We start from the raw sequence: 54,385 nt of genomic DNA, 5'->3' as shown, positions 1-54,385 counted from the left end.
GTACCCCTGTTATAGCCATCTTCATCGGCCTAACTAGACGTAGAATTCGTGAATTTGCCACGATTAGCAATGGTCAGCAACGTATATAATAAATCTTTTTATTGGAATGAGTAAGTAGTAGGTAGAAGGTTGTTTACGCTTGTTCTTATTGTGGTTTGTATTTGTTTAAGTACTTTAGCTGCTGTCCGACTTAGACCGGCAGACAGTCTGGACTCAGAATTACGGACATCCCCGGGGGCGGGCGGTAGATATATCGACTCTTTGCGACCGTCACTGAAACATAGTTTATTAGATGGTCTCTATACGAGATCGTGACTACTGAACCCGTGAAGGCTGTTTTCAGTCATTAGCGGGTCATTCTAAAGTACACGTGAACTGAGTCTCTCAGTTTCCTTTTGAATCTGACTTCCTCTTTCCTCCGTGAATTGCGGACATCCCCGGGGGTGGGGGAGGTAATCCTCAAACGGCTTCATCATTCTCGATTAACCGACGTTGGCTCAAACATAGACTCCTACCGGGGAACCTACTACCCCCGGCCTAACGAGCCGTGTAGTGAGATCCAATAGTAACTAACGTACTTTCACAGCTAAATCCGTGGTCTCCTGTTCGAACCACTACACCTCCGAGGCCACGTGGAAACTACTCGCAACCAAGATTACTACAATACAGACTTGACAGCGTAGTTTGTCACTATATCCCGTGAAATTGCGGACATCCCCGGGGGTGGGTGAAGTAGTAGTGTTTTAGATTTTGAATTGGCGAGTGAGGCGGGTCCCCTGCGCCACCATGTGCGGGGCTCTTGACTGGGAACATACTACCTGTCCTGTTCTGAAGATCAGCGTCAAACCAGAAGCCTCTGATTGAGTTCGTGAGTGTCTCCTCTGCCTGGAAACGGAGAAGGCTCAATCACGCTCGCTCTTGGAGTCAACTGGGCCTTTGTACTGTGAGCGTATCTGGTCCCCCTCTCGCCACTGCCAGTAGTAGTAGCGATTGTCGTTGATCTCCTTGATCGTGATCGTCGCTTTGGCCGGGACGTCATCCGGAAGATCGTCTGGTCGCTCTTCAACCTCTTCTTGATCTGCCGACTCCTCGAGACGGGTCTCTCGTTCCTTGTGCTCGGCGAGTGCTTCAGCGTATGTCGCAACGTCTCGAAGCTGCTCCGGGTCCGACTCGTTGAACATGTTGACGATCTCCGTCGGGAGGTTCGCCGGTGGGGTCGGGGGTTCGTAGGCCATCGGCTACTCTCGTGTTAACCAACATGGTCTCCGAATCCATAGTTTTGTTGGTTAAGACGGTGGAGACGACTCTCGTGCCTGCTGACTGTAACACTAATTGAAACTCGAGGTTCTCGCCACGGTCGACCGCGGCGACACGATCTCCGAGCTCGCGACGAAGCTCAACCACAGCGAGAGCTACCTCTCTCTTGCCGTCGCCGACCTCGTTGAGAAAGGGCTCGTCTGCTCTGTTGAATCCGCAGAAGGCGACGAGATAGCGTCGCTCTGAAGACAGTAGCGAAGCGGAAGAGTCGAATGTGACTAAACTCCTCTTCCGCTTCGTTAAGCAAGCCGCGTCGCTGGCTCAAAAGCGCTGTGCCGCCAGTCCAACGGCGGTGAGCGATCCGACTGGCAATGGATTTCCCGGTTGGAAACATGTCACACTCCATTTTTTGCGGGTTCACATGGACGCGACGTACCGCGAGATCGTCGATTGGGCGAGTGAGATGGATCGCGTTCGTGGTCCATTACAACTCGCTCGAACGGCATTTCCCGTACCCTCAACGCTGTATCGGTCGTTTGAGAGGGTACCCATGTCTGTGTGGCGCGGCTTCTTTTGGGAATCTGCGACCATTTGCGATCCAGGCTCGCACGGAGCCATCGATGCCAGGTTCTTCGACCGCGAAACGGCATCGAGACACTACCAACACCGCTCGGATCGCCACATACGCACGCTCAAAACGACAGCGCTCGTCGATACAGATTCGTGTGCCATCCTCGATCTTCACTGCTCGGCACACTGGCCTCACGACACCCAGACTGGCCATCGAGTCGCCCTTCGTAACACCGAGAAGATCGAGAGTCTCGCTGGCGATAAAGGCTATGACGACCAATCTCTCCGGGACGCCCTCCGGTCAGAGGGCGTCCGTCCCTTGCTGCGCCACCGGCTGTTCGCTGCGTACGATCACGCGCACAACGCACGGTTGGACAGCGAGTTATACGGCCAGCGCTGGATGGCCGAGACCGCCTTTTCGGCCATCAAGCGTCGGTTCGGCCCCGCTGTCTACCCTCGCGCGTGGTACCGCGAGTTCTGCGAACTCGTGGTGACCGCCGCAGTCTACAACCTCGAACAGGCTCTCAAACAGTGATCCCCACGCCGTCATCGGATTCAACAAAGCTGTTCTTTACGTACGGAGCTTTCAACCTCGACCGCAGAGGTGGCACCGCAGCCAACTATGTGACAGCGCTGAGTTCCAAAGGTGGCGATAGAAATTGGATCGACGACCCTGCTGAGATCGAGTCGCGTCCGGTTCATCACGACTCCTAAGACCCACTCAATTGAGATGGGGGAAACTGTGCTACACATTCCAGAACTCTTCGCCGTTGACCTTGAACGACGAAACACTATTCAGGTCCTGGAGACGCTGAACAGCATCCTCTCGCTGCACTCCGTACACCTCCATCACTTCCGGAATAGCCACAGGCCCGTACTCCTCAACGAATCCCTGTAGTTCCTGAGCCTCCTGCTCCTCTATCCCCTGGAACGTGAACTGGGTCTTGAAGTCCGAGTACCGGACACGGCCATTCTTTGGAACCGGATTCCCGTGGATCTCCATAAACGTGAACGGAAGCTCACCCCGCTCTCCGATCTCCAGTTCCACATCATCCAGATCTTCCTCGAACCGCTTCCGGTCCAAGTCGATTTCTGACGCCAGGTCAATCAGGACGTCCTCTTCGTTGATATCGCGGCCAGCTGCAACACCACGACGCCACAACGCCCTAATATAATCCATTCCCCGGTACTGCTGGATAGCTGCCTCAAACGCCTTGTTGACCAATTCCGTAGACTCCGGCGGATCATCGTCCCAGAACGAGGGATCAACCGGCATACTACACTGCTGTCCGGCGTCGATCCACTTCTGCTTCTCCTGGTCCGGATCAACTTCACGGACTGGAGCCGGTTTGTAGAAGAGGTCGATCTCTTCCCCGAATCTCTCTTCGACACGTTTCATCACCGGTTGGACACCCCAAGACATCGCGCTCAGCGCATCGACTTCCTAGACTACGGTAACGGTCTCATCTTCTTCCTCGTCCTCGTCTTCATCTTCGTCGGCGTCCTCCTCTTCCGTGTCCTGCTCTGTCTCGGGGTCCTCGACGTCGTCTTCCCGTTCTATATCCGGTTCCTCGACGTCCGATTCTTCGGTCAGGAGATATTCGAAGGGCCCTCGCGGACAGACGTTCTCGATCGTTAGGACCGGAACGCTGTCAAGATTCTCGTTGCTCTCAAGTCGATATTGGGCGTTTCCGAGCGTCGCGACAAGCTGTTTTCGTCTTCGCTGTAGATCCGCGTTCTCGCTCGCGTAGGTTCGTGGTGGATGGAAAACGAACACTGACGGGTCACAGAGGAGTAACGACTCACACCGCCGTCATGAGGGCCTTGAGTCGAATCCCGATCTTGGAATCCGAGTTGTGTATCGAGAACCTTGTCAGCGCAGGCCTTCGCTCCCGACGAGCTACAGCCACTGAGCAAAGGGGTGCAGTGGACTGATTCGATATCGAGATCATGTTGCGATGCACGTTCTACCGCGGATTCGTTGTGTAGTTCTTCATTAAGAAACGATCCGAGTGGTCCATTTCCTCTCGGTGGATCTGGCGTGAAAAGCTCAATACTGAGATCCATGTCGGCGATCGTATTGAGGTACTCCTGACGAACGGGGTTCTCGCTGGATAGAACGCGACGCGGGACTGAGACACGGATTGGTCGCCCCATCAATGGAATATCGGGTTGTGGAACCGATAAGTAAATATTCCAAGAAAAATCGTCTCACTACCAATCATGTATTGTCGAGTTTACCCGGTGTCGACAATATCTGATATTCAGTAATAGATCTAGCTACCAAATACATACCCACAGTGTGGGCAAAAATTGACGTTATTATAGTCCTTCAATGATTCCTCACATTCGGGGCAAGACTGAGCATCGTCTTGATAAATATTTGTGTTAGAATCGGATCGTTCATTTGAGGATTGTTCAATTATTTCAATAGATTTAACTGCATATTTGCATCCATTAAAAATTAAATTATTTGATGTGGCTACCTCAGCCCGACAAACCTTTTTTCCGCCATTAGACTTCAATATAAAATTAATATAGAAGGTCCCCCCCATGCTCCTATTAGTATCTGAAACTTCAATGATCTCGTTATTTGGATATCCCTCATTTATAGCTTCTTTCGCTTCCTGTATTGCCCGTGTTAATTCTGCCATGTCAGAAAGGACTCTTTCCCAAGAGAAAAAAACTTGACCGGCTTCGGTTACTTTCGGTTGCTCTCATCTCCATTCTGGAGGCGTGTCTGGCGAGCGAGTTGATCCTGTGTGGCTGGCTATCTACACAACGCGTACGTTCGACTATCAAAAACCCGTTGAACGGCTTACAACGGTCACCGAGGTCAGTAGCTACCTACTCGCCACCGAAAATTCGCCTGACACTTTCTGCTACGACATACTCGAGGATATCGTGGCGCCGGTTTTTCTCGCCATACAGTTCCCTTGACTCGATAATGTATCGATACTAATCGATACTGCATACATCGCGAGGGAATGGCGTGCGCTCACGGTTGACGACAGAGCTTTTGAGTCCGTGCTGGAGCGTGCCGATGAACAGAACAGCTCTGCGACCACCTGTCAGAGGCCTTCCAGCAGTTCCTGCGGGACAATGTGAAACAGAGCAAGAATGATTCCGATCTCGACGTAGCACCCCCTCCAGAGGGGGGTCCGTGGCGTCCCGTATTCGCCACGCTCGCGCTCGTCGGTGGTTCGCAAATCTAAGCAATCCATCTCAATGACCCGACCTCAGATGGGCTTCCCGAAACGCAGCGCCCAGCAGACGGGATTCGGTGGGTGTTATGATACTGAAATACACACGATATTGCGGTCGTGCTCGAATTAGGTGACGCTGACCGTGAGTCGATTGCGGAAACAATCTCGGAGCTACCTATCGTTGACTAACCTTGGACTCTCCCTCAGAAATCTCCTTATTGGTGGTAACTGAACATAGGTAACCGTAGTGATCATAGGGAAGGTGTCTGTCCGACCCGCCTGCAACTTGATGAACTTCCAATCATCGCCACGCGACGTCGATTTGCTCCGCCCGGAGGGTTCCATCCTGGCTGATAGAAACGCTAGAGACCCCCGCGTCACCGGGATTATGTACTGCCCGCTGGTAGTCGGGATCGCTGTCAGTCCGCGTTGGTGGGTGTGTCCAAAGAGACAGGCGTCGACACCAGCCGCCGCCAGTGCGACCCGAAGCGCCACGGAGCCGAAATGGTAGTCTCTGTCGTGTGAGTGCTGTCCGCGGATGTCGAACGGTACATTGAACGGGGAGATGTGGCTTGCGACGACGGTCGGACCGTTGGCTCCCTCTACCAATTCGACGAGCGTTTTGAAGCGGGCATCCAGCCGAGCGAGCGAGGTCTCGAACGAGGGGTTCGTCGCCTCGGTGCCAAGTTTGTGTGCAAGGTTCACTCTAGAGAGGTCTCCGGTAAGGTATTGCCCTGCCGCACGGAGAAGAGTGCTTGCGACGACATCTGCCGTCTGTGCCTCGTCTTGGACCGGGATATCTGGGTAGTCAGGGGACAGCAGGGCTGGCGTGAAGTCGAACTGCTCACAGCCCCATCCGGCGATGGCGAGTGACCACTCTGCCCCGACGACCACGTTTCGAGTAACGCTGTGAAGTGGGTGGACGTTCGTGAGCCCCTCACTCAGCCGCTGTCGACGGGACCGTGATTCCTAGGTACTGCAAGTACTGGAACTCCCTGCTCATCGAGACGCTCAAGGAATGCCCGGCCCTGTTCTTCGTATGTTTCGCCAGCGGACACGGATTTGGCATGCTCGCGGTTCTCGTCGATCACTTTCCTATCGTTCCGTCATCAGCCTCGATCAGCGATATCTCCACCGGGCGGGTCTTCAACGGTACTGACGCGAGTTCGCTCCTGACGCGATTGAATCCACTCACTGACCCTACTACTTATCACTGGAGTTCGGCGATTGACGGCAAGCCAAGCTGGGCAATCCTTGACGACGAAACAGAGATTCTACACGTTCGGGCACATGATTGTCCGATGCCAGCGACCCCGCTCCACCCGACTTGCTACGACTGTATCACGAGTGAGTTCTCCGACGACAGTGAGTTCGTTTTCATGTGGAAGACAACCCGTGTAGAAGAACTCAGCCAGCGATCAGGTGGGTTGAACCCTCTACACGTCCAGACGGGGTCGACTACGCGGTCCAACCAGCTGGGACCATATTGGCGAGTTGTTTGACATGCTGTGGTCAGATGTATTCGGAACCGTTCAATACGAAATCGGAAGGAACTCGCGCCTGCTGTTACAGCACTGCGGTGCCTGTTCCAATCCGATGGACGCACGGCTCCAGCAATGTGCGAACTGTGTTACCAGTCGCGCGACGGACGGCTTCCCCGGCGCCGATTACATCATGTTCGTGAAGATGATCCGTCCAGAAGATGGGATGATACGCGAGAGCTCGTTCCCAGGGCTTCATGAGGCGCAACAGGGACGAGCGGTACCACCACGGTTCGGATCGGAAAGTGAGGAGTCTACCCGAAATAATCCTAATGATACCGGTGACACCAGGATCTACGAGACTTGACCGTGTTCGGGAGTGACTCTATCAACCTCTACAGCTATATGTACTCAACAACATAGTGATTGAAGAGGGCAGTACAACATTATTTTGGGTCATAAATTCTCGTATCCGAGTTGTCGTTGTTAGATACCTCCGTACCGCATTCTGGACAAAAATTTACATTATCATAGATTGTGAGGTCACTCCCACACGCCAAACAATCCTCCTTGCCATGGGTTTCTATGTTGTTCATGCTCACTTCTTTCCCTTCAAGTGCGTACAGTTTGTACTCGTCAGTTGTATAATTCACAGAACTTACAAAAATAACTCCATCAGCCACTACAGGTGATACAACACTACCATTCATTTTAAAACGCCAGTTACCGTTGCCAGTATCCGCATCTATAGAGTATAGGAATGACTCGGGATTAGAGAGATTATTAACTGGGTTTTTGAACATGCTGGTCCCGACATAGACTTCATCACTAGCTATCATAGGAGAGGTGTTCACCCTACCTTCCGTTTGAAAACGCCAATCGCAATTGCCTGTCTCGGCATCTAGTGCGTACATATAGTTATCGTCGCTTCCAAGGTAAACTGTACCGTCTACTACCGCTGGTGATGTAGACACATGACCTCCAGTCTGATATCGCCACTTGACCGAACCAGTAGTTGCGTCTAACGCGTATACGTGTTTGTCGTGGCTTCCAATATAAACCGTACCATCAATTACTGTTGGTGACGATGATTCAATATTTCCGTCAGTTTTGAAATCCCACTTCAGCGCACCAGTCTGAGCATCCAGCGCATACATATTATTATCATTGCTTCCAATATAGACAATGTCATTTACTACCGCAGGTGATGAGTTTAGGGGAGCGTCAGCGTTAAATTTCCATTGTTCGGTTCCCCTTGATGCGGATAGTGCATACACGTAACCGTCAGTGCCTCCAACGTAGACCGTACCATCTACTACCGCTGGTGACGACCGTACCCAACGATTCGTCTGGAATCGCCAATCACAATCGCCAGTCTCAGCATCCAGTGCGTACACGTAGTTGTTGTCGCTTCCAACGTAGACCGTACCATCTACTACCGCTGGGGACGAATGGTTACCTCCGTGTGGGGTATTCGTGCTGAAGCGCCAGCGTTCGGTACCACTGGTTTCAATAGCAACAATATCGCTCTCTGTTCCAACGTATACTGTCTCGCCCCAGATCGAGACATGATGTATGCCTCTTGGAAATGAGCGGTCCCATTGAGTTGTTACTTCGCCGCTTGGTCCACGTTGCGTTTCCAAAGAAAACCGATGGGTCGGATTAAACATACACACTTCGTCCATATTGATGGTAAGAATTTGTAGTCAGATGAAAGGAAGGCATTGATGAGATAGCTCTTATGGGGTGAAAACCTGCTACGTTCTTCTGTAGGAGATTGTTGATACAGTCGTTGCTAGCTGAGTGGGAACACTAATCGATCTTCTAAGCACCTCTACCGTGGACTCCCAATTTGGTTCACGCAGCGTAAATCGCAAGATCGCAGTCCATCAACAATGTGCTCCACAAGAGCGTTGTCGCGTTTTGCCCTACACCTAGGAGTGTACGCGGTCTGCGGATGACAAATGGAACCGTCACCTCGCAGGTCGACTACGATATCAAAAAGTACGAGTGACACAGTCCCGTCTGCTCATAGGGCAACGATTTTAAGGAGTAGAATCTGGTTGATAGCGCCACTCAGGCTCAGGATGCGAGGATGGTCTTCGGGAAGTACCGCCTTCTCTGTCATGATGATTGACGACACAATCAGCACGTACGTTGTCTCCGACTCGTTGAACAAGCATATGAAAGCAACTCCAGCGTTGTTCTTATATTTATACGCAAAGAATTGGTTATATGGCACCAAAATTGAAAAGAATACAAAAAATACAGGAAGGAAATTATATTTTAATTTCGCACAAAGGACTGCCTTATGAAGTACAGGACTACCAATCAACAAACGGAACGGCTGAAATCAAGGCTAAAGGTGTGTTCTCTAATGATGACGTTGTTGAATTACAGTTAGATCTAAACGATCAAATACGGGTTCCATCTGTCGAAGAACGAGAAGGACAAATTGTCAATATTGGTAATAACGAAGAAGTGATTATTATGGATATTGAAAACTATGACACCTTTGAGATTTCTACGCCAGTAGCTGAGGGCCTTTCTTCTGGTGATACAATTAATTACATCCAGTATGAAAATAGCGGAAGTTTCTACAGAAAAATTGTCAGACCGGACAGACCTGAGTCTAGTAAAAATATTCCTACAAAAAATATATCAAACAAGGAATCAGAATTCTCAACCAAAGTATACTCCTCTGATAATACTAATAGTGATGTCCCACAGTCAAATTCACCCAACTATTGCTCAGGTTGTGGGACAGAACTTATGAAACCAAATGAAATAAGATACTGTCCACACTGCGGATCAGAAATCGGTCCTAGCTGAAGATTGACATTAGCGGCTCTGTTGAAATCCTTAGAGAGTCACATGTTCATCCTGTGATTCCATGAAATGAAGGCCATCCTGAAGTCGCAGGTCCTCCGGCCTACCGAGAAGACGATCCATCTGGTACGTCGAGCGGTTTCTCGATACTCATCGAAATTCTCTAAACACCACTATACACTTCCTCAACACGTTGCTCTGCTGTGTCTCAAAGAGCGGAAGAACACGACCTATCTTGGCCTGCTTGAAGAACTGATCGAGATGCCTCGCATCCGTCGAAGCTTGGCTTACCCGAACTCCCTGCGCCTTCAAAACTCTGTAAGGGGCTGTGTTGAATCGCCATACGGCAGCGAGGTAGGCTACTAAATCAAAGGGGCTGAAGCGGGAGAGTTCTGTTGTTCACGACCCAAATCTACCGCTTCATCGGAGAAGTTGTGCCGGTTGCTCAAAGAGTTGCTGGCGATGGAGGCTAATCCGCCGCCACCGCCCGGGGCGGCGGATTCGCCGACTACGTACTCGTTTCCCTCCACTGTCTGCGGATTTACCTCGATACGTCGTACCGCATGACGATCGACCTGCTCAAAGAAATGCCACAAATAACAGGAGAGATCGGCCTCGATGCGGCCGGTCTCCCCGCGCCCTCCACGTTGTGTATGGCGTTCAATCGGATCAGTATGAGCGTCTGTTGAGTGCTACTGCGCCAGTCGGCGCAGCTACACAATCTTTCTGAACACGCCGCGATCGACGCCACATTCTACGATCGCTCACCAGCGAGCCGCCACTACTGCCAGCGCATCAGCTACCGCGTTCAGAATATTAAAGTCACGAAAATCGTCGATACGGCGTTACAAGCCGCCCTTGACGTTCACTGCTCGACGATCTGAGACGGAAATGACGCAGACTTTGCCGAGCAGATCCCCCCGAAATGCGGGCGATCTGCTGTCTCTCTCGGCAGATAAGGCTACGACAAGCAATCGCTTCGTGAATGATTACGCGATCTCGGGATCAGACCGCTGATCAAGTACCGCATCTTCACTCCGTACGACCATGCGCACAATGCCAGAATCGACAATAACAGCTACAATCAGCGTTCTGTGACTAAAACCGTGAACTCGGCTGTGAACCGCTCGCTCGGCTTCGCCGTGCGAGCGCGGTCGTGGTTCTGTGAGTTCCTGTCGTCTATATAGCAAACGGTTCGTCAAACAGTGAATCTCTCCGCCTTACAGCGATTCAACACAGCCGTTTAATCGGCAAGCATGTCTGGGCAGTATGCGAAATTGTCACACTAATCAGTTTTTCGATGAGTCCAGTCGGTGACTCTCGCTACGACAGTGCTACCGGAGTGGTGGTAAACTGAGGGCCATGAGACAGCGTATCTAGGAAGGAGATTCTCACCGCCTCAGAGAATTGTAGTTGGCAGACTCGATGTCCGCTAATTGCGGCTTAATTCAGATTCCTTCGTGTCGCTTTGTCCTTGTCACCTGGCTCTTGTTCTCGAATTGCCCAACCACCGTATCGGCTTGTTTGAGCTGCTCGATCTGCTGTTGGGATTGATTGATGATCGTTTGGCCATCTTGACTCGCGATCGTTTGGCCGTGGCCTGCGATGATCGTCGAGGCCTGATCTGCATCGCCAGTCGACGCGGCGTGTCTGGCTTGGGCGTCCGCAAAGCGGGCCCGGACAACGTCATTCTCCGCGTATTGCCCTGCATTAGGGACGTAATTCACATACAGGTCCATCTCCTGGAGGGTGTCGTTATTCTGCGTCACCTGAATATTCGCCACTGTCCGTTGCGTATTCAGCTCCCCACTTGGCGCTTCGAACCGGAACAACAGTTGCTGGGTTTGCTGATTTTGGAGGTTTGGTAAGCCGGCTGTGAGGCGTCCGCTAGTGCGATCCACATCGACTTCCTGTACCTGCGGTTGCCTCCGGTAGATCTCGCCGATTTCGATCCCTTGGGGTTCGATATGGACTTGTGGACTAGCAACGACAGTTTGGCTCCCTTTGTAGATGACGCGGTCGAAGAAGTCCATGATCTGGTTGGGACTGGTAATGTGGTCCCATTCCCCGTTGGACCCCTCGGCGATTGTACGGACGATGTCTTGGTTGTAATTCGTCCCCAGCCCTGCCGCGTACACCGAAATACCAGAATCTGACAGTTCTTGTGCGAGGCTACGGAGCTCAGATTCTGATGATTGGCCCCGATTGGGTTTGCCGTCCGTTAACAGCAGAATCGACTTTGCGACATCACGGCCACCTGGGAGCGATTGTAGTTCAGACCGACACCGCTCCAACCCATCTGAAATGTTGGTGTAGTCCCCGGTATCCAGATTGGAGATCGCGTTTCGAAGGTCCGACTTATTCATCCCACCCCACTTCGTTGCGGGGTACTCAACATCAGCAGAGGAATCGTACGTCACTAGGCTCACGTAGTCTTCATCGTTGAGTGAGCCGAGGACCTGCGAAGCGGCACTCCGAGCATTCTCGATCTTGTCTCCTTGCATCGAGCCACTAACGTCGATACAGAAGGCGATGTACTGCTGGGACTGACCCCGTTGGGTCCCGCCTTGAATGTCTAATTCACAGAACACTTGCCCACCGTCTGCGGGCAGGTTGGCACGGTTTAATTTTGCACTCAGCTGAGCAGACATACCCGAACTATTTGACAGGAGGGCAAAGTAGCTTTCCCCGCATCTCATCCAAATTCTTACTATATATTATATTTAATGTAGCGCACACAACGGAGTGACTGTATAGATTCAGCTAGGACCCCCGTGCGCTGGCGATCGATAACTCTCACTCAGGGTCTGGGAGTGGACGAGTCTCTGCGTCTTGAATCGGCACCGCATCCGACGCTGGCTCGCCGTAGGTCCGGTCTAGATCTGTTTTCCCGGCTTCTGCGATCGTTGGGCGCGATGGATCTCTGAACATGATCATCGAAATGTTATCTGCCCCACCTATGCGGTTTGCACGGCTGATGAGCCGCTCGATTGTAGCATCGAAGTCGTCCTTGTGTGAGAGGACGATCTCTTTAATCTCCTCATCAGTGATAACGGTTTCTTTGATTTGCGCTTTTACTGACTCTGGATCATTAGAACGAGAGAATTTCTCATAGAGTTCTCGGTTCTTTTCTTTGTGTGCGTCGACAAGGCCGTCACTTGTGAACAATACAATATCATCACCGAAGAGTGGCAATTGACGGAGTTCTGTGGTGAAGTTCATATTACCAACCAACTGGTTCACACTGTTCGAATCCGGGTGGACCCGTGACACAACTGGATCCAGTTCTCCGTCAACAACCCAGTCACTAACGGGTGAATGATCCCGGGAGATCTTCTCGATCGTCTCTTCACCAGTGTTGATAACATACGCCGGACTGTCACCGACCCACCCGAGATTGAGCATTCCACGGGCATACACTCCAGCGGTGACGGTTGTGGACGACCGTGCGCCGTCTACAGTGTTTTCCGTAATGAGCGTCCCCGCATTCTGAATCGCATCTTGGATTTCGCTCCCGATTTCTTGTTCGGTTGGTTGTGATCGAGTCACTGTATCAGGGACATCTAGGTCATCAAACGGACTTGTCTCGCCCCTCGATAGTCGGAACACCAGATCACTCAGTGAATCCGGAATCGACGTTGTAGCAATATACGAGGCGAGGTCACCGCCTTCATATCCGCCGGCACCATCGGCGACCACAAAGACGCCAGCACTTGCCCGACGGCGGTCTCGATGAACCTCATTGAACACAAGCGTTCCAACGCTGTCCTCGTTTAGTTTGTCGGACCGCTTTCGACCAATATCCACCTGTGCTGCGTAATCCATGGTTGTTTATTGACAGAGCACACTTTCAACCTTTTGTCGACCTGAGTGGAGCAAGGTTGTTGGATATCGGGATCTGTTGATACGTGTTCCTCAATAGCAGTTCAGAATGAAAGGATGGACGAATTTCTGCTTGCTGAGAAACCGAAACCGAAGCCTCAGCCGTTAATTCAGTTCCACCGTGGCGTCTGCAACGGTTCCTAAGTTCAGATTGTCGCCATCCGACAGCTGATACTGCTGCTGGGGGGCGAGTTTCTGGCCATTGAGTTGGGTTCCATTCGAACTATTCATGTCCGTTACATAATAGACGCCGTTTTGAACTGTAAATTGGAGGTGTTCCCGGCTCACGTGGCGAGCCTCTCGATCTGAGGCCCCATTGATCTTGAGCACTTCACGGATATTTTCACCGACGACTTCACCGGTGGGTGCCTCGAAGGACCCTCCACGGGTGAATCGGAGTACGACAGAGTCTTGAACAACCGTTGAGCCGCCGCCAGGCCCCTGCTGATTACCGGGACCTTGTTGATTACCGGCTGGCTGTTGGTTACCTGGGCCCTGTTGACCGCCGGGTTGCTGCTGGCCGCCAGGCTGCTGTTGATTGCTGCCCTGGCCTTGCCCACCGGGTTGTTGCTGGCCACCGGGTTGTTGCTGGCCACCGGGTTGTTGCTGGCCGCCAGGCTGCTGTTGATTGCCGCCTTGGCCTTGCCCACCGGGTTGTTGCTGGCCGCCAGGCTGCTGTTGATTGCTGCCCTGGCCTTGCCCACCGGGTTGTTGCTGGCCACCAGGCTGCTGTTGATTGCCGCCCTGACTCTGTCCACCAGGCTGCTGGCCTCCGGACTGCCCTCCTCCTTGTGACTGACCGATTCCAGCACCACACTCTGGGCAGAATTTGTCATCCGGCCCTGCATTGAATTCGTGTCCGCACACAGAACATTCAGTGCTCATTACTATCCAAGGTTTTGTCACATTGTGCATTAAATCTTGGTGCAAGTCACTCCTCGCCATCAGAGCGTGGTTCCTCCTATACGGAAGCGATTTGAATCGCTGATATCCTCTTGCTTAGAGAGAAACTACTGAGTGTGAAGCAAGATTCGGGTAGAGAGAGTCAATGTACTGATAGCAAGCCCTCTTGCTACAACAGTTCCAATTCGACCGCTCCGTCTGAATTGAGTGCGATTTCAATTGGTCCTGAACTGCAAATCTAACCCATAGTTTTCGGCCACGGGGGAGATGACGTCTCGATCATCAAGCGCACGGCGATCGGGATTCTGCGTACGTGAGGTCGAATCAAGCTGATACGGCGTCCCATTCTTATACAGAATGGTCCCGTTCTTACTCGTGTCCTTGAGGACCCACCGCCCTTGCTCATGCTCGAATTTCATGTGAATTCTGGAAATATAGGCATCGTTCCCCGGGTCATCGACTTCGATTGTCGCATACGGGCCAGCGGTATTCTTTCGGCCAAGCGTGTCTCCTGGCGAGACAGTGAACTCTTGCCCGGTCGATTGAATTCGAAGCGTCGCTGATGGACCAGAGACTGAGGCGTCGTTCTGTTCGAGCGCCTCTTTCATCTCCGTCGCATTCCTGAACCGGTTTGTCGGATTGACCGCAGTAGAGCGCTGAATAATCTCCGCGAGTGGAGCCGACGTGGATACCTGATAGTCACGTGGATCGATGTTGTCCTGAATGACTGCTTGCCCAGAATTAAGAATATAAAAAAGGATCTTTCCAATGGCGTATACGTCAGTCCACGGGCCCTGCCGGTACTGTTGATTGGTCAGATCTGGCGCTTTGAATTTCCCACCCGCGGTCACAACAGTTCCTGAGTTCAAGTCTGTCCCGCATACAGTACAGTGATTCTGGTCTGCATTCTCGAACTTGATCTCATGTCCGTTTGGACACTGGAGCGGATCTCGGGCCGTATTAAAATCAATGAGCTTCGGCTCGTCATTCCCCGTCAGCATTATATTGTCGGGCTTCAGATCACGGTAGATAATCTCATTCTCGTGAAGAAAGGAGAAAATATCACAGATTGCGATTCCGATCTGTCGCACATTCTGTGGATCGGTGATGCTCTGGACGTCCTCCATGAGCTCTCCAGTGATAAAATCGACCACCATGAGATCGACTCCCTGATGGCTTACCGACTCATGAAGTTCCATTATATGGGGGTGCCCTCCTGCGTTCGTAATATCTTCAAGCGCGCTCAACTCGCGCCCAAAATACACCTCGATATCTGTATCCGGCATGTTCGCATTGGCATAGTTCGGAACCTTAATAGCGACATCCTCACCAGTTGACTGGTTCTGAGCCTTCCATACTACTGAGAACCCTCCGCTTCCAACTTGTTCAATAAATTCATAGGAATCGCCCTTAGAAATAGTATCTCCTTGAGACGGCGTCCAACTCATATCCGGCATAGTATTTCGTTGGTATAATAAAAGTGACCTACAGTCTGGATGTTCACGTCACTATCATGTATGATGTATTATATAATTAGCGATGGCCGCTGTGCGGGCAGCCACGATTGCCACCCAGTGAATGTCGAGCACTGGCTCTTGAGCGTGCCAAAACCATCAAGAGGATCCTTGTACTCGGTCTATGAGACCACCAATTACCATGACCAACGACTGGAAGACAGAGAAATCTGATAGCCGTCGCAGATCCCAAACGCCATCACAGGGACCAGGCGCTGTGAGCCCCGAGGTAGCTGAAGAACTGCTTGGTGGACCTACTGAGGTAACCAGTCTAGTCATGGCTGACGGGGTGCTCTTTTATGCGACTGCCGGCGGGTGGCTCTATGCGTTTGATGTCGCTTCTGGCGATGCTGTCTGGTCGCAATCGGCGGCAGATCTCACACACGATCATTCTCGTGGTGGCCCGTGGCTTTGTGTCGTTGGCGAGTTTCTCGTCGTTGGCGGCACGTCCATCGCTGTCTACCGCACAGCCGATGGGACGATGACCAATCAGTTCGAGGCTCCACCCACTCCTGATGGGGACTCTGGAATCAATACGCTCTCCACAGACGTGTGGAAACCGACGGCAGTAGATTCTAACTCCATCATCGCGACACGACAGGGTGTCGCCCGGCTGTACTCACTAGACGGGACTGAGCACTGGGAGTATTCAATCGATGACGGGCGGTTTTGCCACCCGTCGGCTGACAGTGAGCGCGTCTATTTGCTCCAACGACAGGTCGTTGGGGCTGCACCAGAGCCAATCGTCGATGGGATCGTTCACGCACTAACTCTCTCAGGAGAGAGGGTGTGGGATGTCGATATTCACGGGCATGTTGATCGCTTCAATGATGCGTCAGCGCCCGTTGTCGGTGACACTGGGGTATTCATTGCTCAAGAGGCGTCGTCCGGGAGCCCAACTGGCGATGGGCTCACACGCATTGACAAGCACACCGGCGTGATCGACTGGCAACGCGACGGGGAGTATCACATCGCGTTGGGACCCAATACACTGTATGCCACTGATACATACAAAGATCACATCCTCGCGTTGGACTCTGAGACGGGTGATGTGAACTGGAGTCAAGATATTGATCGGCATCCCGATTCACCAACTGTCAGTGCTACCTCGACGACTGTCGCTGGAGACCGCCTGTACACCTACGTTGGTCAGCAGTTGTGTGTGGTCGATACTGCCTCCGGTGACGTGATCGATACACGGACGTTCTCAACATTCGAACCGGTCAGACACATTGTTGGCAATCACGCCCTCTTCATCGGGACAGCCGACGGCTATGTGGTGAAACTCGGTGGCGCAGACGCAGTCACTGATTCACCGGACAAGTTTTGTACGGTCTGTGGAAACAATCTCGAGGAATATACCGATCCAAAGTACTGCCCACAGTGTGGACACAGCCTCGTCGAATAAACTCGATACTTCTACCCAGTACACACGTCTCACGCAGATTTGCGGACTGACTCTACTGCACACAGCAGATCTGTTGGAGTCTGAAATCGCTCGTGAGGGTTGGCTGTCGCCCGTTCAAGCAGCGACTGGGGAATGAGTGTCGCTGTGGATTCCCAGAGGTTCGCCTGAACATGCTCCAGAATCCGCCCAATTGAGTACACATCACTCCACGGTCCAACAACCTCAGTCGTGGCCAATTCTGGAGGCCGAAACGACATCGCTGGCAGGTCGATTTGCGGTGCTGAATCAGTCAGTGAGGCTCCACATGCCGAACACTGGTTTCCTGCTCCAGCCGCCGGGTATACACCGCAGTCTGCACACCGTGTCCGTTCGTTAACTCCCCCCAAGTCGAGTACTCGATACGCACCTGAATCGAGGGTGCCGATATTTTGCGGTCTGAGATCGGTGTGAACAAGCCCGTGTCGATGCAGTCCACGTGCGAACTGACACAGTCGACTGCAAAGCCGACCAAGCGCTTTGTGACGATCGCCGCACTGTAGCTCAGTTGCAAGTTGGCCGTCGACAAGCGACTGCACTAGATACGGTCTTCCTGTCTCAAGCGTGCCTTTGTCGTAGATAGTTGGAACCAGCGGCGGTGTGGACCCAGTGGTCAGTTCCCGAAGGATAGCTACTCGGTGGTTGAACGCAGGAAATCCACCAACTGAGCGAGCACTAATCTGTGGGACCTTCACTACAACACCGGTTGATCGATGGATATCGTCGGCGTTCCAGATCGTCACTCTCCCACCATTTGCTAGTCGGCGGCGACATCGAAACCTCCCAGCAATAAGTTTCCCACTGTGAATCTCCGTCATCTGTGTGAACCAATGAACACCTGCGTTACGAGAACCTCACTTTGTGCGTGCTTCACAATCCCAATTCCTTCGGCTGTCCACGAGTCTCGAAGTATATTTGAACGGTGCCCTGACGACTGCATCCAGCCGTGCACAACCCCGTGGCCAAATTCCCACAGCGATTGGAATTTGATGACTGTCCCATCATCGAGTGCCACACGAGAGTCATAGTGGCTCCGGGCGATGTTTTCGCCGCAGGCTGTATACTGAGTTCGTGACGACCCACGGGGCGCTGTGTGCTTGTCGAGTCTGTCTTTGATGTTTGCTCCACCCGGTGACTGATGGCCAACGTACCCTTGGGCTGCCATATCGTGACTATGCTGGCGTGCAACGTTTGCAATATCGTCCTGATATGAGAGTGACTCGAGACCGTGGGCAGTCCGAACTTGATTCACTGCTCGATGAATCTCATGCTCAGCGCGATGCGGGTCGAACCGCTCGGCCGAGCCGGTAAGATCTTGAAATGCTGGAGTTGACTTGGCCACCGGTAATCACTCTCTGAACCCTACGAGGCCTAATTACTTCGAGCTACCGGATTCAAAGTGCCGGTCAAAGCCAGAGCGAATGACCTCACGTGCTAGAAGAATCCACTCCTCACTACTGGGAGCAGCTGTCCGAGTTTCACCCCCTGTATTGAACATGACTGAAGGTATATGTATAGCCAGAATGAGTTCAATCGAATGCGTAAACTGTGGGGCAAACCTAGATCCTGACACCACCGGATTCTGTAATGGATGTGGTGTACCCGTTGCGGCGACATTTCAGGAAAAAGACCAGTCCTCTTCTGACGAGCAATCTGATGGGCGTGAGCAGATAGACACCACTCCTACTACAACGATGTCTTCATCAGCAACTCAGCAGACGCCACGTGACGGCGACGATGCAGCTACACAGGATGAAATGTCATGTCCACAGTGTGGGTCAGCATATGAGCCCGAGCAGAACTTTTGTCGGTCGTGCGGCGCTGAACTCGACACCGATGAAGCTTCGACACCAATTGAGGAACCTGCTTCAGCATCGGAGTCTGGCGGGCTCGAAGTGAGTATTAGCTTGGGTGACACAGCAGTACCACTCACTGATGGGGAGTCAGTCGGGGCCGAGCTCCGACCGCTCATTGTAGAACAGACGTCTCGTGAAAAGGCACTCTGCATCAGTCGCGAGCAGTTTGAGATTGTAATCGATCCTGAGGCCGAACAATGCTGGATCCGTGATGCAGGCTCGAAGCACGGAACGGTCCTTAATGGAGAGGACATTCCGACTGATGAGTACCAGGAGGTTACGGATGGCGACACCATTGTGTTACCCCCCGATTTTGAGGCGACATTTCGAGTGGGAATCGCTGGGTGGGCAGATCCAGAACACCCTCCGACTACTGATTCGGCATCCGAATCGGAATCTGGAACAGTTCAGCTGTACGGATATCCGGAGCAGGTTGTGTACGATATCTCTGATGGAGAGTCAATCGGCCGCGGCGACCAAGCTGATGTGACGATAGATGGTCCATCTACTGTCTCCCGGACGCATGCCACCGTCGAGTACACGACTGATGGGTGGGTTCTCATCGACCAGTCCTCAAATGGGTCGTTTATCAGAGAGAGTGAGTCACAAGAATGGACGACAGTGGATGATCGCACACAGTTTGAAGACGGTGACCAACTCGCCTTCGGAACACGAGAAGACTTGATGGCCTTTACTGTCAGTCTCGATTGAGGCTCGAACTTACTCGACGTTGACGCCTTAGGCGTCGTGATCGCTCGTGACATCGGTCGTCTCCCCATCAGCGTAGCCGTCGAAGTTGGCGAACATGCCCGTTTGCTGTTGGATCACGTGGACCCGAATGCTCTCGTCGTCTTCGAGATGTCAACAGAGTTGATCACCATCGTCGATTTCGGGATCCTACACAATTTGGGCGGGGATATTCGCTTGGTTTCCAGACACCTTGCTTTCGGCGTCAATTCTGTCGCTGGTCATACAACCCGGTATGAGACCGATCGTGGAAATATTCGTGTGGTGTCATATTATCCAGTAACAAAAGAGCGATTCCGACGAAGACGCGCAAGACGAGTTTTATGACGAGTTCAAAAAAGCGGCGGAAAATGGACGCCACAGTAGTCTGTATCGATCAAGCCAAGAAATCGGTCCAAATTGAGCCGCGTGCCGCGTTGTTTCCGCACGGCACGCGGCCTTCCGTCGAATTATCTGGTCAACGGGACTGGACGTGCTTGCTCGGCGCGATCACCGTCCTCGGTGATCGCTTCTTCTCTCGATTTACAGAGTACATTACCGCTGACCACGCAAAACATTTCATTTTGGCACTATGTAAAGAATTTGAAGATGATCTGATTGTCGTTCTCGATGGAGCACCGTACTTTCAGGCATCGGCCGTCACGGACCTTGCGGCCCGTGACGACCTCGCCTTCGTGACGCTTCCTTCATATTCGCCAGAACTAAACCCAGTCGAAGAATGCTGGATAAGGCTCCAAGCAGCTCTCAGCAACCGCTTTTTTGATTCACTCGACGAACTTACAACAGCGATCGACAGTGCTCTTGATCAACTCTCGATTCCAAATGAGGGTAATTATTTCTAGTAACTACTATAGTCCACGCAGTTGCTCTGCTACAACTCGCGACCACAATATGGGCAGTGCTGGATGTCGGCAAACGACCCTATGTCCGACCCGCATCCAGGACAGAACTCAATTGTTGTGTCTTGTCCGCCAGAGCCTCCGTTTGAATCGGGCGTGAACACCTTTGTCGTTGAATCTGTCGATGTTGACGGGGTAGGGTCATGGTTTCGGGTGTCACCGTGGATCGGTTCTTTTCGGTCTGGCTCACCAAGCAACTGATACATCGGTCCCGTACCCAATTGGGTCTTGTATAATGACTGATCATGAAACTCAAGCCGCATATCGTTGGTCTCCACAACTATTCGACATCCAGAGAGTTCTGTCGCAAATTGCTCAAGAAACTGATCCATGTCGGGAATGTCTGGTTGAAAACTGCCCTGTTGATCCGCTTGGACCCCCTGACCGACATGGGAGTCATCATTGTTCCGTTCCTGTTCCCGTTGTTCACGAATCTCTTTAACGCGTTCGCGAAACGATTTCTCGTCTTCTGTCATATGGTGGTATGTTAACTGAGAACTCATTAATTCAGGGGTGGTAACTAAGGCGGCAGTCAGCCACTCTCTTACCCAATCGATACTACACCGTACAAGGTAATCAACACCTGACGATCAAACCAGCGCTGTCTGTTTCCACTATATCCGTCATAGAGTCACCTGTATTGATGTTGTAGGCCTCTACTGCGTTCTTAGTCGGCTGGGTGACCTATATTACGTTTCAGTTGATACACTGTCGTATGGCCAACAACGGGCTTGGTTCGTACGAAATTCCGCCGATTTACGTGAGCGAATCCGGATACGATGACATGGGTGAGGTATTACAAAAACTTGAGGTAAATTATCAAGGGATCGACCAGGCGAACCTGCCCGCGATGGACGATGGCGTGTTGATGATCAACTGCCATACTAAGTGGCGCGACGATGCGATCGGTACTCTTGGGAAAGCGCTGGATGCGGCGGTCGACTCCTCATCACTTGAGAGTTTTATCAAAGATACGTTCAGTAATGACTCAATTACTGACTCGCTCGATACATTTATTAGAAACGGTGGAGCGGCGATCATTTCCGATTATGCGGGTGAACTCTTAACAACGTTTACTGCGTCAGCGTTCGACACGTCGACTCAGACACAGACGGTCACAACTAGCGTTGACGATCCGGAGTTGGTTGAGTTACTCGGCAAACAACAGATCGAGATCGAATTTGATCTTGGTGGCTGGTACAAACCTAAGACGATCCCTCAGGGCAGTACTTCCCTATTGCGTGATTCAACAACGGGCGACATCCTTGCGTATAAGTTTTCACACGGTCGTGGAGATATTGTTTATACAGCCTTCCATAACCACGCACAAGCCACCGAGGTCGAGCAGGCGCTACTGAAACTGCTCTTGATGATCCCGATCGCGGAAACCACTGGTACCAACCTCAAAGACACCTACACTACAATCACAGGAGAGACCATTCAGTCAGGGGATACTGTAATACAAGATTCGAGTGAATCATCCACCGCAACAGCGCCGAGGCCAGGATCTACTGCTTCGTCACGCAGCGTTACGGTTAAACTTGATATCGCTGGCGGTGGAGTCATCACCGAAGAACTCGCTTCAGGCCAGCGGGTCCGCTTCGGTCGAGACGATTTTATTGAGCACGTAGCCGAAGGACAGCGTCAGTATATTTCGGGCACGCATTTTGCACTCGGTTATCAGAGGAACGGAACACTCAAGATTCAAGACTTGAATAGCTCGAACGGAACGCAATTGAATGGAAGAGAACTGTCAAACGGCGAGTCTCAGCCGTTATCTGGCGGGGCAGAAGTTGACCTTGCGGATGGCGTGGCCAGTGCTGTTATTCGAATATCTTAGGGTAGTGGACTTTATTAGATTTTTACCAATATATCTCCTAATTGGGGTTCAAGATCTACACCGCCTGCGGTGGTGAGCGAATCGTCTGTATCCGAAGTGACTCCTCTGGTGGCATTAAAGGCCTGCCAATCTATTAATGTGCGTGAAGAGATTTGGAGAGAGTTCAGTTAACACAAAGTATCCTCTAGAAGTTGCTGAATATGTCTTAATTAAGTTTTTGACGTCTGTCAGGTCCATTACGTAGAGCTTGTTATCCCTGCTTCCGACATAGACGGTTCCATCTGCCACTGTCGGCGAAGAGTCACCCTGCTGTAATTAGGCACATTCGACTCTTCCGCTTCGCTACTGCCTTCAGAACGACGTTATCCTGCCGCCTTCTTCGGATTCAACAGAGTACTTTGATCCGGATAACCAGTAACGAGGGAACTACTCGTCGGTGGCAAAGACCAACTGAAAACCGTATCCGGGGTCAACTGGCGCGATCGTAGTTCCACCAGTGAGGACTGCGCCTTCGTGGGGTTGGGCGGCTGTGCGATCAATCCTCCCGGCGGACAGTTGTTGATGATACCCGTCTTCACTGAGAATCCACGTCCACCCTGAACCGTCGTTAATGTACGTGCCGTTCAAACTGGTATCATACAAGACCCAGCGGGAGCCATCCCAGTCAATCCAAAATTGTTGTTCAGAGATGTGTTGTTGGCTATCGAGAAGTTTGATATCAGGAGTAGGCTCGTGTCTGAGCGGGCGGCCAACCGAGGTATCGGGTCCGACTTCGACTGTGATGTCGTGCTGTGACTCGACTAGGTGTGCAGTCGGCATTGACCGGTCAGCTGCCGTGCGGAGCTGTTCGAGGAACTCACAGCCATCTGTAGGTCGAGCAGAGGGATCGCGTTTCGTTGCGTCTTGAATCACTGAGGAAACCCCCTGTGGACAATCCGCCCCATCAGAATGAGGTTGAACTCCCCCAGACGGTGTCTCATCAAGATCGTAAGTTGTCCCAGTCAAGAGATAGTGGATAGCTTTCCCAGCACTATAGACATCTGACCACGGGCCGGTCGCTGCATCACGGAGGTCAGTTGGGGCTAGTTCTGGTGGAGTATACGGGTCTGCGTAAAATAGCGTCGAGTCGCCTGTCTCCTGCCGAATACTCGTATTGAAGTCGATCAGCGCGACAGTTCCATCCTCCCGATAGCGGATATTTTTCGGCTTGATATCCAAATGGAGGATGTCATTATGGTGGAGAAACGCCACCATCTGTGCGATTGCGAACGGGAGATCGCTAGCTGAGTGTGTAGTCGAGCCACCCCTACCTGTCCCGTTCTGATAGCTAAGATCTCCACCCGAAATGTATTCCAGGGCGAGATACTGGCGTCCACGAGCAGTATTCGAATCGATTGGATGACCGATACACGATGGCGTCACTGAGCTTGTAAGCTCTGAGAGAATCCGACTCTCCTGCTCAAACCGTGTCCTGACGACCGACCGTTTATGAGAGGAGTCATCGGGAAGTTTGAGCGCGACTGTACTCCCAGTCGTCTCGTCTCGTGCTTTCCATACGGTTGCAAACCCCCCTTTTCCGATCTGTGATTGGAGTGTAAATCTCCCATTGACCCTGTCACCCTGATTGAGATCCCACGTCATTGGGTGGGGTCGCTATCGATACATGCGGCTGTACGCGCCACCGGCAGAAATCTGCTATCGGGGGGCGATTGCTCCGCTATCCTTAGGAAACCTCGGCGCCACAGCCGGGACAATAGTTCGCCGGTCCGGTGGCTGGAAGTTCCGTCCCGCACACTACACAGTAGTTCGCATCTGTGGTCGACTGTTGTTGGTGGTGTATTCTCGTCTTGATTGGAGGTGCTCCCTTCGATTTGGTCAGAGTACGGCGGTCCACGAGTATTGATTTGAGACTCGATATGAGAGATTGCGCGATCGACCCGCTCGTTGACTCGTGATTGATGGCGTTCATATGAGAGTTGCTCGAGCGTTCTTCGAAGTTTCTGCGTAGCGTGTGGATCGGCATTTGCGAACTTCACGATTGTATCAGCTGTAAATGCCTGCTCAGTTCCATCCGACGTGAGCAGGTGGTGTTTGACGGCGCGGAGATTCTCAGTCATGTCGATACGTAGTAGATGGCTAATGGTGATCGATTTGAGAGACTTCGCGGATTGGATGTTGATTTGATAGTGGTCCTTTGTTAATAGGTACGGTAGGGCTCTTTAGTTTAATCCCAACAGAGCATTTGCCCTACAGGGACCAGTAGACCTACATGACGGTTTAGCCCGAATTTCACTGGCGTACCTCATACTGGATTTCCACACTGGGGACAGAATTTCGGGTCGTTGTACTGTGATAAGTCTGCATCACACTGTGAGCAGGCCGAGTCGCTGAACAGCCCCCACACCCCATCTGAGAACACGAAGGCTACAGCACTCCAAAACCCGATTGCGTACAGAACTGACCCAACTAGCAGGATCGCAATTTCACCCCCAAGACTGTAGCCGTAGATCTGCCCTCCAGCGACACCGAGCGCGATCCCGCCGGTGACACCGATATTGGTGTCTGCCTGCACTTTTCGGAGGCGCCACCGAACAGCGACAAACGTCAAAACCGCGACCAAGACTGTATAAACGAGCGAAAGATTGTACCACACGCCGCCAATGAATGGGTCGTCAATCAGGACCTTCAGTAGGAGTGACACACCGACCGTCATAATGAAGAATACAAACAGGATGTGACGGGCTTTCGAAGAGAGATTCGTGGAGTACGAGCCACTGCGGAAATACGAGAGTATCCGGATAAAAATCGCGAGAGCTGCTGCGCCCTCGACTGTCCGGAACAGCAAGTACAGATACGTACCGTAGAGACCGAAATTGGCGCTGATGAATGAGAGCGCAATGAAAAAATACCCGATTCCGAGACCAAACACACCGACAAGGCGCTCTCGCTTGGTATACTGCGAATATAATCCTCGCTGTTGGACAGTGTGTATAACTACTCCGAGGAACATCGCTTCGATACCCAGTGTAATCAACCAAATCGGGAGATCACCAGGGACAGGCTCGGCCACTACGTCGATTTGGAACAGCATGGATTAGTTTGTCGTAACAATAATCTTGTACGCTCGTGTACACACTGCCAGTGGAATCCCCACAGCAGCAACTGCCACAGCGATCGTGAGGGCTTCGGTGACAACGGGGTATTGATCCATTCCCCCGAGCACCATAATCACGACTGACGCTGTGATCAGGAACCGTAGCCTGGGATTCTTCTTGAGATCTGGGATGTGATGTGTTCCTAATATCGTGATCGCTATGATACAAAGGGTAATGCCGATTTCTCGCAGCAACGCTGGTTCCCACTGTGTAATCGGCTCCACCATCTACTCATTACTAACTTATGGAATTGCCAAATAGCTACGGGACGGTAGTGTGACCACTGAGGGAATCCTTCCCAGCGAGTCCTCAGTGCTAGTGAACCGCCTCGGGCTCAAGTCCCGAAGCACTCGCTCAGCTCAGCCTATAGAACGATGAATTATATGAGTGGCGTACGAACGGATTGACAAATGGTGTCATTTGACTCGAATAGTTCTTGTGATGCGTACGAAATCGTCGTAAACGCCCAAAAGACTGTAGAGTCACATCCACGCAACGTAGATGTCGCAGCAGTTGTTTCGACACTGAATAGCAGTGATCAAGAAATTCGAGGTGGTGCAGCGACAGTCTTGACCGAGGTGGCGAAGTCTGATGCGTCGCTTCTCGTTCCTCAACTAGAGTCCATTAGCGCAGGGCTCAACGATTCACACAACCTTGTCCGAGCAAATACTGCAGCCATCTTGTTTCGGATCGCCGAGGTGGATCCTGAGGCAGTAATTCGGTTTTTGCCAGCCCTCTCAGATACCGCCACAACGGACAGCTATGCGACCGCTCGCTCAAATTGTATACAGGTCATTGCTAACATCTCAGAACACGCTCCCGAGGCTGTCGCCGCACACACTGACACGCTTGTGTGTGCACTTTCTGATTCCAACAGACTGACGCGTCAACGAGCGATGGGCACACTCAATCGGATCAGTGATCATGAACCTGCTCGAGTGAAGTCTGGTATCAATCAAATCGCTGACCGACTGGACGATTTCGATGCGAGGACACAGAATCTGGCTACATCGACCCTCTGCAACATTGCAAGTGAGTACCCGGCTGTTGTGAGGCCCGCAATCCCTGGTCTCGAAGCATTGTTGAATCATCACGAATCCAGTACGCGTGCCAATGCCGCCTATGCACTCGCGGAGATAGCGGCCGTCGACCCCGAGGTTGTCAGCTCTGAATGTGGGGCACTTGCGCAGACGGCCGTCGACACCGACAGAGTGGTGCAGAAGAACTCACTGATCGGTCTGCGGAGGATTGGACAAGCCGCTCCGTCAGCGATTACACCCTATAAATCAGCCATTGCCCAAGTAGCGAACCAACCAGAGCAGGGTGCTGTACAGCGTATTGCGACGGACTGCGTAGAACTCATCGAAACGCACACCGACTCACCTGAGTCTTCGGCAGTGAGTATCGACGACGAGGAGACACGCCTCTACCAGCCGACACAGGGCGGTACTGATCAGCACACAGCTGATGATTCACAGGATGCGTCGAATAAAACACGGCTGTACGATCCGTAATTCGCAAGGTATCGTTCGTTTCACACCAAAATATGGTGGGACCCTCGTCCGAAGGTAACTCTCATCCCGATCAGATCAGGTGTAAGAGCCACCGAGTGGTGACGCTCCGGACGTCACGGCATCCGATCTATTTTTCTTTGAGACTGATTGGGCAACGTATTATTTCCATCCCGGCTCGCATTCTGAAGCTACGCAGATATCAGCGTCGGTACTGAACGACATGGACGCCATCGTCGTCGAGCGAAGCCAAGAACAGTATGAGGGCTGTTCCCTCGATGATCTCGCTGCCTCCCAGCAGTACGCAGATCTCATTCCAACGCTTTTAGAGACACCGAGACCGTGTCCCATCTATAGTCTTGACCCTTCCATTGAGTCTATGCCGACGACCGAGGGGGAAGCAACCAGTTTCTCCGCTGGTTCCAAGTCAAGGCTGTTTTTGATGTTTGGGCTCCCGGACATCTCGCACTGCTGTTCGCAATCTGGGCTCCACTCGCCGTTCCATTCGTTCTCCGGCTTATGTCTCCGGCAGTCGTTGCAGGAATCTTTCTTTGGGGTGCCGAATTCAAGCTGGGATCGAATATTTTGTTGCCCGCTGCCGCGGCGACGTTTGCTTATCGAAGCGCCGCCGTCGCAGAAAAACTAGACACAATTGTTGGGCCCATTGTAGCTACAGATTGCGAGCGACGTCCGAACATTCTCATCGACTTTGGGAAGCTGCATATGGATATTAGAATGTATCTGTAGCAGGCCCGCTTGCGAGCGAGCACACGCTGGCTTCACCAAATCCGTGAATCGCCGTACGACAACCGGTATACTGGGAAGTCTCTCGAATTCAGCTTCACCACCATCTCAGTATAGCACAGCTCCACAGTGATGCGCTCGCTGTTGAGTATACAAAGCGGCTCTAATCACTTCCCGAACGGGATTCCTGAACGCATTCAACAGTCGCCACCGAGCACTAGTGGGTGGACGGTTGGACCAAAGTTCCAATCTGGTGCGTCAGTCCGACTGGGCGTCGAGGCACATCCAACTTCTAAATAAGGGCGGTCCGTACTCCCTGTCCACAGCAAATATGTCACGTACGCAGAAGAGTCTCAGTGGAGCACAGTTATGAGCGATGACTCGGCAGTGTGTTCGACCTGTGGCAATCCGCAGTTCGCCTGTGAGTGTGAGTTCAACCCGGCGTATCTCCCCCCTGATGGACAAGAACGATGCTCGAACTGCCACGGCCCACAGGATCGCTGTGTTTGTGCACCATCATCAGAGGCGAAACTGTCGCTTACCGTTGAGCCTACGGATGTCGTGACGCCGCCGATCGTTGTTGATGGCCCAGTCCTCTCACGGATAGACCAAGCAGTCCTGACCAAATTGGTGGAACAAGAGTTCTCGACGGACTGTTCCACAACGGCCACTGGAGCAATAACGATTCCGCACGTCCAGAAAGAAGCGGTCGCTGATTACTTCCGACAGCTTGGCTATTCAATTGGGGAGTCGATTGATAGCGATGCTGGCGACGACACCGCAGGTGCAACCGACGACACAGCAATATACACACCCCACTCTGATGGTGGTGAGCACGCCACGCCAACACAATCGACGCCTGAGGGAGCTACTGACTCGGAGACAGATCACGTAACAGCCACGTTCGAACAGGCACGGTGTCCAGCATGCGAGCGGGCGTTCCCTGACCGCGATGACATCCCGACATTCTGTCCAGTATGTGGTACCAAACTCTAAGACAGCGCTCCGTCAGCCGGGATCACCGTGCCGCAGCTGCGGCGCACCCTCACCAGCACATTGTACCTCAACTCGGGGTGATTGTGGCCATATGACTATCCCAGAATCCGACGTAAAATTAGTCGCATATCGGTGTCAAGTCGGAAGGGCCCTTGCTCGCAGAGCGCTTGAGTTCGAGGATGGGGACCTTGCTGCAGCTATTGTCCGAATTGAGGAGGGAGACATCCCGTCACAAGAAGATCACTCCACGACCGTTGGTAACCCGAACTCAGACATCTCAGAGGCTGACGTTGAGATTGTGGCCGAACGAGCGGATGTTCCAACGGCAAAAGCACACGATGTCTTACTGCAAACCGATGGAGATCTCGCAGCCGCAATCTCACAGCTCACTCAAGATAGTGCAGCCAGTCAGACAGGCCCACCCGCTAGCTCAGACACCTCTACTGGGTCATCCACTGATGAAACGACGTCACTCTATACCGCCGGACCTGATTCCGACGATTCCCCGACAAAACTCTATTCACCAGACTCAACCCCAGCCGAGTCAGCACAACAGCCCACGACTGCCTACTGCCCTGAGTGTGGCACCGCGCTATCGGAACCTGACACTGCCAACTTTTGTTCCCACTGTGGTGCTGAATTACAGTGAGCGCACCACTGGCGCCTTCAAGAGCACATATCGCCCGGAGCATTCGTGAGGCTGGAAGGCAACCCTCAGTTCACAACTGGTTAGAAATACTGCCTGATGTGGTGTGGACGACGATTGAGACTGTCACACGCCTGTCTCTTCGGCAGTCGCCACCGAACGTGATCGCTGAGTCTGTCACCTCCATGCACTACCCACCGCGGCTACAACTACGGAGTCAACAGTTCGGGTTCGGTGACAGGCCGGAATCCATCCAAGCTATCCTATGAACACTGCTCCTGTCTCGGTCGTCCCGCTCGGCACTGTGGATGCGACGTCCCTTGAGCCGATTATGGCTTCGCTCACGGGCCGTTACCCACTCACGTTTCGATGTGACTCAAGAGACGTTGCTGGTTCGATCGAGGTCGCTGCAGACCCTGTCGCTGCACGGCCCATTACTGACCAACTTGCCGCTGAGTGTAGCCAGGAGCCACTAATTGGGGTCACTGACTGTAGTGTGTACATCGATGATGCTGTCGAGCGGCCTCAGTTATGGGGATATCTTGATTGGACAGCAGGCGTGTCTGTGATTTCTCGACGAGATCTGACAGCGCCAACGACCGACGGAGGCGATCCTCCGGATGAGTCAAGTATCACGGCGCGGCTCCACGAGCGGCTTGCTCATCACGCTGGGCATTTATACGGCCTCGAGCACTGCTCCGATCGGCGATGTATCATGGGCGCGGCACGGACACTTGATGATATTGATATGAAGTCGACTCGCTTGTGTGGTAGCTGTCAGAGACAACTCTCCGGCGAGGCTGTTGACTGATACCGTACTGTAAAAGTCCCCTGAACAGCAAACTGAATAACGTCCTACTGCTCACACGGAGTTCCGCACTGAGAACAGTAGTTCGAGGTAACTGAAACTTCTGCCCCACATTGGCGACACTCCACTATCAGTTCAGTGCCACACTTCGAACAGAAGGTGGCGCCGTCAGTGGGCTTATTTGCGCAGTTGGGACAGCGTGTAATAGTCCCAAATGCCGTCGAATCTGGAGGGTCATACAGCTTTGTTTCGGACTGTTCAATCGCCGCTAAAGCCTCCTCTGCAATTACGGCAGCATCATCTGGGAACTGCCTCCGCACCCGAGTCATGGGCGGTGGTCGGGGGTCTGGGACATCGCCATCGCGAAGAGCTTCTAACGCAGGGACTGCTGGCTCAACCGCATCGCTGCCAGCCTCAGCGATCTTGTGGAGCGTTCGTGCAGATCGTGTACGGACCAGCCGGCTGTCGTCGGTCAGTGCATCAGCAAACCTTGGAACAAACGGTGTCAGCTCTATCGAACGGACAGTGCTCAGTTGTTCACAGACTCGTGCTGCTGCTTCTCGCTCGTACCACGACCCATCGCTGAGATACGTTGTGACCCGTGGGAGTTCACCAACTACTACATCGGGACCGGTATCAGCAGCGTGGCCCAAGATTTCCAGCGTCTCAACGAGATTATTGTTCGTTGTCCCTGTCTCTGGTCCGGATATCGTATCAGACGGCAGTGGAGTGAGTACAGTGAGTACGTCAGGATCTACAGCAACCTGTGGGAAGGAGGTACAAATGTTCTCAAGTTGCGCGAGCGCATGGTACGAATCATCGTCGCTGCCAGACGAATCGATGAACTCGCCAAGTCGTGCCGCTGCGTCAGTTGCCATCTGATTATCGCATTTTCCAAACTCGCCGATACCAACGACAAGCCGACCTCTGATTTCATCGTGTGATTCGACAGTCAGCCGGTGACACAACCCGGTTAACACAGCAGTTGCTGTGTCACGGTTCAACGGCTCGTCATTCCAATTGACACCCTGTGATTCACTCGTACTGAATGTCGAGTTGGTTTTGCGACCAAGTCCTGTGAGCGCCTCGGCACTCGTAAGACGGACGTCGGGGTCAGTATCCGAGAGATGCGTCAGGGTAGCCTCTACGCAGTCGTCGAGGACGCCTGCAGAGTGAAGTGATTCGAGGTGGCTCCGGATAATCAGCTCAAACGTCTCAAGGGCAAGGATCGGCGATTCCGATGAACCTTGAGAGATTTCAGTCTGGAGGGTAGCAAGGTCTCTATCGGAAATGTCTGCATCAAGTTCTTTTGCTTTTTCAGCGAGCGATTCGAGGGGGCTATCCGCCATATCAGCCACTCGAGTCGGCAGCAGTATATTACTAGCGACAGACACATAACAACGATAGTTTCTGCTGATGGGTTGCTGTCGGCTATCCCTGTCTGGTAGCCTCCCTTCCGCGTACGTATTGAGGGGAGGCAGAGTGAGTTGGAATGCTTCATTTTCGATTGTACAGTTGTACTGCTCGAGGCACCCACTTCCGCCGGAGTTCGCACACACCTGCTGGCCTCACTATCGCGGCCGAATGGAATGGTCAATTAGATCCCGACCCACCGCTTCATTCGTAGTCATAACTCGGGATGGCGATAGATGTCGCTCATGAGTGTTCTCAAGACACCGTCGTGAAGGTCGCTCTCAGTGCGCCCTCCAAGTATGCGATGAAAACCGCTCCCACGTCGTCGATGGATGTCTGTTGAAGTTCATCGACACCGGCGTGGCCACCGACATCGCCGCCAAATTCCTCGGCTAGCGCAGGCAGCACTGACTCGCCGAGACTGAACCGCTCAGCGAACGAATCTGTTGCCCGCGCTACCACCCGAAGCCCCCCATCCTAGCTTGAACAGACGACCGCACTGTCGATACCAGCATTACAAGGGGCTGTTGTGGCCACTGTCTCATAGCCACCAACTTGGATCACTGCGACAAAACAGTCGACAGCCCGGTAACCTGTCGCTCGGAGGATACCCAGTGCTTGAGCAGAGTGCTCGCATTATGCTGGCGACCGATCCAAAAGTGGCGGGAGATCGGCTCCTCGATCGCCGACAGCGCCGACGAGATCGATGGCCGTTGTGACTGTTCGGTCGGTTGTATCAGCTAAGAAGCCGGTATCATCGAGGAGGCCGACCAGCAGTGCGAGTGCCGCCTCCGGGGATACGTCCCAGTCAGCGGTCTCAGCGAGGCGGGTGACGAGTTCTGCCGTCAGGCCCCTGTATCGATATATGCCGCCGCCGCTCGTGACGCGAGAGTCCCCGTTTCGTGGTGGTCAATCAGGATCGGAGCAGCCGGGGAAACCGGTAAAATCCGTTCAGCTGACGGCGCATCAAGTACTACGACTGGGTCTTGATCGGTTTCCTCGAGTCGGGTGGCCGGCTCGATCTCGACCGCATCGAGCAACGACTGGGCGGGTCGGGCAACGCCATCGAGAGTACAGATTGTGCCACGTCCCAGCAGTTCTCACAGTCCAATCGCGCTCCTGAGGGTACCTCGGTCAGCGTGCCGGTGGGTGACCAGCACCGGCGCTTCAGCAGCACGAAGTGGTTCTATGACATCCATAGCCCTCCTCACCACCCACCCAGTTCAACTGTCTGCTCCTGTATGAGTCCGTGACTGTCTAGAGGAGAACGTGTCTTCTGTCTGCCTTGGCGTATCGGATGACAGCCAGTCGGCCCTGTGTTGTACACTATCAGTATACAATCAGGCACACTCTCAACAGTACATCTGTCTCATCCACCGCTGTGGAGCACAACCTCTGTGAGACAGTGGCCGTATCAGGAAGGATCATACAGCTTGGTATTTGCGTCTGATGAAGCCACTTTAGTACCACACTCGGGACAGAAATTCAGATCTCCATATCCTGATAGATCACTGTCGCAGGCTGGACAGCGCCGCTCATCATCACCCGACCCGTGGCTGTATGCTTGGGTCCGTTCGGAGTCCGAACTCCGTTGGCCCGATAATAGGGTGATCGTATCATTTCCCGCCGCGATAATGGACCCGTGGTCGATGATAAAATCGTTTATTTCGAAGCCAAACTGCGGCGATCGTTCCTCGATGGCCCCAGAATAAGGGTCACACCGAATAATTTGCTCGTTCTCCGAGATGTACAGACTGTCCGTTGTGCTGCGAATCGGTGTCGCTTTAGAGACCAAGTTAGTCGTCCATACGGTTGACCCGGTGACATTATCAATCGCATCTAACCGGCCCTCATTGTCTATTCCGAAGAGGGTACCCGTTGGTGAGTGATTGTGGATCTGTTGGTATTCCTCATTTAATGACCATTTTACGTCCCCGGATTGGACGTCAATCGCTCGGACAGCTGGGACATTGAAGTGGTTCAGATAGAGTCTGTTCTGATGCAGTAATTCACCAGAACCAGGTACATCTTCACCTCGCTCGGTGTGTGTCCAGTATTCGGTGCCAGTGGATGCATCAATACAACAGAGTTTGTTATAATCGTATTTGTAAATCACCCGTTCTTCCGACTCACTCACGAGAACCGACCCAACGTCGTCGCCCTTCTCGACCCAGTCTACTGCTCCGTTTCTACTGACCTTACAGACGCTGTCTGTATAACAAATGTACAGATCCCCGTGTTCGTCTGCTACGAGTACGCCACTTACTGGGACCCCTGCTGATGTCGGTAGGTTCAGTTCCCATTCTATTGTCCCATCTGCGAGGGACAAAGATACACACCGATCGTTGACCACATAATAGACAGACCCGTCCGCGATAACGGGGTTAGTATCGTAGCTCCCTGGTCCGTCTAAATAGCTCCACGAAACGTTATACGCAGAATTGCGATTTGGGTGCGTATATGCCCAGCACCCATTCCCGTCGAAATCAAAAGCCTTGATCTGTCGTTCATTGCACGATATGAGTATTCTATCAGTCGTGACGACCGGAATACGGCTGATATCCATTTGCAGCGACCATTCCCGGCTCAGATCTGTTATCGACGGCTCGGTAGTGTTAAGAAATGTACGTCCTGGACTGAATCCGGCCATATTCCAGTGGTTGCTCATTGATGGCTTATTGTTCACCTCCATAACATTCGAGATTGTATAAGTTTTGGTGGACAAGGGATACTGAATTTCGTTGCGAGGCGCCTATCTATCATGTACCGATCGCATCTATCCCGTCCACTCGAGATCTCATCCGATGGGACAGTGTGACGTCATGGAGTACCTGACCAGTGGATTGATCGATATGTCTGGGTAGGGAGTCAGCTGTCAGCGTATAATGCCTGCTCGGCGGCAGCCCGATCATCAAAGTGCTCACCCAATGCCAGATACTCGATTAATGTATCGAGTGCTAGTGGGCGATAGTCGATAAGTTCGACCGAGAAATTGACCCGACGAGTGTCGTGATAAATGAACGGGAAGTCCGCAGGCCGATTGTTGTGATGGTGCCCATGAATCAGCCATCTAGTCGGATTTGATGGCCCGTCAGCGGGGTCGTGGACAGCATGGATTGGAACCCCACGATGCGTGAATCGAAATTCTTCAACGAACTGTACGTGGTCCAGATTCTCAAGAACAGTGCTGTCGTGGTTCCCTAACAGGAAGCCGATCTCGCCGTTGAGTTCGTCCAACCAGTCTAACAGCGCTGCTGCAGAGGTTCGAATCGTCAAATCCCCGCCGTACAATACATCATCAGACGGATCAACTTCGGCATTTCAATTATCAACCAACTGTTCATTCATCTCCTTCACAGATGTGAATGGGCGGTCGCAGTAATCGATAATATTGTCGTGATCCAGGTGGAGATCTGAGATGAGATAATCCATTAGGCGTCCGTTTTCGGGAACCTACTCGTACTTTCCCTTTGCGTGTGGGTTGGCACCAAGTGATAATTGCTCGCTTGATCGAGCTTGCTTGATAGGTGTCGAACTGTACGGCGGCTATTCACACAGGCACCACCAACCTCTGTTTACAGCTCGGATCCACACTGTGGACAGTACGCCGCATTTGCATGGGTGTCTAGGTTATACCCGGATAAAGGGCAGTAGTTTTGAGTGGCTGTGTTGAATCGCTGTAAGGCGGAGAGATTCACTGTTTGACGAAGCGTTTGATGTTATAGACGACACACATCAGCGCGATCTCACGGAACTCACGGAACCACGACCGCGCTCGCACGGCGAAGCCGAGCGAGCGCTTGACAGCCGAGTTCACGGTTTCGGTCATCGAGCGCTGATTGTAGCGGTTATCGTCGATTCTGGCGTTGTGCGCGTGGTCGTACGGAGCGAAGATGCGGTGCTTGATCAGCGGTCTGATCCCGAGCTCACGCAGACCTTCGCGGAGCGATTGCTTGTCGTAGCCCTTATCGGCCGCGAGAGACCGCAGATCGCCCGCGTTCTGGCGGGCGATCTGCTCTGCGAGGTCTGCGTCACTTCCTTCCCGATTTGTTGAGCAGTGAACGTCAAGGACGGCTTGAGACGCTGTATCGACGAGTTTCGTGACTTTCAACTTCTGAACGCGGTAGCTGATTCGCTGGCAGTAGTGGCGGCTTGCTGGTGAGCGGTCGTAGAATGTGGCGTCGATCGCAGCGTGTTCAGAGAGATCGTGCAGCTGCGCCGACTGACGCAGCAGCACTCGACAGACGCTCATGCTGATCCGGTCGAACGCCTTACACAACGTGGACGGCGTGGGGAGATCGGCCGCGCTGAGGCCGATCTCCCCCGTTATTTGTGGCATCTCTTTGAGCAGGTCGATCGTCATGCGGTATGACGTATCGAGGTAAATCCGGAGACAATGGAGGGAAACGAGTGCGTAGTCGGCGAATCCGCCGCCACCGTCCGGGGCGGCGGATTCGCCTCCACCGCCAGTAACTCTTTGAGCAACCGGCACAACTTCCCCGATGAAGCGGGAGATTTGTGTCATAGGCAACCGAATCTTCCCGCTTCAACTCCTTTGATTTAGTGGCCTACCTCGCTGCCGTATGGCGATTCAACACAGCCTTTTGAGTGGATTCCATCTGTTCGTCGCTAGGGGCTGGTTGATACAGTGCTGTCGTTGAGGACTCCTGCGAGTAGAGCTCAGTCGTCTGGGATCTGCCAGTCTCACACTGACACTTGGTTTCAGGCTCACCACTGGTAGAACAGACGTCTGAGTCACCTTCCGTTGATTGCGAGGGGAGTTACAGTATTCAGGCGGCCACCCGCAGACAGGACACTCGTCATTCTGCGGGGTGGCAGATTGTTCATCGGATGAGATAGAAAAGTCTTGACCGCAGTTACAGTATTCTTGCGGCCAATTACAGTGTGGACACTCCACAGGCATCGTATGCCCAATAATTCAATAACTGGTGATAAAACCACTCTCCGCCGACATTCCTTGGAAATTGTTCCTACGTGGGTCTCAGGGAGATCGTCGGAGAACTACTTGACATCAGGAGAACTCGAACCCACATCCGGAGCAAAATGCGGGGTCAGACCACTGACTGAGATTTTCACCACAGTTGGGACAAAACGATACGCTTGAGGAGTCACTCGTGTCGGCAGTCTGGTTCTGTGTGGCTGTGGCTGTCTGCTCGGTTGTCTCGGATCCGTTGAACACTCGAGTCTCACTGCCGCCGTTCGCTGTCGTCTGTGTCCCCGTTTGCTCTGAGAGATACTCCTGGACTGTCTCAACGCGTGCTTTATCCTCGGAGAACAGTATGATCTCGGGATCACCACCATCGGATAGGACTTCGATCCGATCTTCGAAGCGGTGGGGTGCCAACTCCATCGATGGGTGGTCGATGATTGGAGCGAGTGCTGTGAGCGCGCCTTTCACTGCGGTCGACTCACGCGAGTCCAGGAGCGTCGCCAATGCGTCACCTGCGGGGCGGACGCTTGTTGAGTCTGTGGCTGCTAGCCCGTACGTCTTCGCTGCGTGGCCCCGGATCTTCAGATATTCAGAGTCATCATTGATCACATCGACGAACTCTTGTAGGTATGGAGTGAGCCGGTCGGGTGCGTCATCGGCGACTCGGGAGAGTACATACTGTGCGTTGTTTCGTTCGGGCTTGGAGTCGCTGTCTGTCTGTGATCTGAGGAACTCGAGGACCTCATTATGTTCGGCGGCTGCCGCAACGAGGGCATCAGTGTAACTGAAAAACCGCCACGGTTTCATCGTAAACTCGAACAGCGTCTCCGCAATCGGGACCACCTCCTCGGGGTCGATGAGCCCTATCTGGCTGATCGTTTCACCGAGGTATGACTGCCGTGTGGAATCTTGGTCCGGGTCAGTGACCCGAGAGCGGATCGTTGTGGCGTACTCTTGGAGCTCCGCGGCGTGATCTTTCGAGTGAGACCTCAATGCCTTCGCTGCGACACCCTGAGCCTCCTCGTCGTCGCTATCGAGCAGTTCGATGAGTGTCTGAACATCACTGTCAGGAAGCTCATCGCCAGCCTGTTCTTTCAGTGTCTCAGCACGGTCGAGATCTGTTACCATACGAGTTGACTCTGTAGACAGTACAATTTGTTTATCCTATAACTTTTGTCCGTACTGGCTTCGTAGTGTTCAGATAAGCTGATTCCATGCGAAAGCGAACGATCTGAGCCACTCGTCAGCAGTTTCTGCTTCGGCGTTGCTAAAACAGTTTGAGAAACTAGTAGTTCGACGTTTTATTTCACGAAAGACACGTTCGACGCTGTTCCGATTTCCATGTCGTTCGTATCTGAAATCGAGGTCGTGTTTGCGACAGGCTCGCTGAAGTGAAGCTGATCCGTCTACGAGAACTGTTGCGTCATCTATGTCGTGTTTGTCACGGAGATCAGCGAAAAACCGATCTGCCAGAGCGTTATTTGTCGTTGGTTCAAGCTGTGTATGGAGCAGATCGTTTGATTGGGGATCGACAGCAGCGTACAGCCAATATTGTTCATCGTCAAGTCGAATCACAGTCTCATCGACCGCGACGTGATTCGGGCTCCGACTAGATTCCGGCTGTAGATCGGCCTTGTGAACCCAGTTATGGACGGTGGAACGAACCCGATCAACACCAAATATCTCAAGAAATGAAACAGTATTCGAAAGCGATAATCCAGACAAATGAAGCTGAATACTGAGCTTCATCAACAGCCGCGGTGTTGCCTCTCGCTCCACAGACTCTAAGTTGATCTCGTCTAAACAGCCGTTGAGGCGGTCGTTTTCGGGCATGAATCACTTTGAAAACGCACCGCCTCACCTTTCAATCCTTATCTGAACACCGCGACTGGCTTGGCATGTCGAGGGATATCGCATCCCGCCAACTCTGCTCACGGCTGGCAGGGGGTGGGCGTAAGTGGTGGATCTGTGTCTCCGAGAATGGTTTTATCCGCAAACCACTGTAGTGCTTGATTCGTGTGGATGGGTGGGTGATGTGAGCCCCCGGAGTCGTGTCGCTGTATCCCCAGGGAGTCGCGCAAGCCCTGCGCAGTACCTTAATATGTACACGATCCAACACCCGAACAGAATGGAGCCCGAACTACGGGGCGAATTAGAGATGGCTGCTGATGAGTTGGTTACGGAACTCGTCGATCTTGGGCTTGCTGAGACTGGTCAGGGTCCGCCTTCGACAGAGTACATCCTCGGGATGATGGAAGTCATCCTCTATGGGATGATAGACGACCAACTTTCAGAGAGTGAAATGATGGTGTTGGATGGAGATCAAGTTGTGCGTGAAGTTCGGCAGATTGTGTATCGGCGAGAGGACGACGTCCGTACCGAACTAAATCAACACGACGGGGGAAGCATCAACGACACCACCACCAAGATATTCGATTCGTGATCGGTGACTTCTCCACCGAGATCCAATCACACTTGCTGTAGTAGGTACTCATTACACTAATCGACGTTCAGGCGCCACTTATTGTCTGACGAACACTAATGGACTCTTACTCTCACTAGTGTGACGTGTATGTGCTCTCAAACAATCACCTCTGATGCAGTCGGCCGGAGTGAAGTACCCCCCGAGCCCGCAACGGTCGAGGCACGGATCGTCGGCGACGGTGACACACTGAGTGACGCTCGCGCCATTACAAGCGATCGCACAGCGACGCTCTAGGAGTCGATCACCACTGTGTCGGCTGATCGTGTGGGGACAGTTGACTTGCAGGTACAACATGTGGACGAACTGTTTGACCCGCCGTCTGATGCCGAATACTATGCGAAGGCGCACATCCAGATCGACTGTCTCCTAGAGCAGGCTGGGGCGGTCGTCGAGGAGGTAACGGACGCTGGGGGGCAAATCCAATCCATCGAGTTCCATCTTCATGACGAAACGCGCCAGCACCACCAAGATACTGTACTTGAGACGGTGATGGAGCGCGCTCGCGAGAAAGCCGACACATGGCAGCTGCTGATGGGTACACGGTTGCAGAGGTTCAAGAGGCGACAACGACTGAAGAGCGTTCAGGCATGGACAGTCTCGTCGATGAAGCGCTTGGGGCAACATCCGATACCGATCTCCAGCCGACACCAATCGCTGTGTCTGAGCGCGTCACCGTCGTCTATGAACTGAGTGTAGAGTGATCTGATACGATGGATGAAGTCGCGGAGGGACTGTTTGTTGGGACTGTCGATGATGCTGGAGCGACGGAGCGACTGTACGAACGGGGCATCACGACCATCGTCTCGGTAATCAGGGGTGCGCCTGCTGGTGGATATCCCGCGGATGTGACGGTTGTGACTGTCCCAATGCTGGATGGACCGCAAAACGACTTGGAGCGATTCGAACAGGCAGTCTCCCATGTGTTGTCGGTGCTCCAGACTGACGAGTCACTTCTCGTCCACTGTTCGGCAGGTGCCTCACGCAGTCCAGCCGTGGCTGCAACGGCGCTTGCCCTCGCCGATGATATCGGATTGGAGGCTGCCGTCGACCAACTCGTGACTCGTCGATCCGCCGTGGATCCTCACGAGGCACTCATTCGCCAGGCAGCGCGGGTGTACACCATGTAGCGTGAGTCTTGAGTAGCGCAGTCACCACAGTGATTCAATCCAATCCCCTATCTTTCTACAAAAAAACCGCGCTTAACCGAGGGAGTGAATCCGACAATCCCTCCACAATCTACTGTCGATGGCAGACTGGATATTCCACGCCAATCCGCTGTACTTCCAGTATTGTTTCGCAGCAAATCATCACACGGATGCCAACTTCATTCGATATAATATCGTGCCCACGAGAGTTCTGTCGATCAGCGGTTCGAGGCAGACTACCGCGATGTGCAGCTCAACGAACAGGAGTTTTAATTTTTAGATATATATGTGTGTTATGAATCCCAGTTTACCTGGTAGTGAACAGTGGCGCTTTACCGCCGATGGTGACGTAGATACTTCACCGACCATCATTAATAACACGGTGTACGTCGGCGACGATGCTGGGTACCTTTCCCCGTTGTAGGCGAGTACAGGCCAGCGAGAGTGGGAATTCGATGTCACAGACCGAGAAGAGATATTTCATGGTACCTTCAAAAGTTCCTCACCGGCTGTGGTCGACGGTGTGGTTTACTTCTCCGTGTCCGAGTTATCGGCCGGGTGGCTACTTGCGGTTGACGCACGTACGGGGAGTTTGAACTGGACATTCGAACTGTAGAATACGCTTTGGGAGTCTGCGACTCTCTCTGAGGACACAGTGTTTGTCGGCGACGTTGACCTCTCTGAGGAGGGTGGCAGCCGATTCTACGCAGTGGACCGGGCGTCTGGATCTCAGCGGTGGACGCAGGTGTTCGAAGACGGTGTTAATTCGTCACCAACGGTGGTTGACGACACTGTCTACATCGGCTGTGACGACGGCCACGTGTACGCACTCGACACGGCGACGGGGGAGCACCGATGGGCGTTTGATGCACACGACCAGGTCCGGTCCTCACCCTCAGTCGTTGACGGAACGGTATACGTCGGCAGTGGCTCGAGAGGGGTGTACGCAATCGATGCCCGAACCGGGACTCGACAGTGGTGTTATAATCCAGGAGCAGGCGGAATCCGAAGCTCACCGACGGTTGCCGATAATACAGTGTATGTCGGGACAGGAGTGTTCCTCGAAGCGATCGACGCAGGGGCTGGTGAGCAGTTGTGGCAGTTCGAAACGGATAATACCCTATCTTCGTCACCGGCGGTCGCAGGATCGACAGTGTACGTCGGAAGCTGGGACAAACAGTTGTATGCGGTCGACCCAGCGACTGGTACGGAGAACTGATCGGTCGGAACAGGCGATCAAATACGGTCCGCTCCGACTGTGAAAGACGGGACTGTCTATGTCGGAGGACAAGACGGTACAGTGTACGCGATCGCAGCGGATTCGCCCGACGTCGACAGCCATGGTTCGAGAGTCCTTCTGGGTACTCTCGGACACCATGACGAACGAACGACAGACACTCGAGTGGTCGACGAACGCGTCTCCGTACCTCACGAGCAGGCCTCGGCTGACTCTTCGCCCACAAAGTTATTCGAGGGAACCGACGAAGATGGCCTGTCGAGTACGACATCACAGTGGGGAACACACTCGTTAGAGCGGTCTTCCAACGCTGAGTTTAGCGCCAAATTCTGTACTCACTGTGGAGCTGACCTGAGGAAGATTCCGGACGGCAGATACTGTTCACAGTGCGGCAAACCGCTGTAAATCGCCTGAAGACACGGATATCGGTACGCGCACCATCGCGATACTGGTCGGCGCGTATTCAGGCGTTAATTCTCTAAGGCGTCACGACCTCAGGACTATCGCTATTTTGCTGAACGATGATATTCTGGCCGTCATTATCTTGGTGCTGATCGCGCAGTGAACCCCATCGTCGACCTCACGAGGACGGGGGTGTGTTGCCTCCACTCGTCGGCTGGATCCAGCGGTGTTCGGAGCGGACCGCCCGGTATATCCAGCGCTGATTGTGGTCTTCGTTCATCCGTGCCTTGTGCGCCTTCTGTAACGGGGTTCGTTCTCGGTGTTCAATCAACGGTCGCGTTGATTTACAGCGACACTCTTTATGAACTTCTCCCCCCGAGTAGTTTGCGTCGGCAGACAGAACGTTGTACGTCTTCCGCCGGAACGCGGAAGGCCTGTATCCCGGTATGGCCGTCCCACGCCTTCTGTGTCGTGAACTGAACGTCTTTTATTGTTAGTGAGTTGATGACGGTCAAGGTCACCGTCTTCAGCGACTGAAACAAGTAGTTCGCGCGGTCGCGGTAGTGGTAGCTGGTTTGGTCACGCTGGAAGCCACTCGCGTCAATTATAGCTTCACCACTCCAGCCCGCCTGCTCCGCCGAAGATCGGAGTAGGCAGGGGAGTTCACGCATTCGATACTTGTGTTCCCACCGGCAGAACGAACTGTATTGCGATGCTTTGTCAAGTCCAAATACGGCGAGGACGCCGGGCATCTCGTTGAGGGAATCTTCCGTCTCACAGAGACTCTTTTCGAGCTCGACGCGGTGCAGAATCAACGCGATCTGTACCCACTCGGCCTACCCGATCGCGCCGTCCGGTCTGGTGGGTACGTCCGAGTCGTCAACCTGCTGTTTGGTAAGGTTTCGACACATCCGAACAAGCTGCTTAGCGATGCCAGATTGCTAGACGGGGTCTAATTCCCGGTTAATCTGACGAAAGAACGCTGTAAGAACGTCTGAGACTGTCGTCAATCGGCGGCAAAACATGGCAAGTAAAAATGAATATTTGTCGTGATTAGGATACAGGTCCCTCTACAACAAAATCACAAATTTGCACCGCAGCTTGGGCAGTACTGAGGTGTTTCGTATTCAGAAAGCGAATTTCCACATTCTGAGCAGTACAATAGATTATTTGTCTCCTTATTTGCCGGGCTGGAAGCTTCCTCGTATTTTTTAGTATGATCCGCACTATTGTCTGAACTTGACTCTTCCATATGATCGTAGTAGCTTTGCTGTGAATTTATATCTACAGCGCGGAGGCCGTCATAACCCCCGATATAAGCAATACCGTTATTAATCACTGGAGCCCCAAATTTTAGTGACCGTGAGATTTTTATTGTTTCCAGTTGTTGCCCACTATCTCCATCGACAACGATCAAATGAGAGTTGTTAGAAACATATATTCTACCGTTAATTAAACGAGGCGCCGAAATACTCTGTGCAGGCAGAGCTGTCTGCCATTTAATCCCTCCACTTGTTTTAAATGCATACAGTTTACCGTCTAATTTTTCCGTGGCATAAATCGTGCTTTTTGATGTCGTAACGGGAGATAAAAACCACCCGTCTTCGTGCGACCACTTTATTTTACCTGCTGAAGTCGATAGGAGGGAGAACACCGATGTTTTGTTTTTTGTGCCGATTTTGTATAAACCATCATGGCAACCGATGTAAATATATCCATCAATTATCGTTGGATAAGATGTTTCGTTCGTGGATATATAAAAACCGTCTAAAGACCATTTCATTTCTCCGGTCTCTGTATCAACTGCATAGAGGACGCCACCATCACTGATAAAATAAAGAATTGAATTTGTTATTTTTAACGGGTGTCCGACACTTCCACGATCGTCGTTCTCTCTTAGATCAAATGTCCACAAAACCTGACCCATGTCAGCATCGATTGCGTGGATTTGTTGACGAAAGGTAGACCCCGCTACTGTGTATACAACACCGTCCGCGACTGCAGGTTCGGTATATCTACCGTTAAAACCAACACTATAACGCCATTTCTCCACGCCAGTATTCGCATCTACAGCGTATGTGTGGCCATGCGAAGTATCGAAGTAAACCATGCCGTTCACCACCACAGGTGATCCTTGTACGTACTCATCGACCGAGAAACACCACTGCTCTGTCCCGCTATCAACATCAACCGAATATAGATTCCCTTCTTCATCTGAAAAATACGATCTACCTCCAACAACCGTTGGTGAATGATGAATCTGCTCGTCTGTTTCGAAATGCCAGATAACTTTCTCACTCATCCTTGTCATTAGAATCTATTATTGTTTGCTTTGTTAAATATCTGCTGAATGGTAGTTAGAGTGGCTCACAGAGCTTTTCTATGTTACTGATGGCAAACATGGAAACAATTTCATAGAACTGCCGACACCATCCCAACGCTCGCACGGCGTCGCCGAGCGAGCGCTTCGTCGTCGAGTACGAAGTTTCGGCTATCCAGCGCTGAGCGTAGCCTTTTGTCCGGATAAGCGAACTGTTCTCCGTCGTGAATGGTCTCGATCCACGCTGTAAAATCAGTAGAGACTGTTACTGAATACACCGTATTAACACGATAAGAACGCGGAGTAGCGCTGGAATCTCCACCAGTATCAAATTTAACATGATTGCAAACGGTTGAGAGATAATCCTGATCTAACCGGGAACAGAACTTCTGTTGTACTGACCGGATACAGAAACAAAGTCAGACTTGACAAACTGGTCAGGGGTGTTGAGTCCACCATACAGGAGTCGAGATACAGTATTGAACAGCAAGAGTCTACCAAGGCAGCTACCGAAACAGCTCTCAAAGCTATTCGAACCAGCTGACTCAACCGACATGAGAGTCTATTTTTGAGACGACCATATATACGAAAGAGATATCAAATAACTACCCCAAAGGGTGGGTGTACGTCACGCTGGCTGTCAGTGGGGAAGTGCTGAAGCAGGTTACAATTCAGCACCACAGGACGGACAGTATTTGGCTTCGTCGTTCGCAATCCGGTCACCGCACTGCGAGCACATCCCATCTCGGTCAGAACGCTCGTGGTATACCCTCGTTTCATCAGTACTGTTTGAGTTGTACACCTCGGTATCAGTGGTTTGTCGCGTGTCCTGACCGCTTCTGGGAGAGACGTCGATCTGCTCGTACGCTCCCCCTTTTGGAATATATCCTTGACCGGATTCCTCAACCAACTGGAGTGCCTTCAGACTCTGCATCTGGCTACGAATCTTCTCTGGGTTTCGACTAACCACAATCGCGAGATCCTCTTTTGACACTCCAAGTCCGTTGATGTATCGATTAATCAGCGCCGAGAGAATTCGCGTCTGCGACGATGTCAACTCGAGTTGATCTGGGTCCGGTGACTTCTCTGAGATCGTTGAAGTCCCATCCACCCTCGATATGGCTTGCTCTGTAGGGACGTACCCTCCTCTTCTACTTGATTCCTGTTCGACTAAATTGAGCATTTTCAGCTCCAACAACCGGGTATGAATTTTCCCTAGGTCTACATCGGTATGCTGGGCGATAGCCTTTCCCCTGATAGGACCCCCTCGATCGCGATACATTTGAATGAGTGTACTGGTGATTGCTTTGAGTTTTGGAGTGAACTCGATCTCGGACATGTCTGATTACGCAATAATAGTTTTTTATCATAAAAACCGCCCCTGCTGGAAGTCAAAACCATACTCATATAAACTCCGATACGTGGTCGCGCTGTTCAGTTGTTCTCAATTTTTGTTCCAACTCTCAAAAGTCAAGTGTCGCACGAAGGCTTGTTCCATGTTCAATTTAGGTAATACCTGTTACACTGTCCAATATGACATCGATATCTACGGGCTTTCACCACAGATTGGGCAGTCATTCGAATCGGTGGCTCTGTTGAAATTCTCACCAAGTGATATATTCTGACCCAGTCAGGGTCAGTACATCATCTACAATTGGTGGGTGTCTCAAGGTCAGTTCACACTCGGTGTTGGATGTGTAAATCTGGGCTACGCGTTTCAGTATCTGTGGGATCACAACGACCTCGATGCGGACCAACTTGACCGGCTGAAGTATATCGCGAACCGCCACGGGATGCGCTTTTTGAGCGGGGACGGCACAGACGATTGGAAAATCTACGACACCGGCGAGGGGCCAATCGACCCCTATTGTACAGTCGAGACCGGAATACGAATGCTGACCGGCGTCTTCGGGTCGGCGTTTGGTGACGCCATGCCTTGTTTTGCCGCTTAGTGACGACAGTCTCAAACGCTCTTACTGTGGTCTTCCGCTAGATTAACCCGGAAATGGACGCTGTCTGGCAATCTGGCATCGCTCAGACGGCTTGCTTGGATGTGCCGAATCCTTGCCAAACAGCATGTTGATGACCCGGACGTACCCACCAGACCGGACGGCGTGGACGGGTACGCCGAGCGGGTACAGATCGCGTTGATTCTGCACCGCGTCGAGCTCGAAAAGAGTCTCTGTGAGACGGATGACTACCTCAACGAGATGCCCGACATTCTCGCCGTGTTTGATCTCGACGACATACCGCACTACAGCTCGCTTTGTCGGTGGGAAAACGAGTACCGAATGCGTGAACTCCGCCGAAGTGCGGAGCAGGCGGGCTGGAGTGGTGAAGCCGCGATTGATGCGAGTGGCTTCCAGCGTGACCAAACCAGCTACCACTACCGCGACCGCGCGAACTACTCGTTCCAGTCGATGAAGACGACGACCTTGATCGACGTGAACTCGTTGGCGATCAAGGACGTTCATTTCACGACCCAGAAGGCATGGGACGGTCACATCGGGATCCGGGTCTTCCGCCAGAACGCGGAAGATCTGCGTGTGTTGTCTGCTGACGCGAAGTACTCGTGGAGCGACCTCCGTGAGGAGTGTCGCTCCAACTCAGCGCGACCGTTGATCAAGCACAGGGAGCAGACACCGCTGTAGAAGGCTCGTAATGCCCGGATGAACGAGGATTACAACCAGCGGTGGATGAGTGAAACGGGGTTCTCGCAGTTGAACGAAGACGACGGCGAGAAGCTGCGCTCCCAGAACTGGCCGTGCCAGCTCCGGGAGCTCGCGCGGAAGTGTATCGTACATAACCTGACGCAGGCGGCGAGTTAGGCCTCGCCGCCTGCTCCCTTTCTCCGGACGTATCTAGGAGAGGCATCGCCGTCGTCACTGACACAACGAAGCAATATATAATAGTTTTGATCATTCGACAACCGCCGTCAGTAACAACTACTGCATCTTCTGACTGTAAGAACGCGCCTCTAACAGCTTGAGACTACAAAACAATCGACCCTACGTCATCGCAGTCTTGCGTTCAACAAGACACTTTTTATTCATTCTATATCGACGCCCGGGTTTGGGATGTAGGTTCGGATTGAGGTACGTAGACTTAGTCCCCTTCGTATAATTGTGTCATCATTTCTGTCTGGTCTTCGACTGTCTCTACACCATAGCGATCTAATGCTCGCTTAGCGTTCAGGTATTTTGCAATCGCTTGTGCATTATCTCGGAGGGAAATCCATCGATCACACGGGACTGCAAATTTGCGACCCTCTTGGCGGAAATACGCAACAACTCCTGGATCCCCCGGATTGGATTGCTTATATGGGAGGTTTGGGTTTGACGACAAATGCTGAGCCGCACTATCAATTCGTAAATCTGTAGCATCCATTCGACCCAATTCTTGGAGAATATTTCTAAACGCATCTTGTGTATCGACACGGAAGTTATGTGGGTAGGGTTCGCGTTCACTGGAGGGAGTTCTGGGAAAATTTTCCGGCCAGTCCAAGCTTGGGTTGTTCTCCGACATAATTGGCAACAAGCCTACGATTCGTATTAATCTGTTGTCGATTTACTATGATAATGAGCCTGTCATAGAATGGTTCTTGTGGTTGTCCACGCATTCGGAGCCAGTAGCTTTGAGCCGGTCAAACCCGTTCTCACAGCAGCCGTTCGTTCTGAGCCACCCAATGGCCGATAGGCAAAAACATCACTTTTTATGAATAAATGAGAACTCTAGGACAGCTTCGTAAAGCCGTGTACCAAGTGTATGTACTTCTAAGTAGATTACAGGATAATACAGATAAGCAGTATTACAATATTATGGGGCTGTTTCTATGACACTGTCCAACCGTGCGTTGTGCTCATGATCGTACACAGCGAACAACCGGGACGCAGCAAGGGCCGGACGCCCTCTGATCGGAGGGCGTCCCGGAGAGATTGGTCGTCATAGCCTTTGTCGCCGGCGAGAATTTCGATTTTCTCGGTGTTTCGGAGGGCGACTCGACGGCCAGTCTGGGTGTCGTGCGGCCAGTGTGCCGAGCAGTGAATATCGAGGATAGCACACGAGTCTGTATCAACGAGCGCCGTCGTTTTGAGCGTGCGTACGTGGCGACCCGAGCGGTGTTGGTCTTGTCTCGATGCCGTTTCGCGGTCGAAGAACGTGGCATCAATGGCTCCGTGCGAGCCCGGACGGACTACAGCGGGCGCACAGTTGTCACGGGCCCTCTAGAAACCCGAGTTCGACCCGGAACCGGGTGAGCGCCGCGAGCGTGTCGACGACCAGCTCACAGCCGTCACAGACGAATTGATAGCGCCCCTGGACTATTCGAGAGACCGCAACAAGGGAACTCGAGTGTTTCCTGCTAGACGCTTTCGTTGCCATTTCTGTAATGTCTGATTAGTTGTACTGTCTTTTCACACTAACTAGTTGTACTGGATAGTATAACTAACCATACTAACTGATTTGTCTGACGCAAATTTATGACGAATGGGTCTAACAAGTGAGACATGCTCACGTACACGACATACAGCGAAGCTGGTGGCGTCGGGAAGACGACGCTCGCGTCGAATCTTGCCGACGCGCACGGCCAACACGATCGCGATGTTCTCGTAATCGATCTTGATCCCCAGAATGGCTCGTTAACGTACTTACTCGGCGTTGACGCTCCACGAGATGATAGTAACGCAGACAACATTACACGCCACCTCATCGACCGACCAAAGGGCACATTTGAGGACCTCATCCTTGAGACATCATTTGGGTTCGACCTTGTTCCAAGCCACAATATGCTAGAAAATCTCGCCGATCTCCTTGCTCGCGCTGCCTCAATGGCAGAAGACCTCGGCGAAGAGTTCGAGCGCCACGATCAGCTGCGACAGGTGCTTCTCAACGCGGATATCCCCGAGAAATACGATACGATCGTCGTCGATCCGCCGGCAACTGCTGGCCCCCATCTCTACAACGCTATTGGCGCAACCCGTTCGCTGGTGATTCCGCTGGAACCGACAGGGAAAGGGATGCAATCGATAGAGGGGCTACAAGATGTTGTTCAGGGCTTCGAAGACACGGTGGGCGTCACCGTTGGTGTCCTCGCGGTTGTGCCAAACGGCGTTGGACGGACGACGGACCAACAACACTACCTGACCCGTATCCGCGAGTTGGGGTACGACGCACCAATCGCAATTGGTGAGCGATCGTCGCTGTTCGAAGGCTGCTGGGACAAGCAGACGACAGCGTTCGCGTACGTCAATGAGTATCGCTCCCGGAAACGTGATCACGAAATGGAGACGCTCGAGCAGTTACATGAACTCGCCAGCCATCTTGAGGAGGTGAGTGCCTAATGCCGAACGGCATGAAGTCCGGCAGCGGCGATGATCCGTTCGCCGAGGATGACGATGTTGAGGATGATCCTGTCGACGACGTCGCGGATACGGACACAGCTGCTGGCGATCCGTTCGATGAGCAATCAACAACGGAAGAGTCTGATCCGGCGTCGACGACGCTACCAGGCATCCCTGACCATCCTGCTGACGAATCCTCCCGGCTGCCGTGGATCCACCGTCGCGATGGAGTGAAAGACGATCGGGACCACAAGACGATCCACTACACAGAACACACGGTAAAGCGGGAACGTCGGGAGCTCCGGCCTGCGCTTGAGGAACAACTCGGAGACGATGTCGAACTCACTGACGCCCGAGAGGCGGCATATCTCGTCGGAATGGACCACATAGACGAAGTCGCTGACGTGCTTCGAGAGTGGGGCTACGATATTGAGTGACCAGTATCGGCCCGTCGCGTGCTATCCCTCCAGAGGAATATCACCGAGCGCGCCCCAATTGGGGACGCCGAACAGTTCACATCGCAGGGCTCACAAGGGCGATTTCCACCAGTACGTCGCCGATCGGCTTGACAGCGAGCGTATGCTCGCCGGACAGCCCATCTGAAACGGCGTGATCACGCCAGCGTATAGCGTCGGTGCCGCCGGAGCGCATAGCGGTAGGAACCATACGAAACACCGCCTGTCAACAGCAGATACGTACCGAAGAGCACGCCGAATACAGGCGTCAACACGACGTTTCCGGTGACTGCGAACCACGTCACGAACAGCCCGAGAACCGTTCCGCCACCCACGACGAACAGGTACACCATCATGACGAGCGTCGACGGGACGACCGTTTCTGTCCCCCAGAACTTGCGCTCCTCGTAGATCGGGTACGCCGAGCCGATGCCGACCGCGAACATCGCCGCAGCGAGACACATCACAACTCCGACAGCGGCGGTCGCCACCGCCTCAAGCACCGTCATCCCGAAAAGGATCGGGACGAACGAGCTGAGAACAGCGACCGGCACTCCAATCGCAACGCCGGCGAGAAGCCGTCCACGGACGAGAGCCGCGGATGGCGTCTCGGTAAGAAGGAGCAGCGGTAGTTGCGGCCGCTCGTCACCGAGCGGGTTCAACCCGAAGGTAGCGCCTGAGAGGTATGTCGCGAGAACGACGCCGCCCCCAGTGATGAGGGGTCCGAGGGCGTCGCCCGAAAACTCGAGAAACATCGTCCCGAACGGTGCGATAAAAAAGACGGCAATCAGGAGATGACTCAACTCCGCCGGATCACGGCGACCGCGCACGAGAATCCCCCACGCGATACGACCGGGTTTAGTCCATGCGAACGGTCGTGGGGCAGAGAATCCGCCGCTCGATCGCCGCACCTGCGTCGACTCATTGTTGCCGACCGAATCGGTAAACCAGAGCGTAGAAACCTGCTTGGTCGAGACGGCGAGACCGACCGGCGTGAGAGCGATTAACGCCGCGAGCACCGCCACCGCCTCCGGAGAGGTCGGTCTGGAGACCGGTGTTCCGACGAACGCGAGCGCAACGTATTCCACGAGGGGATCGAACGCTACTGTCGACAACAGCCGTTGTACTGAGAGGTCGGATTCGACGATGAACTGCCCGGCGAACTGTGACGCGACGACGAGTCCGACCATCGCGAGGATACCGACCGCTTTCAGGAGACGGCGAAGGCTGGGGAGTTTCCGCAGGAGTCGCAACACAGCAATTCCCCCGGCGTACCCCCAGACGGCGGCACAGCAAACGAGCGGCAGCGCGACCGCCCCGCCCGAAGCAACGAGCAGCGGCGAGCCCATTCCGAGTGCGAATGTGACCACCACTGCCCCGACCGGGATCCCGAACCACAGGGAGAGCCGTCCCACCTCCGCTGTGATGAGCCCGATAACGACTGCTCGCGGGTGAACCGCCAGCAGGACGAAATCCGCACCGTCGATATGTCCGAGCCGTTCGAGGGTCCGAAACACCGATATCGACAGGAGACCGAGAGGAACGAGCGTCGCAGCGGGCGCAAAGAACGGGACCGCCGTCACGGAGCGCGCGGTTTGCCCAAGCACATACGCTGTCGGCAGCGCGAACAGGAGCGCGCCGCCGAAGAACAGCGCCGTGAGCAGGAGTCCAAGGACTCGACGGGGGTTTCCGAGGTACCCACGGAGGCTTCGGACGAACTCCGCTCGCCCAATTCGGAGCCCGTGGCGAACGTCCTGTCGGACGCTCATGCTCTCCGAGAGGCCGCGTCCGTTTCGGGTTCGCTCGTGACGGCGAGGAACGCGTCTTCTAGGGATCCACTCTCGCCAGTCTCCGCACGGGCCTGTACTTCGGTGGGCGTCCCCTCGGTGACGAGTCTCCCGTCAAACAACACCCCGACCTCGTCAGCGACGGCTTCGACCACCGGAAGAATGTGTGTTGAGAGGAACACCGTGGTTCCTGCGTCGGCGAACGCGGTGATCGATTCCCGGATGGTGCGCGCCGCTCGGGGGTCAAGCCCCGATGTCGGTTCGTCTAAATACAGGACGTCCGGTTCGTGCAGGACACTCTGTATGAACGCGGTCTTCTGTTTCATTCCCTTCGAATACCCGTCGATTCGCCTGTCCGCGTCACCGGCTAATCCGAATTGGTCGAGGTACTCGCCGATGCGCTTGCGGGCAACGGACCGCGAAATGTCGCGAAGATCGGCGACGTATTCGAGCTGTTCGCGGGCGCTGAACTCGTCGTACAGCGGTGGCGTCTCAGGGAGATAGCCGACCCGACCAGCGATCGCACGCCGGTCGCTCGGGTCGACGCCACAGACGCGTACCGATCCGCTGTCCGGATCGCTGAGGCCGGTAAGGAGCCGCATCGTCGTCGTCTTCCCCGCACCGTTTGGGCCAAGAAAGCCGTAGACGCTCCCGTGCTGGATGTCGAGCGTGAGACTGTCGAGAGCGACTTCTGAGCCGTAGCTCTTCCGGAGATCGGTCGCCAGAATGGCGGATTCGTCGTGGGTGGAGGGCATACGTAACGGATGTCATTTCCCGAACCGGTCGTCTATGCGTTTCGGAATCATCTTCCGATCACACGTATCGGGGGTGATGCTGCATGGGTAGATAGCGACGTGAATAGGCGGCGTGATCGCTCCGCCGAACTCTCATTTTGTATAGCGATATATGATACATTACTCTTGAGCATCTATTGTCCGATAAGTTGCTTATTTCGCGTGTCCCCAACGGACACATGTATAACCAATACTATTATACTACTGTCAGATAGACGCTACCCTATGAGATCACCACACTTAGAATCACCACAGAACACAGCACGAGGGGTTCTCCCCCGAAATTTCCGTGAGTGAGCAAACCTACAATTGGTCGAGGAAATCACTCGACGAACTCGTCGAATTCTACGAGCGCGAAATTGCTCCTGAACGGCAGCGGGAGGGACACGATCCAAACGAGATCCCCACCTACCAGTGGCTCGTTGACCACGGTTATAGCGGTCTCCAGTACGCTGTCCGAGAGCATCATGACATGACACTCTCAGAGTTCTTCGAACAGGCTGTTGGGCTCGGAGACGACGTCTCACCCGAGACTCCAACGTGGCCGATCGATAACGAGCAGATGATCGAGTACCTCGAACAGTACTTTCGGTCACAACAACGGGGGTCAGCTGCGGAGACCACCCTCCAGTCAAAGCGTTCGCGGCTCGGTCAGTTCCTCCGCCACTACGAAGCCCTCCATGGGACATCCGCTATCGTCTCTCGTATCACTAATGTCGCTGACCAACCTGAGGAAATTCAGCGCGTCACCGCCGTCTTCGACGTCCTTGATGATGAGCTCGAGAGCAACGATTCGAAGCGTCGGTACCGGTCTGACATCGATGATCTCTACAGCTGGCTCGTCGATCGCGGCTACGGCGCGTTCAATCCCGTCCGATATGACCACGAGTGGGACGTTGCGAAGCGTGATAACTCCCCGCTTGCGCCCGCCCAGGTCGGATCTCTTGCGGCTTCGACTGAGGATATCGAAGAGCGACTGATCGTCTTAGGGCTGTGCGCCTGGGGCTTACGACGGAGTGAATTAGCAACCCTCCACGTGGAGAATGTTGAGCTTCAGGCGGAGTCACCGTACCTCTCGTTCAACACGAGGAAGAACGGTCCTGGAACAGTAGCGTTGATCTACGGCCAAGATGTCCTTTCGAACCGGATCGCACAGCTGTCGGATCGGCAGGGATGGGATGGATATCTGTTCCCCTCGCCAGACGCTCGACGTGATCACGTGACTGGCGAGACGCTCAACCGGCGGTTCAAGTCGATCGCCGCGCATGCGGATGTGCGTGTTCGCGGTGAGCTCCCGACTTCCAAGATGGGACGTCGGTTCTGGTACAGCGCGTACGCTGACGCCGTTGAGATAGTTATTGAACGCCTCCAGACCGTCGCTCACGAACAGGGCAGCAGCGATCCGATGGTCGTGTTCCGGAACTATCTCTCCGAAGAGAAACGTCGTGAGTATCTTCGTGACGCGATGTATGACCGGCTCGCTGAGGCGTTTGAGGAATCTACTGAGTAATTGTCGTGGGGTGGTGACACGGAGTATCGAGGAGAAAGCCTCGCGCTTCAACTGGCTGCGAATGTCAAAGGCATGAATGTAAAGCGATTGTACTGACCGCGACTGGGTCAGGGTATATCACTTGCCTAGGATTTCACCTATGGAAACGCTGCTACCCGGGCAAACCACGTCTAGCGACAAAATGATTACGCCGTCTAGGGATCTGTTGTTTTCACAGCCGGTAGGCGGTCGGAACGTGTCTGCGGTGCGGTCGCTGTCT

47 protein-coding genes and 10 pseudogenes are annotated in these 54,385 nt (G+C 53.1%); 22 read left to right on the top strand and 35 right to left on the bottom strand.

The window, feature by feature from the left end; translation table 11 throughout:
- Positions 1–902 precede the first annotated feature (902 nt).
- Positions 903–1,235, bottom strand: coding sequence for a hypothetical protein (locus B9H04_RS06975; protein WP_049932958.1), 333 nt, complete (start codon positions 1,233–1,235; stop codon positions 903–905).
- A 97-nt stretch (positions 1,236–1,332) separates the two neighbouring features.
- Between B9H04_RS06975 and B9H04_RS17995 the strand changes: the two are divergent.
- Together B9H04_RS17995 and B9H04_RS06970 are read left to right on the top strand one after the other, a co-directional pair.
- A pseudogene (locus tag B9H04_RS17995) lies at positions 1,333–1,494 on the top strand (MarR family transcriptional regulator); the annotation flags it as partial.
- A gap of 37 nt (positions 1,495–1,531) precedes the next feature.
- The gene (locus tag B9H04_RS06970; RefSeq protein WP_049932959.1) at positions 1,532–2,362 is read left to right on the top strand and encodes an IS5 family transposase; all 831 of its coding nucleotides are present in this window, start codon (positions 1,532–1,534) and stop codon (positions 2,360–2,362) included.
- 210 nt (positions 2,363–2,572) lie between these two features.
- Here the strand turns inward: B9H04_RS06970 and B9H04_RS06965 are convergent, their stop codons facing one another.
- From B9H04_RS06965 to B9H04_RS06945, 5 genes are all read right to left on the bottom strand, one after another.
- Positions 2,573–3,226, bottom strand: coding sequence for a thioredoxin domain-containing protein (locus B9H04_RS06965; protein WP_248648665.1), 654 nt, complete (start codon positions 3,224–3,226; stop codon positions 2,573–2,575).
- Positions 3,227–3,271: 45 nt separating this feature from the next.
- Complete coding sequence (locus B9H04_RS17990) at positions 3,272–3,604, bottom strand: hypothetical protein (protein ID WP_139835047.1); 333 nt, start codon at positions 3,602–3,604, stop codon at positions 3,272–3,274.
- A 499-nt stretch (positions 3,605–4,103) separates the two neighbouring features.
- Positions 4,104–4,481: a hypothetical protein gene (locus tag B9H04_RS17985; RefSeq protein WP_139835046.1), complete on the bottom strand. Its 378-nt coding sequence runs from the start codon at positions 4,479–4,481 to the stop codon at positions 4,104–4,106.
- A 723-nt stretch (positions 4,482–5,204) separates the two neighbouring features.
- Positions 5,205–5,927 (bottom strand): metallophosphoesterase family protein, encoded by a 723-nt coding sequence (locus tag B9H04_RS06950; protein WP_049932962.1) that lies wholly within the window; start codon positions 5,925–5,927, stop codon positions 5,205–5,207.
- Positions 5,928–6,960: 1,033 nt separating this feature from the next.
- Positions 6,961–8,199 carry an outer membrane protein assembly factor BamB family protein gene (locus B9H04_RS06945; RefSeq protein ID WP_080508622.1) on the bottom strand — a complete coding sequence of 413 codons (1,239 nt, stop codon included), beginning with the start codon at positions 8,197–8,199 and terminating at the stop codon, positions 6,961–6,963.
- 550 nt (positions 8,200–8,749) lie between these two features.
- Here B9H04_RS06945 and B9H04_RS17980 point away from each other — a divergent pair.
- The 3 genes and pseudogenes from B9H04_RS17980 (at position 8,750) to B9H04_RS06930 (ending at position 10,530) form a co-directional block, all read left to right on the top strand.
- A complete protein-coding gene (locus tag B9H04_RS17980; RefSeq protein ID WP_139835045.1) occupies positions 8,750–9,346 on the top strand; it encodes a hypothetical protein in 597 nt (198 codons plus the stop codon).
- Between the two features lie 66 nt (positions 9,347–9,412).
- A pseudogene (locus tag B9H04_RS06935) lies at positions 9,413–9,666 on the top strand (IS5/IS1182 family transposase); the annotation flags it as partial.
- Positions 9,667–9,738: 72 nt separating this feature from the next.
- Positions 9,739–10,530 (top strand): annotated as a pseudogene (locus B9H04_RS06930) (IS5 family transposase).
- A 261-nt stretch (positions 10,531–10,791) separates the two neighbouring features.
- Here the strand turns inward: B9H04_RS06930 and B9H04_RS06925 are convergent.
- From B9H04_RS06925 to B9H04_RS06910, 5 genes are all read right to left on the bottom strand, one after another.
- Positions 10,792–11,994 (bottom strand): vWA domain-containing protein, encoded by a 1,203-nt coding sequence (locus B9H04_RS06925; RefSeq protein WP_169714308.1) that lies wholly within the window; start codon positions 11,992–11,994, stop codon positions 10,792–10,794.
- A 145-nt stretch (positions 11,995–12,139) separates the two neighbouring features.
- On the bottom strand, positions 12,140–13,168 hold the full coding sequence (locus B9H04_RS06920) for a PP2C family protein-serine/threonine phosphatase (protein ID WP_080508624.1): 1,029 nt from the start codon (positions 13,166–13,168) through the stop codon (positions 12,140–12,142).
- A 162-nt stretch (positions 13,169–13,330) separates the two neighbouring features.
- The gene (locus B9H04_RS18620) at positions 13,331–13,513 is read right to left on the bottom strand and encodes an FHA domain-containing protein (RefSeq protein WP_162141818.1); all 183 of its coding nucleotides are present in this window, start codon (positions 13,511–13,513) and stop codon (positions 13,331–13,333) included.
- Positions 13,510–14,073, bottom strand: a complete 564-nt coding sequence (locus B9H04_RS06915; protein WP_169714307.1) for a hypothetical protein — start codon at positions 14,071–14,073, stop codon at positions 13,510–13,512. The genes B9H04_RS18620 and B9H04_RS06915 overlap by 4 nt, the downstream gene beginning before the upstream one ends.
- 270 nt (positions 14,074–14,343) lie before the next feature.
- A complete protein-coding gene (locus B9H04_RS06910; protein ID WP_162141819.1) occupies positions 14,344–15,576 on the bottom strand; it encodes an FHA domain-containing serine/threonine-protein kinase in 1,233 nt (410 codons plus the stop codon).
- A 208-nt stretch (positions 15,577–15,784) separates the two neighbouring features.
- Between B9H04_RS06910 and B9H04_RS06905 the strand changes: the two genes are divergently transcribed.
- Positions 15,785–17,050 (top strand): outer membrane protein assembly factor BamB family protein, encoded by a 1,266-nt coding sequence (locus B9H04_RS06905; protein ID WP_162141820.1) that lies wholly within the window; start codon positions 15,785–15,787, stop codon positions 17,048–17,050.
- An 850-nt stretch (positions 17,051–17,900) separates the two neighbouring features.
- On the opposite strand, the gene B9H04_RS19605 is transcribed toward B9H04_RS06905, so the two are convergent.
- A complete protein-coding gene (locus B9H04_RS19605) occupies positions 17,901–18,338 on the bottom strand; it encodes a CAP domain-containing protein (RefSeq protein ID WP_394334719.1) in 438 nt (145 codons plus the stop codon).
- A gap of 271 nt (positions 18,339–18,609) precedes the next feature.
- Between B9H04_RS19605 and B9H04_RS06895 the strand changes: the two genes are divergently transcribed.
- Positions 18,610–19,653, top strand: a complete 1,044-nt coding sequence (locus B9H04_RS06895) for an FHA domain-containing protein (RefSeq protein WP_162141821.1) — start codon at positions 18,610–18,612, stop codon at positions 19,651–19,653.
- A gap of 27 nt (positions 19,654–19,680) precedes the next feature.
- On the opposite strand, the pseudogene B9H04_RS06890 reads toward B9H04_RS06895, so the two are convergent.
- A pseudogene (locus B9H04_RS06890) lies at positions 19,681–19,914 on the bottom strand (AbrB/MazE/SpoVT family DNA-binding domain-containing protein).
- A gap of 64 nt (positions 19,915–19,978) precedes the next feature.
- Between B9H04_RS06890 and B9H04_RS06885 the strand changes: the two are divergent.
- A pseudogene (locus tag B9H04_RS06885) lies at positions 19,979–20,531 on the top strand (IS630 family transposase); the annotation flags it as partial.
- Positions 20,532–20,560: 29 nt separating this feature from the next.
- Here B9H04_RS06885 and B9H04_RS17975 read toward each other — a convergent pair.
- Complete coding sequence (locus B9H04_RS17975) at positions 20,561–21,064, bottom strand: hypothetical protein (RefSeq protein WP_139835043.1); 504 nt, start codon at positions 21,062–21,064, stop codon at positions 20,561–20,563.
- Between the two features lie 239 nt (positions 21,065–21,303).
- Between B9H04_RS17975 and B9H04_RS06875 the strand changes: the two genes are divergently transcribed.
- Positions 21,304–22,428, top strand: coding sequence for an FHA domain-containing protein (locus tag B9H04_RS06875; protein WP_080508630.1), 1,125 nt, complete (start codon positions 21,304–21,306; stop codon positions 22,426–22,428).
- A 114-nt stretch (positions 22,429–22,542) separates the two neighbouring features.
- On the opposite strand, the gene B9H04_RS06870 is transcribed toward B9H04_RS06875, so the two are convergent.
- The 4 genes from B9H04_RS06870 to B9H04_RS06855 form a co-directional block, all read right to left on the bottom strand.
- Positions 22,543–22,716: a PQQ-binding-like beta-propeller repeat protein gene (locus B9H04_RS06870; protein WP_080508631.1), complete on the bottom strand. Its 174-nt coding sequence runs from the start codon at positions 22,714–22,716 to the stop codon at positions 22,543–22,545.
- Between the two features lie 138 nt (positions 22,717–22,854).
- Positions 22,855–24,069: an FHA domain-containing serine/threonine-protein kinase gene (locus tag B9H04_RS06865; RefSeq protein WP_080508632.1), complete on the bottom strand. Its 1,215-nt coding sequence runs from the start codon at positions 24,067–24,069 to the stop codon at positions 22,855–22,857.
- A 661-nt stretch (positions 24,070–24,730) separates the two neighbouring features.
- Positions 24,731–25,519, bottom strand: coding sequence for a zinc ribbon domain-containing protein (locus B9H04_RS06860; protein ID WP_049932969.1), 789 nt, complete (start codon positions 25,517–25,519; stop codon positions 24,731–24,733).
- Positions 25,520–25,522: 3 nt separating this feature from the next.
- Positions 25,523–25,810: a hypothetical protein gene (locus tag B9H04_RS06855; RefSeq protein WP_049932970.1), complete on the bottom strand. Its 288-nt coding sequence runs from the start codon at positions 25,808–25,810 to the stop codon at positions 25,523–25,525.
- A gap of 183 nt (positions 25,811–25,993) precedes the next feature.
- On the opposite strand from B9H04_RS06855, the gene B9H04_RS17970 reads away from it, so the two are divergent.
- From B9H04_RS17970 to B9H04_RS19595, 4 genes are all read left to right on the top strand, one after another.
- Positions 25,994–27,097, top strand: coding sequence for a HEAT repeat domain-containing protein (locus B9H04_RS17970; RefSeq protein ID WP_139835042.1), 1,104 nt, complete (start codon positions 25,994–25,996; stop codon positions 27,095–27,097).
- A 1,110-nt stretch (positions 27,098–28,207) separates the two neighbouring features.
- Positions 28,208–28,834 (top strand): hypothetical protein, encoded by a 627-nt coding sequence (locus tag B9H04_RS17965; RefSeq protein ID WP_139835041.1) that lies wholly within the window; start codon positions 28,208–28,210, stop codon positions 28,832–28,834.
- Complete coding sequence (locus B9H04_RS19600; protein ID WP_394334718.1) at positions 28,791–29,483, top strand: zinc-ribbon domain-containing protein; 693 nt, start codon at positions 28,791–28,793, stop codon at positions 29,481–29,483. The genes B9H04_RS17965 and B9H04_RS19600 overlap by 44 nt, the downstream gene beginning before the upstream one ends.
- Before the next feature lie 262 nt (positions 29,484–29,745).
- Positions 29,746–30,291: a hypothetical protein gene (locus B9H04_RS19595; RefSeq protein ID WP_080508633.1), complete on the top strand. Its 546-nt coding sequence runs from the start codon at positions 29,746–29,748 to the stop codon at positions 30,289–30,291.
- Positions 30,292–30,335: 44 nt separating this feature from the next.
- Here the strand turns inward: B9H04_RS19595 and B9H04_RS17955 are convergent, their stop codons facing one another.
- From B9H04_RS17955 to B9H04_RS06820, 7 genes are all read right to left on the bottom strand, one after another.
- Complete coding sequence (locus B9H04_RS17955) at positions 30,336–31,637, bottom strand: zinc ribbon domain-containing protein (RefSeq protein ID WP_139835039.1); 1,302 nt, start codon at positions 31,635–31,637, stop codon at positions 30,336–30,338.
- Between the two features lie 319 nt (positions 31,638–31,956).
- Entirely contained in the window at positions 31,957–32,163 is a 207-nt protein-coding gene (locus tag B9H04_RS06840) for a hypothetical protein (protein ID WP_085682566.1), read from the bottom strand.
- A 952-nt stretch (positions 32,164–33,115) separates the two neighbouring features.
- Entirely contained in the window at positions 33,116–34,267 is a 1,152-nt protein-coding gene (locus B9H04_RS19725) for an outer membrane protein assembly factor BamB family protein (protein WP_276325173.1), read from the bottom strand.
- Between the two features lie 302 nt (positions 34,268–34,569).
- On the bottom strand, positions 34,570–34,992 hold the full coding sequence (locus B9H04_RS17950; protein ID WP_155120049.1) for a metallophosphoesterase family protein: 423 nt from the start codon (positions 34,990–34,992) through the stop codon (positions 34,570–34,572).
- A gap of 403 nt (positions 34,993–35,395) precedes the next feature.
- The gene (locus B9H04_RS06830) at positions 35,396–36,226 is read right to left on the bottom strand and encodes an IS5 family transposase (protein ID WP_080508636.1); all 831 of its coding nucleotides are present in this window, start codon (positions 36,224–36,226) and stop codon (positions 35,396–35,398) included.
- Between the two features lie 507 nt (positions 36,227–36,733).
- Positions 36,734–37,780, bottom strand: a complete 1,047-nt coding sequence (locus B9H04_RS06825) for a hypothetical protein (RefSeq protein ID WP_049932972.1) — start codon at positions 37,778–37,780, stop codon at positions 36,734–36,736.
- Positions 37,781–37,849: 69 nt separating this feature from the next.
- A complete protein-coding gene (locus B9H04_RS06820; protein WP_085682565.1) occupies positions 37,850–38,485 on the bottom strand; it encodes an IS6 family transposase in 636 nt (211 codons plus the stop codon).
- A 295-nt stretch (positions 38,486–38,780) separates the two neighbouring features.
- Between B9H04_RS06820 and B9H04_RS06815 the strand changes: the two genes are divergently transcribed.
- The 5 genes and pseudogenes from B9H04_RS06815 to B9H04_RS06795 all read left to right on the top strand — a co-directional run bounded on the left by B9H04_RS06815 (position 38,781) and on the right by B9H04_RS06795 (position 41,501).
- The gene (locus B9H04_RS06815; protein WP_049933208.1) at positions 38,781–39,095 is read left to right on the top strand and encodes a hypothetical protein; all 315 of its coding nucleotides are present in this window, start codon (positions 38,781–38,783) and stop codon (positions 39,093–39,095) included.
- A 291-nt stretch (positions 39,096–39,386) separates the two neighbouring features.
- Positions 39,387–39,635: pseudogene (locus B9H04_RS19580) on the top strand (hypothetical protein); the annotation flags it as partial.
- Between the two features lie 20 nt (positions 39,636–39,655).
- Positions 39,656–39,838, top strand: a complete 183-nt coding sequence (locus tag B9H04_RS19140) for a hypothetical protein (protein ID WP_248648693.1) — start codon at positions 39,656–39,658, stop codon at positions 39,836–39,838.
- 9 nt (positions 39,839–39,847) lie between these two features.
- Entirely contained in the window at positions 39,848–40,264 is a 417-nt protein-coding gene (locus tag B9H04_RS06805) for a dual specificity protein phosphatase family protein (RefSeq protein ID WP_049933205.1), read from the top strand.
- A 673-nt stretch (positions 40,265–40,937) separates the two neighbouring features.
- Complete coding sequence (locus B9H04_RS06795) at positions 40,938–41,501, top strand: PQQ-binding-like beta-propeller repeat protein (RefSeq protein ID WP_085682564.1); 564 nt, start codon at positions 40,938–40,940, stop codon at positions 41,499–41,501.
- Positions 41,502–42,171: 670 nt separating this feature from the next.
- On the opposite strand, the pseudogene B9H04_RS06785 reads toward B9H04_RS06795, so the two are convergent.
- From B9H04_RS06785 to B9H04_RS19560, 4 genes and pseudogenes are all read right to left on the bottom strand, one after another.
- A pseudogene (locus B9H04_RS06785) lies at positions 42,172–42,832 on the bottom strand (transposase); the annotation flags it as partial.
- Positions 42,833–43,002: 170 nt separating this feature from the next.
- Positions 43,003–44,232, bottom strand: a complete 1,230-nt coding sequence (locus B9H04_RS06780) for an outer membrane protein assembly factor BamB family protein (RefSeq protein WP_080508678.1) — start codon at positions 44,230–44,232, stop codon at positions 43,003–43,005.
- Between the two features lie 46 nt (positions 44,233–44,278).
- Positions 44,279–44,497 (bottom strand): annotated as a pseudogene (locus tag B9H04_RS06775) (IS5/IS1182 family transposase); the annotation flags it as partial.
- Positions 44,498–44,905: 408 nt separating this feature from the next.
- Positions 44,906–45,580, bottom strand: a complete 675-nt coding sequence (locus B9H04_RS19560; protein ID WP_080508677.1) for a zinc-ribbon domain-containing protein — start codon at positions 45,578–45,580, stop codon at positions 44,906–44,908.
- Between the two features lie 685 nt (positions 45,581–46,265).
- Between B9H04_RS19560 and B9H04_RS06760 the strand changes: the two are divergent.
- A pseudogene (locus B9H04_RS06760) lies at positions 46,266–47,069 on the top strand (IS5 family transposase).
- Between the two features lie 277 nt (positions 47,070–47,346).
- Here B9H04_RS06760 and B9H04_RS17940 read toward each other — a convergent pair.
- The 3 genes and pseudogenes from B9H04_RS17940 to B9H04_RS19720 form a co-directional block, all read right to left on the bottom strand.
- Positions 47,347–47,766, bottom strand: coding sequence for a hypothetical protein (locus B9H04_RS17940; RefSeq protein WP_139835036.1), 420 nt, complete (start codon positions 47,764–47,766; stop codon positions 47,347–47,349).
- A gap of 305 nt (positions 47,767–48,071) precedes the next feature.
- Positions 48,072–48,410, bottom strand: coding sequence for a transposase (locus tag B9H04_RS06755; protein ID WP_394296320.1), 339 nt, complete (start codon positions 48,408–48,410; stop codon positions 48,072–48,074).
- Positions 48,411–48,456: 46 nt separating this feature from the next.
- Positions 48,457–48,552 (bottom strand): annotated as a pseudogene (locus B9H04_RS19720) (DUF7558 family protein); the annotation flags it as partial.
- Between the two features lie 194 nt (positions 48,553–48,746).
- Here B9H04_RS19720 and B9H04_RS06750 point away from each other — a divergent pair.
- Positions 48,747–49,580, top strand: a complete 834-nt coding sequence (locus tag B9H04_RS06750; protein WP_049933202.1) for a ParA family protein — start codon at positions 48,747–48,749, stop codon at positions 49,578–49,580.
- The gene (locus B9H04_RS06745) at positions 49,580–50,017 is read left to right on the top strand and encodes a hypothetical protein (RefSeq protein WP_248648692.1); all 438 of its coding nucleotides are present in this window, start codon (positions 49,580–49,582) and stop codon (positions 50,015–50,017) included. The genes B9H04_RS06750 and B9H04_RS06745 overlap by 1 nt, the downstream gene beginning before the upstream one ends.
- A gap of 176 nt (positions 50,018–50,193) precedes the next feature.
- Here the strand turns inward: B9H04_RS06745 and B9H04_RS06740 are convergent, their stop codons facing one another.
- The 3 genes from B9H04_RS06740 to B9H04_RS18955 form a co-directional block, all read right to left on the bottom strand.
- The gene (locus B9H04_RS06740; RefSeq protein WP_049933200.1) at positions 50,194–51,804 is read right to left on the bottom strand and encodes a hypothetical protein; all 1,611 of its coding nucleotides are present in this window, start codon (positions 51,802–51,804) and stop codon (positions 50,194–50,196) included.
- Positions 51,801–52,577 carry an ABC transporter ATP-binding protein gene (locus B9H04_RS06735; RefSeq protein ID WP_085682563.1) on the bottom strand — a complete coding sequence of 259 codons (777 nt, stop codon included), beginning with the start codon at positions 52,575–52,577 and terminating at the stop codon, positions 51,801–51,803. The genes B9H04_RS06740 and B9H04_RS06735 overlap by 4 nt, the downstream gene beginning before the upstream one ends.
- 361 nt (positions 52,578–52,938) lie before the next feature.
- Positions 52,939–53,085 (bottom strand): hypothetical protein, encoded by a 147-nt coding sequence (locus B9H04_RS18955; protein WP_211216887.1) that lies wholly within the window; start codon positions 53,083–53,085, stop codon positions 52,939–52,941.
- A 3-nt stretch (positions 53,086–53,088) separates the two neighbouring features.
- Here B9H04_RS18955 and B9H04_RS06730 point away from each other — a divergent pair, with 3 nt between their 5' ends.
- Positions 53,089–54,126, top strand: a complete 1,038-nt coding sequence (locus tag B9H04_RS06730) for a tyrosine-type recombinase/integrase (RefSeq protein ID WP_211216886.1) — start codon at positions 53,089–53,091, stop codon at positions 54,124–54,126.
- The last annotated feature ends 259 nt before the right edge of the window (positions 54,127–54,385 follow it).

This window comes from Halorubrum ezzemoulense DSM 17463 (assembly GCF_002114285.1).
GTDB lineage: Archaea > Halobacteriota > Halobacteria > Halobacteriales > Haloferacaceae > Halorubrum > Halorubrum ezzemoulense.
Note: the sequence above shows the minus strand (reverse complement) of the source record. Positions and strands in the feature narration are given on the sequence as shown.

Coding starts and splice junctions, on each gene's coding strand:
- B9H04_RS18955 (WP_211216887.1), bottom strand. CDS start 53,085: ATGATGCTCTCGGACAGCGTACTGGAGACCGCTATAACCGTGGTCAAC.
- B9H04_RS19560 (WP_080508677.1), bottom strand. CDS start 45,580: ATGTCCGAGATCGAGTTCACTCCAAAACTCAAAGCAATCACCAGTACA.
- B9H04_RS06945 (WP_080508622.1), bottom strand. CDS start 8,199: ATGGACGAAGTGTGTATGTTTAATCCGACCCATCGGTTTTCTTTGGAA.
- B9H04_RS19600 (WP_394334718.1), top strand. CDS start 28,791: ATGACATCCCGACATTCTGTCCAGTATGTGGTACCAAACTCTAAGACA.
- B9H04_RS06830 (WP_080508636.1), bottom strand. CDS start 36,226: ATGACACAAATCTCCCGCTTCATCGGGGAAGTTGTGCCGGTTGCTCAA.
- B9H04_RS06975 (WP_049932958.1), bottom strand. CDS start 1,235: ATGGCCTACGAACCCCCGACCCCACCGGCGAACCTCCCGACGGAGATC.
- B9H04_RS17965 (WP_139835041.1), top strand. CDS start 28,208: ATGAGCGATGACTCGGCAGTGTGTTCGACCTGTGGCAATCCGCAGTTC.
- B9H04_RS06750 (WP_049933202.1), top strand. CDS start 48,747: ATGCTCACGTACACGACATACAGCGAAGCTGGTGGCGTCGGGAAGACG.
- B9H04_RS06805 (WP_049933205.1), top strand. CDS start 39,848: ATGGATGAAGTCGCGGAGGGACTGTTTGTTGGGACTGTCGATGATGCT.
- B9H04_RS17975 (WP_139835043.1), bottom strand. CDS start 21,064: ATGACAGAAGACGAGAAATCGTTTCGCGAACGCGTTAAAGAGATTCGT.
- B9H04_RS17940 (WP_139835036.1), bottom strand. CDS start 47,766: ATGTCGGAGAACAACCCAAGCTTGGACTGGCCGGAAAATTTTCCCAGA.
- B9H04_RS06735 (WP_085682563.1), bottom strand. CDS start 52,577: ATGCCCTCCACCCACGACGAATCCGCCATTCTGGCGACCGATCTCCGG.
- B9H04_RS19140 (WP_248648693.1), top strand. CDS start 39,656: ATGGCAGCTGCTGATGGGTACACGGTTGCAGAGGTTCAAGAGGCGACA.
- B9H04_RS06920 (WP_080508624.1), bottom strand. CDS start 13,168: ATGGATTACGCAGCACAGGTGGATATTGGTCGAAAGCGGTCCGACAAA.
- B9H04_RS06815 (WP_049933208.1), top strand. CDS start 38,781: ATGGAGCCCGAACTACGGGGCGAATTAGAGATGGCTGCTGATGAGTTG.
- B9H04_RS17980 (WP_139835045.1), top strand. CDS start 8,750: ATGGCACCAAAATTGAAAAGAATACAAAAAATACAGGAAGGAAATTAT.
- B9H04_RS06925 (WP_169714308.1), bottom strand. CDS start 11,994: ATGTCTGCTCAGCTGAGTGCAAAATTAAACCGTGCCAACCTGCCCGCA.
- B9H04_RS06855 (WP_049932970.1), bottom strand. CDS start 25,810: ATGGTGGAGCCGATTACACAGTGGGAACCAGCGTTGCTGCGAGAAATC.
- B9H04_RS06860 (WP_049932969.1), bottom strand. CDS start 25,519: ATGCTGTTCCAAATCGACGTAGTGGCCGAGCCTGTCCCTGGTGATCTC.
- B9H04_RS17955 (WP_139835039.1), bottom strand. CDS start 31,637: ATGGCGGATAGCCCCCTCGAATCGCTCGCTGAAAAAGCAAAAGAACTT.
- B9H04_RS06910 (WP_162141819.1), bottom strand. CDS start 15,576: ATGAGTTGGACGCCGTCTCAAGGAGATACTATTTCTAAGGGCGATTCC.
- B9H04_RS06825 (WP_049932972.1), bottom strand. CDS start 37,780: ATGGTAACAGATCTCGACCGTGCTGAGACACTGAAAGAACAGGCTGGC.
- B9H04_RS06865 (WP_080508632.1), bottom strand. CDS start 24,069: ATGACGTGGGATCTCAATCAGGGTGACAGGGTCAATGGGAGATTTACA.
- B9H04_RS06780 (WP_080508678.1), bottom strand. CDS start 44,232: ATGACAAGGATGAGTGAGAAAGTTATCTGGCATTTCGAAACAGACGAG.
- B9H04_RS06895 (WP_162141821.1), top strand. CDS start 18,610: ATGAGTTCAATCGAATGCGTAAACTGTGGGGCAAACCTAGATCCTGAC.
- B9H04_RS19725 (WP_276325173.1), bottom strand. CDS start 34,267: ATGGATATCAGCCGTATTCCGGTCGTCACGACTGATAGAATACTCATA.
- B9H04_RS06740 (WP_049933200.1), bottom strand. CDS start 51,804: ATGAGCGTCCGACAGGACGTTCGCCACGGGCTCCGAATTGGGCGAGCG.
- B9H04_RS17970 (WP_139835042.1), top strand. CDS start 25,994: ATGGTGTCATTTGACTCGAATAGTTCTTGTGATGCGTACGAAATCGTC.
- B9H04_RS17985 (WP_139835046.1), bottom strand. CDS start 4,481: ATGGCAGAATTAACACGGGCAATACAGGAAGCGAAAGAAGCTATAAAT.
- B9H04_RS06730 (WP_211216886.1), top strand. CDS start 53,089: ATGACACTCTCAGAGTTCTTCGAACAGGCTGTTGGGCTCGGAGACGAC.
- B9H04_RS06915 (WP_169714307.1), bottom strand. CDS start 14,073: ATGCAGGGCCGGATGACAAATTCTGCCCAGAGTGTGGTGCTGGAATCG.
- B9H04_RS19595 (WP_080508633.1), top strand. CDS start 29,746: ATGAACACTGCTCCTGTCTCGGTCGTCCCGCTCGGCACTGTGGATGCG.
- B9H04_RS06965 (WP_248648665.1), bottom strand. CDS start 3,226: ATGAAACGTGTCGAAGAGAGATTCGGGGAAGAGATCGACCTCTTCTAC.
- B9H04_RS06820 (WP_085682565.1), bottom strand. CDS start 38,485: ATGCCCGAAAACGACCGCCTCAACGGCTGTTTAGACGAGATCAACTTA.
- B9H04_RS06745 (WP_248648692.1), top strand. CDS start 49,580: ATGCCGAACGGCATGAAGTCCGGCAGCGGCGATGATCCGTTCGCCGAG.
- B9H04_RS06905 (WP_162141820.1), top strand. CDS start 15,785: ATGACCAACGACTGGAAGACAGAGAAATCTGATAGCCGTCGCAGATCC.
- B9H04_RS06875 (WP_080508630.1), top strand. CDS start 21,304: ATGGCCAACAACGGGCTTGGTTCGTACGAAATTCCGCCGATTTACGTG.